Source organism: Cupriavidus sp. SZY C1 (assembly GCF_032190535.1).
Lineage (GTDB): Bacteria > Pseudomonadota > Gammaproteobacteria > Burkholderiales > Burkholderiaceae > Cupriavidus > Cupriavidus pauculus_C.
Genome location: NZ_JAUANU010000010.1, coordinates 1 through 56,107 on the forward strand (window position 1 = coordinate 1; position 56,107 = coordinate 56,107).

The following is a 56,107-nucleotide window of genomic DNA, read 5'->3' on the forward strand; positions in this document are numbered from 1 at the left end:
ACCCACACTTCCTGAAGTGCCGAATGAAAGCAAGTGGGTGGAAGAACCAAAATTTCTTTCCGCCACCGAGCGATGGCCCTCTCCCGCCAGCGGGAGAGGGGAGCAAAAACCCACGCTCACCCCCTCCCCCGCCGCCCCTCCCGCTGCCCGGCCGCATGTTCCTGGATCACCGCGATCAACGCGCGCAGCGCCGCCGGTGCATGGCGGCGGCTCGGGTAGTACAGGCATAGCCCGTCCAGCGGGGGCGTCCAGTCTTCCAGCACGCGCACGAGCGTGCCGGCTGCCAGGTCGGCGGCCACGTTCCATTCGGTCAGGTAGGCCAGCCCCACGCCCGCACGCGCCGCGGCCAGCATCAGGCCGGCGTCGTCGAGCGTCAGCGCGCCGGGGCCGTCGAGGCGCACCGTTTCGCCGTGGCGCTCGAATTCCCACTGGTAGATCGTGCCGCTCGGCATCCGGCTGCGGATGCACTGGTGGCCCTTCAGGTCGGCCGGTGTGCGCGGCTTGCGATGGCTGGCGAAGTAGGCCGGGCTGCCGACCACGGCAAAGCGCTGGCGGTCGCCGAACGGCACGGCCACCATGTCCTGCGGCACCGTGCCGGCCAGCCGGATGCCCGCGTCGAAGCCCTCCACGACGATATCGATCAGCTTGCCCTCGGTGACGATGTCGAGCCTCACGTCCGGATAGCGCGCCAGGAACGCGACGAAGACCGGCATCACCTGGTGCGCCGCGCCAGCCGACGTGTTGATCCGCAGCGTGCCGGACGGCTGGCTGCCCAGGCTGCCGGCCTGGTCGATGGCGTCGCGGATTGTCGACAAGGCCGGCGCCACACTGGCCACGAACTGCGCGCCGGCTTCGGACAGCGACACGCTGCGCGTGGTCCGGTTGAACAGCCGCACGCCGATGCGCGACTCCAGCGCGGCCACCGCATGGCTCAGCGCCGACGTCGACACGCCCATCTCGGCCGCCGCCGCGCGGAAGCTGCGATGGCGCGCCACGGCCAGCACGGCTTCCAGCTCTCCCAGACCCGAAGTACGCATTGTCCTAAATCGTTTAACGAGACATATACGATTGTATGTCTAGTCAACACAATGCCCACGGCCTATCTTGGTCACAACGCAACCACGTCTCAGGCATACACCATGCATCGCATCGACAGGATCTACATTGACGGAGCCTTTGTCACACCGCACGGTGACGAGCGCTTCGACCTCTTCAATCCGGCCACCGAGGCCGTGATCGGCCATGTCCGGCTGGCCGATGCCGTGGACGCCGACCTGGCCGTGGCCGCCGCCCGGCGCGCGTTCCCGGCGTTCTCGCGCACGTCGCCGCAGATGCGGGTCGACATGCTGCGCCGCATGCACGAGGCCGTGCGTGCCCGCGAGGACGACCTGCTGGAGGCCATCGTCGAGGAATACGGCGCCCCGGCGTCGCGCGCGCGGTGGATGGCGCGCCATGCCAGCGAGGTGCTGCGCGACGCCGCCGCCGTGCTGGAAAACTACCCGTTCACGCGCCGCGTGGGCACGTCGGAAGTGGTAATGCAGCCGATTGGCGTGGCCGGGCTGATTACGCCGTGGAACAACGACGCCGGCTTCATCACCGGCAAGCTGGCGGCGGCGCTGGCGGCCGGCTGCACCGCCGTGGTGAAACCGAGCGAAATGAGCGGCCTGCAGACGCAGGTGGTGACCGAGGCGCTGCACGCGGCCGACGTGCCGCGCGGCGTGTTCAACATCGTCACCGGCCGGGGCGATACGGTCGGCGCGGCGCTGGTGGCGCACCCGGACGTGGCCAAGCTGTCGTTCACGGGGTCCACGGCCGTTGGCAAGGGCATCCTGCGCACGGCGGCCGAATCGCTGAAGCGGACCACGCTGGAACTGGGCGGCAAGTCGCCAGTGATCGTGCTGGACGATGCCGACCTGACGCAGGCCGCGACGCTGGCGCTGCAGGCCGGCTTCATGAACAGCGGGCAGGCGTGCATCGCCGGCACGCGCATCCTGGTGCCGCAGGCGCGGCTCAAAGCGTTCGAGGCCAGCCTGGTGTCGGCCATGGCCGATGTCCGCGCGGGCGACCCGCGCGACGCTGCCACGACGATCGGGCCGATGGTCAGCGAGAAGCAGTGGCAGCGCGTGCAGCGCTACATCCGCGTCGGCATTGCCGAGGGTGCGCGGCTGATTGCCGGCGGCGAGGGGCGGCCGGCCGGCATCGGCGCCGGGTGGTTCGTGCGTCCCACGGTGTTCAGCGACGTCACCAACGACATGACGATTGCCCGCGAGGAAATCTTCGGGCCGGTGCTGTCGATCCTGACCTATCGCGACGAGGCGGACGCCATCTCGATTGCCAACGACACGCCGTACGGGCTGCAGGCGTACGTGGTGTCCGCCGACCCGGCGCGCGCCCGCGAGGTGGCCGGCCGCATCGACGCCGGACGCGTGCTGGTCAATACGGTCGCGCACGATCCGGCCGCGCCGTTCGGCGGGTTCAAGCAGTCGGGGCTCGGCCGCGAATACGGCACTTACGGGATCGAAGCGTTCCTGGAAACCAAGGCGGTGCTCGGCGTGGCGTGATGCCGGCGGCGCCCGGCGCATGACGACCGGGTGTCCGTATCGCCGGCATTCCTCACAGGCGGCGCCCCGTCAGCGCCGGAACCAGATCAGCGACAGCGCGCCGGCCAGCAGCAACAGCAGGCCGGAAGCCGCCGCGAACAGCGCGCCAACCTCGGTCTCGCGCCGTTCCAGTGCAAAGCGGGCGCTCAACTGGCGATAGACGCGGCTCAGGTCGGCCGCCGATCCGGCCTGGAAGTACTCGCCGCCGGTAATCGTCGCCACCGCGCGCAGCGCCGGTTCGTCGAGCTGCATGAAGTACGACAGCACCGGCTCGCCCGGCACCGCGCCGCCCTGCACCGAACCGAAGCCGACCGTGTAGACACGTACGCCGCGCTGCGCGGCCATGCGCGCGGCATCCAGCGGATCGGGGCCCGTGGTGCGGCGCCCGTCGCTGAGCAGGATCACCGCGCCGTGGCGATAGGTGCCTGGCTGCACCGGCTGGCGCTGCTTCTCGCGCTTGCGGGCGGCATCGGCCGCGGCGGCCTCGTCCAGCGACGTGGCCGGGCGGCCACCCAGCACCGATGCATCGTTGAACAGCACGGCCTCCAGGTCGATCCCGTCGTCGGGAAACAGCACGGCCAGCGCCTGGATCAGCCCGCTGCCGGTGGCCGTGCCGCGCTGCAACTGAAAGCGGTCCAGCGCGTCAAGCATGTCCTGCCGGTTCTCGGTCGGCGCCAGCACCTGGGCGGCCGTGGCCGCGAACGAGACGATGCCCAGCCGCACGCTCGACGGCAGCCCCACCACGAGGTCGCGCGCGGCCTGCTGCGCCGCGGCGATTCGCGTCGGGGCCACGTCGGTGGCCTCCATGCTGCGCGATACATCCATGGCCAGCACCAGCGTGATGGTGTCCGACGGCAGCGTGATCGTGGCGCTCGGCCGCGCGCACGCCAGCAGCGCCGCGCCAAGCGACAGCAGGAAAAGGACGGGGGGAATATGGCGCCGCAGGCGCTGGCCGGGGCCCAGCGCGGCGCGCGGTAATGCAAGGCTGGCATAGAGCAGGGCCGCCTTCTTGCGCCGGGCGATCAGATACAGATAGGCGGCCGCCAGCAGTGGTAGCAAAAGCAGCAGCCAGAGCATTTGCGGCCAGAGAAACTGCATGCCCTGCTCCTTGGCGCGTGGGTAAGAGGATGGTACTGTATTTTCCACGGCGCGATGGCAACCAGGGGTAGCGATGAAACGCGTGACGATCTACGGGTTGGTTTCCATGGCCGTCGCCCTGGTCTTTGCCGCCGGCGTCGGTGTCGCGTGGCTCACGCAGCCACCCCCGCGCAAGCTCACCCAGGCGGATATCGACGCCGCCGTGATGCACACCCTCCAGACCAAGCCCCTGCCCTCGCAGACCGCGCGCGCCGCCGAGGCCATCCGCGAATCGGTGGTCGAGATCCGCAGCTATGCGCCCGACAAGGCCGCGGAAAAGCCGGCCGAGAAACCGCCTGAAGCCAAGCCGGCACCCAAGCCCCGGCGCGGCCAGCCCGAGGCCAAGGGCAAGGCGGCGCCAAAGACGCCGCCGTCGCCGCGCGAGGAATCGGCCATCGTCGAAGCGCCCAAGGGCAAGGACACCCCGGCCAGCAAGTCGGAAGCGCGCCACATTGGCTCGGGCGTGGTGGTCACCGAGAGCGGCACCATCATCACCAACTACCACGTCGTGGCCGACGCCACGCGCCTGGAAGTGCGCTTCCACAATGGCCAGACGTCCGAGGCGTCAGTGCTGCAGGCCATTCCCGAGAAAGACCTCGCCATCGTCCAGCCAAAGTCGATCCCCGACGACCTGCCGGCCGCCACGCTGGGCTCCAGCCAGGCGCTGGTGCCGGGCACCGAGGTGGTGGCCGTCGGCTTTCCGTTCGGCATCGGGCCATCGGTATCGGCGGGCGTGATCTCGGGGCTGGACCGCCAGTTCGTGTCGCCCGACCGCAAGCAGAACCTGGACAAGCTGATCCAGTTCGACGCCGCGGCCAACCCCGGCAACTCGGGCGGGCCGCTGGTCAACATGAACGGCGAGGTGGTGGGCATCGTCACCGCCATCCTGAACCCGAATCCGAGCGGCACCTTCCTTGGCATCGGCTTTGCCATCACGATCGAAAGTGCCGGCATGGCCCTTGGTTCCTCACCCTTCTAGACGCGGAGGCCTATGAACGACCAATCCCGGGGCGCCCCTGACAGCGCCAGCCTGATGGAACGCCTGCTGTACGAGGTGAAGCGCGTGGTGGTTGGCCAGGACCACTTCCTGGAGCGGGTGCTGGTGGCGATGCTGGCCGGCGGCCACCTGCTCGTGGAAGGGGTGCCCGGGCTGGCCAAGACGCTGACCGTCAACACGCTCGCCCGCACCATGAGCGGCACGTTCAAGCGCATCCAGTTCACGCCCGACCTGCTGCCGGCCGACCTGATCGGCACGCGCATGTACAACCAGGGCACCGGCGAGTTCTCCACCGTGCGCGGGCCCGTGTTCGCCCACCTGCTGCTGGCCGACGAGATCAACCGGGCGCCGGCCAAGGTGCAGAGCGCGCTGCTGGAGGTGATGCAGGAAAAGCAGGTGACGATTGCCGGCGAATCGCATCCGGTGCCGTCGCCGTTCCTGGTCATGGCGACGCAGAACCCGATCGAGACCGAGGGCACCTACCCGCTGCCCGAGGCACAGGTGGACCGTTTCATGATGAAGGTGCTGGTGGGCTATCCCAGCGAGGAGGAAGAGGTCGTCATCGTCAACCGCGTCACCGGGCCGCGCATTGCCGTGAGCCCCATCGCCACGCCCGAGCACCTGGCGGCGCTGCAGGAAGAGTGCCGCAAGGTGTACGTGGACCCGGGGGTGATCCAGTACGCAGTGCGCGTGGTGGCGGCCACGCGCAAACCCGGCGGCTACGGGCTGGAAGACCTGGACCGCTACGTGTCGTTCGGCGCCAGCCCGCGCGCGACCATCGGCCTGATCGAGGGCGCCCGCGCGCTGGCGTTCCTGCGCGGGCGCGACTACGCGCTGCCCGAGGACGTGATCGACCTGGTGCCCGACGTGCTGCGCCACCGCGTGGTGCTGTCGTACGAGGCCATCTCCGATGCCGTGACGGCCGACCAGCTCGTCGCCCGCATCCTGCAAGCGCTGCCGGTGCCCGAGCGGCCGATGGAATCCCATGTTCGGGCTGCTGCGCGGTAAGCGCCGCCAGGCGCCGCCGCTGGCCGTGGTACCGGCCAGCCCGGCCGCCGCGCACCTGGGCGCCCGCCAGACCGACGCGCTGCTGCGCCGGCTGGAATGGACCGTCGTGCGCCGCCTGGACGGCCTGCTGCAGGGCGACTACCGCACGCTGTTCCGCGGCTTCGGGCTGGACCTGGCCGACCTGCGCGAATACCACCCCGGCGACGACGTGCGCCACATCGACTGGAACGTCACCGCGCGGCTGCAGGTGCCGCACGTGCGCGAGTACCAGGAGGATCGCGAGGTGGCCGTGTGGTTCCTGCTAGACCTGAGCGGGTCGATCGACTTCGGCTCCGGCACCGTGCGCAAGCGCGACCTGCTGGCCGATTTCACCACGGTCATGGCGCTGCTGCTGACGCGCTACGGCAACCGCGTGGGCACCGTGCTCTATGGCGGCGCGGCCGACACCAGCCCGGCGGTGGTGCCCGCGCGCGCCGGCCGCCGGCACCTGCTGCATCTGCTGGACCGCATGCACGCCACGTCGCCCGCCGCGCCCGGCGACACCCGGCTGGAAGACCTGCTCAATCGCGCACGCGCCGTGGCGCGGCGGCGCTCGGTCATCTTCGTCGTGTCCGATTTCATCAGCGCGCCGGGCTGGCAGGCGGCGCTGGCGCTGCTGGCACGCCGGCACGAGGTGGTGGCGGTGCGGCTGGTCGATCCGCTGGAACGGGCGCTGCCCGACCTGGGGCTGGTGGTGATGCAGGACGCCGAGACCGGCGAGCAGTTGTTCGTCGACACGCACGACCGGGGCTTTCGCAAGCGCTTTGCGGCGATGGCCGAGGCGCGCGAGGCCGAACTGCATCAGGCGCTGGTGCGCGCGGGCGTGGACTGCCTGACGCTGTCCACCGACACCCGGCTCGATCTGGCGCTGCTGCAGTTTGCCCGCCAGCGCAGCCGACGGGTTGGCGGCGCGCGCGAAGCCAACCGGGGTACAGCGTGATCGACGCCATCGGGCGCCTGCCCGTCTTCAGCTTCCTGTGGCCCATCATGCTCTGGCTGCTGCCGTGCGTGGTGCTGGTGGCCGCGGGCTACGTCTGGCTCGATGCGCGCCGGCGCCGCGCGCGCGCGCAATATCCCACGCTGCGGATGACCGGCGCGGCGGGCAAGCCCGTCACCGGCTGGCGGCGCCACGTGGCCCCGGTGCTGGCGCTGCTGGCGCTGGCCGCGTTCGTCGTCGCCATCGCGCGGCCGCAGGCCGTGATGATGCTGCCGTCGCGCATCGAGACCGTGATCCTGGTGATCGACCTGTCCGGCAGCATGCGGGCACCGGACGTCAAGCCCACGCGCCTGCGCGCCGCGCAGAACGCGGCCAAGGTGCTGCTGGACGCGCAGCCGTCGGGCGTGAGCATGGGGCTGGTGGCGATGGCCGGCACGGCAGCCGTGGCGCAGGCGCCAAGCCGGCGCAAGGACGACGTGGCCGCCGCCATCGACAAGCTGCAGCCGCAGGGCGGCACCGCGCTGGGCAACGGACTGCTGATTGCGCTGACCGCGCTGATGCCGCAACTGGCCGACGACGCCGCGCGGCTGATGAACGACGATAGCCCGAAGTCCAGGCCGTTCGCCCCGGACAGCGACGGCGTGGCGCCGGGGTCGTACGCGTCCGGCGCCATCGTGCTGTTCTCGGACGGCGAGAGCAATGCCGGCCCCGGCGCCGCGCTGGCCGCCCAGCTGGCCGCCGCCAATGGCGTGCGCATCTACACGGTGGGCGTGGGTACGCCCGAGGGCGTGGTGCTGAAGGCCGACGGCATGTCGGCCCGCGTGAAGCTCGACGAGCCCGTGCTGGAGCAGGTGGCCGATGTCACCGGCGCCGAGTACTTCCGGCTGGAGGATGCGTCGCGGCTCAAGTCGATCTATCGGGCCATCAACGCCCGGCTCAGCTACGGCAAGCGCGACCAGGTGGAGGTCACCGCGTTCTTCGCCGCGCTGGGGGCCTTGCTGGCCACCTGCGCCGCGCTGCTGTCGATGTGGTGGTTCGGCCGGGTGCTGTAGCGGCGCGCGCGCCGTGGCTCAGGCCGGCGTGATGCAGTCGGACTCGCCCGCCACCGGCAGCGCGGTGTCGGCCGTGTCGGGCTCGGGACGCATGTGCGAGGCCAGCACGAACTGGTCGCGGCCCCGCTTCTTGGCCATGTAGAGCGCGCGGTCGGCATCGGCGAACAGCCCGCGCCAGAGCGCCTCGCGGCTGGACGCACCGCCCTGCAACTGGGCGATGCCGATGCTGACGCTGGCATGGCCGCAGCCCGGGCCATCGCCGTCGGGCAGCGCGATGGCGCGCACCTTGCGCAGGATGCGGTTGGCCAGTGCCGTGGCCTGGTGTTCGTCGGTATGCGGGCAGAGGATGCAGAATTCCTCGCCGCCGTAGCGCGCGGCGATGTCGGAGGCGCGCCGCGAGTTGTCCAGCGCGGCGGCAATGTCGCGCAGGATCTGGTCGCCGGCGTGATGACCGTGGCGATCGTTGACGCGCTTGAAATGATCGACGTCGATCACCAGGCACGACAGCGGGTCGCCGTCGCGCTGCCAGCGCGCCACCAGGCCGATGGCCGTCATGTCCAGCGCGCCGCGGTTGAGCAGGCCGGTCAGCGCGTCCAGCCGGGCGCCGCTTTCGTTGCGGGCGATGATCTGCTCCATCGCCATCAGGCTGAAGCCGAACAGGCCCAGCAGCACGGCCACCAGCGGCGCCAGCGGCCAGACCGACGTACTGGTCTGGAGGAAGAACGGCGTGATCGCCAGCCCCTTGAACGCCGCGCCGTAGCTCAGCGCCGCCACCTGCGAGCCGAGCAGGACCAGGTGCGACGCCAGCACCAGCGGCCCGCCGATGCTGGTGCGGCCGCGGCGGCCCCGCAGCATCGTCACGATGGTGCTGAACGAGATCATCGCCAGCATGCCGTAGGCCACGCCGTGCAGCAGCAGCCGGGCGTCGGCCAGGCCGCTGACCAGCAGCAGCAACGCCAGCGTGGCCAGGCCAGTCACCCGCAGCGGCACCGCGTGGTCGGCCAGCCCGTAGTAGACGCGCACGCCGCGATAGATCGTCAGCCGGCCGATCAGGTAGGCGCCGGCCCCCAGCGCCGCCAGATGCAGCGAGCCCTCGGCCGCGCTGGCCGCCACCACCAGCCCGGCACCCGACGCCACCACGTGCCCCACCGCCCATAGCCGGCCGGCAGCACTCGCGCGCAGCGCAAGCACCAGCCCCGCCGCCATGACCAGCGTGCTGGAGAACACCACCATCATGACGACCAGAATCGTCTGCTGAGCCAGGTGCACGGGAATCGGTTTCCTCTTAAAGCTACCGGGGGCGGCTGCCGTTATCCACGTTAACCCGTAAAGGGCAGGCCGCGAAAACGCCGGATTGAAACGAGGCAAAACACGCATCATAGCCCGCGCCGGCGCTGCGGCGCACCCCCGGCAAGCCGGGGGTGGCGGGTGGTGTGGTGGGGGTGGCTGTAGCCTGCAACGGTTGACGAACCGCTGTCTGGCTCCCCTCTCCCGCATTGCGGGAGAGGGGCTGGGGGAGAGGGTCAGCCGTTCATTCACGACCGGTCGGATTTTGTACCGCCAAGCCCTCTCCCCCGACCCCTCTCCCGCGCGCGGGAGAGGGGAGAAAGAAAATCAATCCTCCCCCGCGCGCCCCTCCACCGCCGCCTCGCCCGCTACCACCTCCGGAAACCGGCCGCCCAGCGTGCGCGTCAGGGCGCGGGCGGCGTCCAGCACCTGCTGGCGGAAGGCGTTGCTGAAGCGGGGCGTGGGACAGGTCAGCGTCAGGGCGCCCTTCAGTTCGCCGTTGGGGCCGAAGACCGGAGCCGAGACGCCGGCGATATCAGGGCTGCGGTCGCCCACCAGCGCGATCACGCCTTCGTCGCGGATCTTCTGGTAGATCTCGCCGCGGGCGCCAGCGAACGCGCGCAGCACGCGGCCGCCCGCGCCGCGGTTGCGTGGCAGCAGGTCGCCGGCGCGGATGTGGTCGCGCACCGGCTGGGGAGAATCCACGCGGTAGAGGCACAGCCGGTGTTCGCCCTGCTCGACGTGGAACGCGGCCGATTCCCGCGTCACCCGCACCAGTTCGCGCAGCGCCGGCATGACCACCTGCTCCAGCGAGAACGACGCCGCGTAGACCGCGTTGAGCCGGGCGATCTCGGCGCCCAGCGCATACCGGCCGTCGGCCAGCCGCTGGATCAGCCGCGCATGTTCCAGCGACGCCAGCAGCCGCAGCAGCGTGCTCTTGTACAGGCCGCTGCGCTGGGCCAGTTCGGCCAGGCCAAGTGACGTATCGCCCTCGCGGAACACGGAGAGCACGAACAGCGCCCGGTCCACGGCCACGGCGCCTCCCTCGGCGGCGTGCTTGTCGGCTTCGGAGAGCTGGGCGGCTTTGCGTGGCATGGATGCAGGGATGGGCGGCAGGCCAATCGGAACGGGCGTCCACCGTATAGAACGGCCAAAGTGTTGTCAATCGGACCACCCGGCGGTATCGGGCGTACGCAAATTGCTGCATTGCCGTATCATGGCGCCTTCCGGGTTTTCCCTGAGTCGTCGTACAGGTTCGGCGATACCCCGGCCCACACAGCGCCCTCCGAATCACCCAATGTCCGCCCCCAGTTCCTTGCCGGCCACGCCGCCGCATGGCGAAGCCGAAACCGGCGACGTCACCCGCCGCATCCTTTCCGTTGTTGCCTTCAACTTCATTGCCTATCTGGCGGTGGGCCTGCCCATCGCGGTCGTGCCGGGGTTCGTCCACGGCGATCTGGGCTACAGCGCCGTGCTGGCCGGGCTGGCCGTCAGCATCCAGTACCTGGCCACGCTGTTGAGCCGGCCGTGGGCCGGCACGCTGTGCGACACGCAGGGCCCCAAGCGCTCGGTGCTGACCGGCCTGGCGCTGGTCACCGGCAGCGGCCTGCTGACGCTGGTGGCCGCGCTGTGCGCCGGCACGGACTGGATCGGGCTGGCGTGGCTGCTGGCGGCCCGGCTGATGCTCGGCGCCGGCGAGAGCCTGGTGACGACCGGCACGATTGCCTGGGGCATCGGCAGCGCCGGTGCGCGCCATACGGCCAAGGTGATTTCGTGGAACGGCATCACCACGTACGGCGCGCTGGCCGTGGGCGCGCCCGTGGGCGTGGTGCTGGCGCACTGGGGCGGGCTGGCCGCCATTGGCGTGGTGACCACACTGGTGGCCGGCGCGGCGCTGCTGCTGGCGCGCCACCGCGCGCCGGTGCCGATCCTCAAGGGCGACCGCCTGCCCTTCCGCCGCGTGTTCCGCGCGATGACGCCGTTCGGGCTGTGCCTGGCGCTGGGCTCGGTCGGCTTTGGCGTGATCACCGCGTTCATCACGCTCTACTACGCCAGCCACGGCTGGCAGAACGCGGCGCTGGCGCTGACCGCGCTGGGCGTCTGCTTTGTGCTGACCCGGCTGGTCATGGCCGATGCCATCGGCAAGTTCGGCGGCTATCCCGTGGCGCTGGTGTCGTTCGCGGTGGAAGCGGCCGGGCTGGCGATCATCTGGATGGCCCACGCGCCGTGGCAGGCGCTGGCCGGCGCGGCCGTGGTGGGCTTCGGCTTCTCGCTGGTGTTCCCGGCGCTGGGCATGGAGGCCGTCAAGCGCGTGCCGGCCACCAACCGGGGGGCGGCGCTGGGCGCCTATGCGCTGTTCCTGGACTTCGCGCTGGGGCTGATCGGCCCCGTGGCCGGCTTCATCGCCAAGCAGGGCGGCTATCCAACCGTCTACCTGTTTGCCGCGCTCAGCGCGGTGCTGGCGCTGGGGCTGAGCCAGGTGCTGGCCGCCCGCTACCGGGCCCGGCTGGCCCCGGCGGCCTGACTACTCCCGCGTGCAGCAGTACGCTTCGGTGCTGTACGGAAAGGCCACCACGTCGCGGCCCCGCAGCGCCGGGTCGGTGTCGATGACTGCCTGCAGGCGGGCGCGGACGGCGTCCTGCTCCACGGCCGGCAGCGACGCGATAAAGCTGACCGACATCACGCGGTCGACAATGACCTGCGCCGGGGCGCCGGTGTGGGTGTACGGAAAGCGCGCCAGCGCCAGCGGACCGAAGCCCGGCGCCGGAAACACCCGCTTCCAGTCACCCTTGTAGAAGCGCGGCGCGTCGCTCTCGTAGGGCGTCATGATGGCCGTCAGCGCCGCCACCCATGGCGTGGCTTCGTCACGCACGTTCCAGATCAGGCCCAGCCGGCCGCCCGGCTTGAGCACGCGATGGATTTCCCGCATCGCGGCGGCGTTGGCGAACCAGTGGAACGCCTGCGCGCAGACCACGGCGTCGACGCTGGCGTCGGCCAGCGGCATCGATTCGGCGCTGCCGGCCAGGGCGCGGACGTCGGGCAGGCGGGCGGAAAGCTGGGCGCGCATGGCGTCCACCGGTTCCACCGCCACGACGCTGGCGCCCGATGGCACCAGCAGCCGCGTGAACTTGCCGGTGCCGGCGCCCAGGTCCACCACGGTGGCGCCGGGCGCCACGCCCAGCGTGTCGCGCAGCCAGTGGCCCAGCGCTTCGGGATAGTCGGGACGCCCGCGGGCGTAGGTGTCGGCCTGGGTCGAGAAACCCTGGGCCGCGGCAGGATGGATTGTCGTCATGGCCCGTCACGATACGCCGGGCGCATGGCATCGACAAGGCGCGCCGCAGCAACCTGGGGCTTCCGCGTCAGTGCTGCTGGCCCCAGCGGCGCACGGTCACGCGCTCCAGCGTGGCGAACACCAGCCCTTCCACGGCCAGCCCGATCAGGATCACGGTCGCCAGCCCCGCGAACACGCGATCCGTGTAGAGCTCGTTGCGGTTCTGGAAGATGTACCAGCCCAGCCCGCCCTTGCCGGACGACGCGCCGAACACCAGTTCCGCCGCGATCAGCGTGCGCCACGCGAACGCCCAGCCGATCTTGAGCCCGGACAGGATGGCCGGCAGCGCGGCCGGCACCAGAATCAGCACCACATAGCGCAGCCCGCGCAGGCCATAGTTGCGCCCGGCCATGCGCAGCGTCTCGGGCACGCCCCGAAACCCGGCGTACGTGTTCAGCGCCAGCGGCCAGAGCACCGAATGAATCAGCACGAAGACCAGGCTCCTGGTGCCCAGCCCGAACCACAGCAGCGCCAGCGGCAGCAGCGCGATGGCCGGCAGCGGGTTGAACATCGCGGTCAGCGTGTCCAGCAGGTCGCGGCCGGCGCGCGTGGACACGGCCAGCGTGGTCAGCACGAACGCCAGCGCCACGCCGGCCGCGTAGCCTTGCAGCAGGATCGACAGCGACACCAGCGCCTTGCCGGGCAGCTCACCACTGACGATGGCGTCGGCAAACGCGCGCGCGGTCGACAGGAAGGTCGGCAGCAGCAGGTCGTTGTCCTGGATGCGGGCGATGATTTCCCACGCCAGCGCCAGCAGCGCCAGGATCACGGCCTTGCGCAGCCACCCCTGCTGCCACAGCCGGCGCGGCCAGGGCAGCGCGCGCGACACCGGCACGGCGGTAAACGGTTCGAGCGCCCGTTCGTACTCCGGACGCAGTGCGGGATGAGCGGTGGTCATGATCCATGCCTCGCATTGGGGATGGCAACGGCCGGCGCGGCATCGACCGGCGTCTCGAACAGCATCGCGTGGATGCGCTGCGCCGCCAGCTGGAATTCCGCGCTGCCCTGGCTGGCCAGCGTGAACTGGTGGCTGTTCAGCTCGGCGCGCACGCGGCCCGGATGCGGCGACAGCAGCAGGATGCGGCTGCCAACCACCAGCGCTTCCTCGATCGAATGGGTCACGAACAGCAGCGTGAACGCGGCATCGTCCCACAGCGCCAGCAGTTCTTCCTGCATGCGCCGCCGCGTCAGCGCGTCCAGCGCCGCGAACGGCTCGTCCATCAGCAGCACCTTGGGCCGCATGGCCAGCGCCCGGGCAATGGCCACACGCTGCTTCATGCCGCCCGACAGCGTGTGCGGAAAGGCATCGGCAAACGCGGCCAGCCCAACCTTGTCGAGGTAGTGCATGGCCACGTCCGCCGCCTCCGCCTTCGACAAGCCACGCGCCTGCCGCAGCGGGAACATCACGTTCTGCCGCACCGTCTTCCACGGCGGCAACTGGTCGAACTCCTGGAACACGACGATGCGGTCCGGCCCGGGCGCCTGCACGCGGCGGCCGTCGAGCCGGATCTCGCCCTCGGCGGCGGGCACGAACCCGGCCACGGCCTTCAGCAGCGTCGACTTGCCGCAGCCGGACGGCCCCAGCAGCACGAAGCGGTCGGCCGCATGGACGTCGAAGCTGACCTGGTGCGTGGCCCGTACCACGCGCTGCGGCGTGCGGTATTCCAGCGATACGTGGTCGACTTCCAGCAGCGGCTGCGGCTGGGGCACGACGCGCAGGCGCGTGCCGGCGGGATGGGCCTCGGCCATGTCAGCTCCCCTGCGCGGTGGCGGCATCCTGGAAGAAGTAGTCTTGCCAGGACTTCGGCTGGTTCTTGATGGCGCCCACGCGGTGCATGAACGCGGCCAGCGGGAACGTGTTCTGCGGCGTGATCTTGAACTGCACCTGCGGGTTCCTGAGCACCTTGACCAGCAGCGCACGGTCGATCCTGGCATTGTTCACGCGGATGTACAGGTCGGCGGCGGCCTCGGGGTTTTTGGTCGCAAACGCGGCCGCCTCGGCCAGCGCGTCAACGAAGGCGCGGTAGGTCTTGGGATTGTCGTTGCGGAATTTCTCGGTGGCGTAGAGCACGGTGGCCGAGCTGGGCCCGCCAAGCACGTCGTACGAATTCAGCACGATGTGCGCGTTCGGGTTGCCGGCCAGCTCTTGCTCCTGGAACGGTGGATTGCCGAAATGGCCCGTGATTTCCGTGCCGCCGGCGATGATCGCCGCCGCGGCATCGGGGTGCGGCACGGCCACGGTCCACTTGTCGAGCCGGTTGAATTCCTTGTCGCCCCACTGCTTGGCCGCCGCCAGTTGCAGCACGCGCGACTGCACCGACACGGTCACGGCCGGTAGCGCGATGCGGTCCTTGTCGGTGAAGTCGGCAATCGACTTCACCTTGGGATTGTTCGAGACCAGGTAGTACGGGAAGTTGCCCAGCGACGCCACCCCCTTGACGTTCTGGCGGCCGTGCGTGCGGTCCCACAGCGTCAGCAGCGGGCCCACGCCGGCGCCGGCGATGTCGATGGCGCCCGACAGCAGCGCGTCGTTGACGGCCGCGCCGCCCGACAGCTGCGTCCATTCCACCTGGATATCGACGCCCTGCTGCTTGCCGTGCTTCTCGATCAGTTGCTGGTCGCGCGCCACGTTGAGCAGCAGGTACACCACGCCGAACTGCTCGGCGATGCGGATGCGCCCCTCCGCGTGCGCGGTGCCGGACAGCGCCAGGCCGGCGGTCAGCACGGCCAGCGTGGCGCGGCGCGAAAAGGTGGTGGCAAGGGCAATCAGGGACATGCGAAAGGCTCCGGGGACGCGGGATGGAAGAGTGGAAGACGGGCGGGCGAAGATCAGAACGGCGTGTCGCCCTCGATCGTCGTGCGGTACATCACGCGGCGCAGGTGGTCCGGCGTGCCGCCGGCCAGGTGCAGCAGCGAGCGGTTATCCCAGAAGACCAGGTCGTGCGCGCGCCAGTAGTGGCGGTAGACGTACCGGGGCTGCACGCTGTGCGCAAACAGTTCGTCCAGCAGCGCGCGGCTTTCCGCTTCGGGCAGGCCGACGATCCGCGTCGTGAAATGCTCGCTCACGAACAGCGCCTTGCGGCCCGTTTCGGGATGCGTCCGCACCACGGGATGCACCACGGGCCGGACCTGCGCGATCTGCTCGGGCGTCAGGTTGGGCCGCCACGGGCTGCGCTGCTGCAGTTCGGCGTAGCGCGCCAGATACGTGTGCTCGGCGGTCAGCCCTTCGACCCGGCGCTTCAGCGCGTCGGACAAGCCGTCGTACGCGGCGTGCATGTTGGCGAACAGCGTGTCGCCGCCCTCGGCCGGCAGTTCGATGGCGTGGAGCAGCGAGCCGAGGCTCGGCTTTTCCTTGTACGACAGGTCCGAGTGCCAGAAATGGCCCGCATCGCCCAGCCCGATTGGCTTGCCGTCGCGCAGCACGTTCGACACGATCAGGATCTCGGGATGGTTGGCAAGCTGGAACTGGTGCAGCACGTGGATCTGCAGCGGCCCGAAGCGGCGGCTGAACGCAATCTGCTGGTCTGGCGTGATGCGCTGGTCGCGGAACACCACCACGTGGTGATCCAGGTGCGCGCGATGGATGCGGCGGAAGTCATCGTCGGACAACGGCTGGCTCAGGTCCAGCCCGACGACTTCGGCACCCAGCGCGGCACCCAGCGGGCGAATCTCGAAATCCTGGCGGGTGGCTACGGCAACGGTCATGGCGGAATCGGCTCCTGGGGGCAAGCACAAGCCTTGCACTGTAGGGACGCGCGGCACCGCAGACAACGAACAAAAAAGCGGGGCGATATGCGGGGAGCGCATATGGGCGCCCTGCTGCTGAGCCTCGGCCGTCCTCAGCCCGTGCGCCACCGCACACCCCCTTCCCGGATTCCTGCCCTATAGTCGAAGGCAGCAGCGTCCACAAGATGCTGCGCCGCACAGGACACAGCGAACCACAAGGGGACCACCACATGGGCACTGTTGCGCGCTTTGACATTGGATTTACCCGCTACCTCTCCCCCGAGGGCAGCCCTGCCCCCGACCTTCCCGACTTTGCCCGCGACCCGGCCGCGCTGCTGCCGCTCTATCGCGCCATGGTGCTCACCCGGCAGTTCGACCTGAAGGCCATCGCGATGCAGCGCACGGGCCAGATCGGCACGTTTGCGTCGGCGCTGGGGCAGGAGGCGATTGGCGTGGGCGTGGCGATGGCGATGCGGCCGGACGACGTGCTGATCCCGTCGTACCGCGACCACGCCGGGCAGTTCGTGCGTGGCGTCACGATGACCGAGAGCCTGCTGTACTGGGGCGGCGACGAGCGCGGCAGCGGCTTTGCGGCGGTGCCGCACGACTTTGGCAACTGCGTGCCGATTGGCACCCAGGTGGGCCATGCGGCCGGCGTGGCCTATGCGTTCAAGCTGCGCCAGCAGCCACGCGTGGCCGTCTGCATCATCGGCGACGGCGGCACGTCGAACGGCGCGTTCTACGAAGGCATGAACATGGCCGGCGCGTGGCAGGTGCCGCTGGTCATCGTCATCAACAACAACCAGTGGGCCATCTCGATGCCGCGCGCGCGGCAGACGGCGGCGGCCACGCTGGCGCAGAAGGCCATCGCGGCCGGCATTCCCGGCGAACAGGTGGACGGCAACGACGTGATCGCCGTGCGCGAGCGCGCGGGCGCGGCCATCGAACGGGCGCGCGACGGCGCGGGGCCGGCGCTGATCGAGGCCGTCACCTACCGGCTGGGCGACCACACCACGGCCGACGACGCGTCGCGCTACCGCGACGAGGCCACCGTCAAGGAAGCGTGGCGGCAGGAGCCGATCAAGCGGCTGCGCGACTACCTGGCCAGCGTGGGCGCGTGGGATGCCACGCGCGAGGAGGCACTGGTGCGCGAGACCCAGGCGGCCGTCGGCGCGGCGGTGCAGGCGTACCTGGACCTGCCCCACCCCGACGTCACCGCGATGTTCGATTGCCTGTACGAGACGCTGCCGGCCGCGCTGGCCGACCAGCTCGATACCGCCCGACGCTACGCCGACCCCGCCACGGAGACCGATCATGGCTGAACTCCATCTCGTGGAAGCGGTGAACCTGGCGCTGGCCCACGCGCTGGCGCACGACCCCGACGTGGTGCTGCTGGGCGAGGATATCGGCGTCAACGGCGGCGTGTTCCGCTCGACGGTCGGCCTGCAGGCGCGCTTTGGCGAGGCGCGCGTCATCGACACGCCGCTGGCCGAAGGCGGCATCGTCGGCGCGGCCATCGGCATGGCGGCGATGGGTCTCAAGCCCGTGGCCGAGATCCAGTTCGCGGGCTTCATCTACCCGGCCATCGACAACATCCTGAACCACGCCGGCCACCTGCGGCACCGCACGCGCGGGCGGCTGACCTGTCCGCTGGTGGTGCGCGCGCCCAGCGGCGCCGGCATCCACGCGCCCGAGCATCACTCCGAAAGCCCCGAGGCGCTGTTCGCGCATATCCCCGGCCTGCGCGTGGTCATGCCATCGTCGCCGGCGCGGGCCTACGGGCTGCTGCTGGCCGCGATCCGCGACCCCGACCCGGTGATCTTCTTCGAGCCGACGCGGCTCTACCGGCTGTTCCGGCAGGAGGTGGCCGACGACGGCGAGGCACTGCCGCTGGACGCATGCTTCACGCTGCGCGAAGGCAGCGACATCACGCTGGTCAGCTGGGGCGCCATGGTGCAGGAGACGCTGGCCGCCGCGGACCAGCTGGCCGACGACGGCATCTCGGCCGCCGTCATCGACGTGGCGACGCTGAAGCCGCTGGACATGGAGACCATCCTCGAATCGGTGGCGCAAAGCGGCCGCTGCGTGATCGTGCACGAGGCGCCGCGCACGGCCGGCGTGGGCGCCGAGATTGCCGCGAACCTGGCCGATGCCGGGCTCTACTCGCTCAGCGCGCCGGTGCAGCGCGTGACCGGCTACGACACCGTGGTGCCGCTGGCGCGGCTGGAGCACAGCTACCTGCCGTCCGTGGCGCAGATTGTGGACGCGGCGCGGCGCGCGCTGGACGCGGCGTAGGCCCGCTCGGGAACCAGCCAAGAATACCGGAGACGACAGGAGACGACCATGCGGATCTTCAAGCTGCCCGACCTGGGCGAAGGGTTGCAGGAGGCCGAGATCGTGACGTGGCACGTGAAGCCCGGCGACGCCATCGACGCCGACCAGCCGCTGCTGTCGGTGGAGACCGCCAAGGCCATCGTCGAGATTCCGTCGCCGTTCGGCGGGCGCGTGGAAAAGCTGTTCGCCCGGCCCGGCGACATCGTCCACCTGGGCGCGCCGCTGGTGGGCTTCGAGGGCGCGGGCGCGTCGGAGGATGCGGGCACGGTCGTGGGCGCCGTCAAGGTGGGCACGCACGTGGTGCGCGAGGACACGGCCCGCGTGGGCGCCGCCGGCATCCACGGCGGCCACGGCCTGCGCGCCACGCCGGCGGTGCGGGCGCTGGCGCGCAAGCTGTCGGTCGATCTGGCGATGGTCACGCCGTCGGGCCGCGACGGCGTGATCACGGCCACCGATGTGCAGCGCGTGGCCACCACGCTGTCCGAACTGGGTCCGGCCGAGGTGGTCCGCGGCGTGCGGCGCGCGATGGCGCAGAACATGGCGCGCGCGCAGAGCGAGGTGGCGGCGGCCACGGTCATGGACGATGCCGACCTGCACGCATGGCAGACCGTGGGAACCACCGCCGCCGGCCACGACGTGACGATCCGGCTGGTGCGCGCGCTGGTGGCCGGCGTGCGCGCCGAGCCGGCGCTGAACGCGTGGTACGAGGGGCGCACCGGCCATCGGCACCTGCTGGAACGGATCGACGTCGGCATCGCGGCGGACCTGCCCGAGGGGCTGTTCGTGCCGGTGCTGCGCAACGTCGGCAAGCGGGACGCGGCCGACCTGCGCGCCGGGCTGGAACGGATGCGCGCCGACATCAAGGCGCGCACCATCGCGCCCGAGGAGATGCGTGGCAACACCATCACGCTGTCGAACTTCGGCATGATCGCCGGCCGCTATGCCGCGCCCATCGTGGTGCCGCCCACCGTGGCGATCCTGGGCGCCGGCCGCATCCGCGACGAGGTGGTGGCCGCCGGCGGCGTGCCGGCCGTGCACCGCGTGATGCCGCTGTCGCTGACGTTCGACCACCGCGTGGTCACGGGCGGCGAGGCCGCGCGCTTTCTGCGTGCCGTGATCGCCGACCTGGAGCGGCCCGACTGAGGGAGTGACGAACGCGCTACCGGCGCCGCCCTCGGCCATCGGGCGGACGTGCAATGTCCGCCGCAGTTCCTATACTGGATGGCCGGACCGATCGACAACCGCAACCCATCCAAGGAGCCTGACCATGGCCATCCGCATTGGCGAGACCGCCCCGGACTTCACCGCCGAAACCACCGAGGGCCCGATCCACTTCCACGAATGGATCGGCGACAGCTGGGCGATCCTGTTCTCGCACCCCAAGGACTTCACGCCGGTCTGCACCACCGAACTGGGCTACATGGCGCGGCTCAAGCCCGAGTTCGACAAGCGCAACACCAAGGTCATCGGGCTGTCCATCGACCCCGTGGGCGACCACTCGCGCTGGGCCAAGGACATCGAGGAGACCCAGGGCACCGCCGTGAACTTCCCGATGATCGGCGACCACGACCTGACCGTGGCCAAGCTCTACGACATGATTCACCCCGAGGCCAGCGGCAGCGGCCCGCGCACGGCCGTGGACAACGCCACGATCCGCTCGGTGTTCTGGATCGGCCCGGACAAGAAGATCAAGGCGATGCTGGTCTACCCGATGAGCGCCGGCCGCAATTTCGACGAGGTGCTGCGGCTGCTGGACTCCCTGCAGCTCAATGCCAAGCACACGGTGGCCACGCCGGTCAACTGGAAGCCGGGCGACGACGTGATCATCCCGACCTCGGTCTCCGACGAAGACGCAAAGAAGAAGTATCCAGAAGGATTCAAGACGCTCAAGCCGTACCTGCGCACGGTGGCCCAGCCGAAGTAGCCGCGCGGCTAACTGGTTTGAGTTAAGCCTTCTGGCGCGTGGAACTATCCACAGGTTGCGTGGATAATCGCCCTCTTGACAGCCCGCAAACCCGCGCCAGCCCTCACAGGAGCTGGCGTGCCTTTTTTTTGGGCAAAGCCGGTTCAGGGGGTTTTGTTGCGTGCGGCGGGGTTTTGTGCGGGGGTGGGGGTGGCGTTGCCTGTGGCAGGACGCAGGGTTTTGCTCCCCTCTGCCGCCGGCGGGAGAGGAGTTGGGGATGAGGGCCAACGGTCCAGTTCTCGACCGGTCGGCAAGCAGAGCCTCCACGCCCTCTCCCCCGGCCCCTCTCCCGCGTCGCGGGAGAGGGGAGACAACCATTGGCGGATGAGGCGACAGCAGCCGGCGACGACAGCTCTACCGTGCCATCGTCGCCAAGCCTCGCTGCCCCATCCCGATCACGGGTGCCGCGCCAGCACGCCGCGGATCGTGTCGGCCAGGTCCTTGGCCAGGAACTTCGACACGTAGGCGTCGGCGCCGACCTTGCGCACGTGTTCCTCGCTGGCCTCGCCCGACAGCGACGAGTGGATGACCACGGGCAGCGACTTGAGCCGCGCGTCGGCCTTGATCTTGCGCGTCAGCGTGAAGCCGTCCATCTCGGGCATTTCCAGGTCGGTCAGCACCAGCGACACCTCGTCGCGGATCGACCTGCCCTGGCTTGCGGCCAGGTCGGCGATCTCGCCCAGCATGTCCCACGCTTCCTGGCCGGTCTTGGTCATCACCACGGGCACGCCCATGGCCTTGAGGCCGTTCTCGATCAGGCCGCGCGCCAGGGCGGAGTCGTCGGCGCACAGGATCTTGGTGCCGGGGCGCAGGCTGAGCTGCGGGCCCACGGTGGCCGGGTCCACGTCGGGCTGGCGCGTGGGCAGCACGTCGCGCAGGATCTGCTCCACGTCCAGCACCTGCACCAGGCGCGGGTTGTCGCCGCCGGCGTCGAGCTTGGCAATGCTGGTCACCAGCCCGCCCTTGACGCTGTTCTCGGCCGAGATCACCTGGCTCCAGTCCAGCCGGACGATTTCCTCCACGGCCTCGACGGCAAAGCCTTGCGTCGAGCGCGCGTATTCGGTCACGAGCATGATGTTCAGGCCCGACTTCGGCTTGCATTCCAGCAGGCGCGGCAGGTCGATGACCGGAATCACCTGCCCGCGGATGTCCGCCATGCCCAGGATCGCCGGCTCGGCGCCCACCACCGACGTCACCGACGGCATGACCAGGATTTCCCGGACCTTGAAAACGTTGATGCCGAACAGTTCGGACTGTCCGCTGTGCGTCGCGTCGCCAAGTCGGAACAACAGCAACTCGAACTGGTTGTTGTTGGTCAGGTTGGTGCGCTCGTCGATGTCTCTCATCGCGCTGGTCATGCTGGGGCTCCGCTGGCTCGCTGTGTGGATATGAGGGTTGCCAAAGGGCTATCGGCCGCCCGGCCGTGACCTTTAGCGCGGCGTGGCCCGTGTGACCGATGCATGGCCCCGGCGGCCCACCGAGGGAAATCCCTGAGGCGCCGCAGGCACCGCATTACCGTGGATATTCGGCGCCGGGCATGTTCCGCATCCGGGCCCGATGATGACCCGGCAGGACGCCTCGCCTACCTTTGAGCCCGCTGGAACCGGCCCGCCAGAGGCCCGGACCGGCGCCCCGGCCTCACTGGCCGGACACCGAGGAAAGAGACACCCGCACCCCTTGCCCGATGCCGACGGGAACTCCGCCCTCACACCCCGGAACCACGTGAGACGAGGCTGACGCCCGATCCGTACGCGGACGCGCGCAGCGCCCCAGCAAGGAGACAGACCATGATCGAACAGCCCTATCCGTCCGTCACGGACGTGGACGCCGCGCCCCCGGCCAGCGGCCGGATCGACCAGTATTTCGGCATTACCGCGCGCGGCAGCACGCAGCGCCGCGAGGTGGTGGCCGGCGTCACCACGTTCATGGCGATGGTCTACGCCGTCTTCGTGGTGCCCGGCATGCTCGGCAAGGCCGGCTTCGACACCAGCGCCGTGTTCGTGGCCGTGTGCCTGACCACCGCGTTCGGGTCGCTGCTGATGGGCCTGTGGGCGCGCCTGCCCATCGCCATCGGCTGCGCCATCTCGCTGACCGCGTTCATGGCGTTCGGGCTCGTGCTGGGCCAGAAGCTGTCGCCGGCGGTGGCGCTGGGCGCCGTGTTCCTGATGGGCGTGGTCTTCACGGCCATCTCGGTCACGGGCGTGCGCTCGTGGATCCTGCGCAACCTGCCCGCCGGCGTGGCGCACGGTGCCGGCATCGGCATCGGGCTGTTCCTGCTGCTGATTGCCTCGAACGAGGTGGGGCTGGTGGTCAAGAACCCCGCGCCGGGCCTGCCGGTGGCGCTGGGCCATATCACGTCGTTCCCGGTCATGATGTCGGTGCTGGGCCTGGCCGCGATCTTCGGCCTGGAGCGCCGCCGCGTACCGGGCGGCATCCTGCTCGTGATCGTCGGCATCTCCGCGCTGGGGCTGGTGTTCGATCCGGCCGTCAAGTTCACGGGCGTGTTCGCGCTGCCGTCGCTGTCCGCGCCGGGCCAGACGTCGCTGATCGGCGCGATGGACGTGCGCGGCGCGCTGTCGGCCGCCGTGCTGCCCAGCGTGCTGGCACTGGTCATGACCGCCGTGTTCGACGCCACGGGCACCATCCGCGCCGTAGCCGGACAGGCCAACCAGCTCGACGCCACGGGCCGCATCCACAACGGCGGCCGCGCGCTGACCGCCGATTCGGTCAGCTCGATCTTCTCCGCGTTCTTCGGCGGCGCCCCGGCGGCGGCCTATATCGAATCCACTGTCGGCGTCGCGGCCGGCGCCCGCACGGGCCTGGCCGCCGTGACCGTCGGCGTGCTGTTCCTGGCCGTGATGTTCTTCTCGCCGCTGGCCGGGCTGGTGCCGTCGTACGCCACGGCGCCGGCGCTGATGTACGTGGGCCTGCTGATGCTGTCGAGCGTGTCGCGCCTGCACATGGACGACCTTGTCGATTCCTTGGCCGGCCTGGTCTGCGCGGTATTCATCGTGCTGACCTGCAATATCGTCACCGGCATCATGCTCGGCTTCTGCACGCTGGTGATCGGCCGCATCGTCGCCGGCGAATGGCGCAAGCTCAATGTCGGCACGGTAGCCATTGCGGTGGCGCTGGCCGCGTTCTATGCCGGCGGCTGGGCCATCTGACGGCATCGTATTTTCCGTAAAACACGGTCCGCCAATATCGACCGGCACACCGAAATTCCGCCCCTGCCACGGGCGGCACCGATGTCTCCTCCACCTGGGATGACCGGTGGATTTGCCAGCCCTCGGGTACTTTCCCCCGGGGGCTTTTTTTATTGGCGCGGGCTACCGTGGCCCGGCCGAATATATCCGCGCCCGGGTGCCAAAACCTGTCAAAAATACCAGCGTCGCCAATCGTGCAAAGCGCGGCGGCGTCCCGGCAAATTTCGGAATCCGCTGAATGGCGAGTCGGACGACCACCGATTTGTTTATCGCGATTGCGGCGGCAGATTCTCGATTATCCGGCGATTCGAGGTTGCCTCGCCTTGCCGATTGTGGTTAGGATGCGAGCCAGCGCGACAAATGCCGGATAGCGCCAGATTCCGCCGGACAATCCCATAACTGGTCATTGCGATACCGTTTTTCCGCAAATCGGTTAGCGGGCCTTTTGCGAATTGGCGTTTGAATGCGTGCTTTTCGCGATAATTCTTGTAATATTTTTGTTATGCGGACCCGTTTGCAGCGTCACGCAACGGCCGCCAATCTGAACGGGGATCCAAAAATGCCGACATACAAGCAACTGCTGGCCGAAAAAGAAGCGCTGGAAGCCAAGCTCAGCGAAGTGCGTGCCAATGAAGTGGCCGGCGTGATCGAACAGATTCGCAAGCTGATGGCCGATTATGATCTCAGCGTCGAGGACATCGCGCCCAAGCGCCGCCGTGGCCGTCCGGCCGGCACCGGTGCCGCGCGCAAGACCGCGTCGGCGCTGCCGCCGAAGTATCGCGATCCCAAGACCGGCAAGACGTGGTCGGGCCGTGGCCGCGCGCCGGCCTGGCTGGGCAAGCGCCCCGAGCGCTTCCTGATCGAACAGGCCTGACCCACCCCTCCCCTGGCCCGGCCGCCCGGCCGGCCGCCATCGCCCGCGCGCCCTAGCGCGCCTCGCACAGGTACTCGGGCCGCAGGGCCCGGAAACCCTGCTGCGAAGGTTCCGGTACCACCGTCGCACCACCATCGGTCGTCGGCCTCAACTGCAACACGCGCGCCGCGCATTGCGTGGCGGCATCGTCGCGGGTGTAACGGATTTCATATTGCTGGTTCACTTGCGGGATGAACGACACCCCGGCCGCGCAGCGGGCGTCGTCGGCCGGCGGCGCGGCGTACGACGTCACCGCGATAAAGATCCGCTTGCCCGGCACCACCTTGCGCTCGCGCGTGCGCGACGGCGGCTCCGGCGCGATGCCCGCCATGTCCAGCGTCGAGTCGCGCCCCATCGCCGCCAGTTGCTTGCCGGTGCCGGCCAGTACCAGCGGGCGCGGCGACGGACACCGGGCCGGGTCCAGCACGCTGAACGTGGTCCGGTCGTCGGTACTGGTCATAAGTCTTACGCTGGCGTACGGCGCATCGGACGGCACGCGGTAGTACGACACGCAGCCACCCAGCGCGACGGCCATGGCCAGGGCGGACGGCACGGCAGCAAACGGAATCCTGCGCATAGCGGGCACGAAGCGGACAGTTGGACGAGGTTGGTGCCACAGCATGGCGACATCGGGCCAGGCCGGACGTGCGCCGGGCCACGTTGAGGATATCCACAGCTTCTGTGGATATCCTGCCGGCCCGATCCGCCGGGGGCCTGTCGGTGCGGTATCGCACCGGACTGCCCAAGAATTAGGCAGCCGGCCCTGCCCCATTTGCTCCCGATCCCCGGCAGATCCCCCGCCCGCCGCGCGGCCGTAACTAGGCAATGTAGGTCAGGATCGCGGCGAACCCAAGGCCGGCGTACCGGGCGGCGCATCGCGCCAGCGCTCGGCCAGGAAGTCGACGAACGCCCGCACCCGGGCCGGCACCAGCCGGCGCTGCGGCATGACGGCGTAGATGCCGTTGGCGGCGATGGTATAGTCCGGCATCACCCGCACGAGCCGGCCCGCCCGCAGATCGTCGCAGACATGCCATGTGGAATGCATGGCAATCCCGAAACCGGCCAGCGCCGCGTCCGACAGCAGTTCCCCCGTATTGGCCTCCACGCGCCCCCGCACGCGCACCGCGATTTCCCCGCCCTTGCCGTCCTCGAACCGCCAGACATCGGCCCGGCCCTGCGCGCCCACCAGCACCAGGCACTGATGCCGCGCCAGATCGGCCGGCGTCTGCGGCATGCCGTGCGCGCGCAGGTAGTCGGGCGATGCGCACAGCAGCCGCTGGTTGTCGGCCAGCTTGCGCGCCACCAGCGTGGAGTCGTCCAGCGAGCCGATGCGGATGGCCAGGTCGAAGCCGCTGCTGACCACGTCCAGCACGCGGTCGTCCAGGTTGACGCTGACATGGACGTCCGGATACCGGCGCAGAAATTCGGTCAGCAGCGGTGACACGTACTGCCGGCCGAATGACGCCGAGGTCGTCAGCCGCAGCGTGCCCGAGATGCCGCTGCCCGCCTGCCGCAGCGACCCGGCCAGCGCCTCCAGGTCTTCCACCAGCGGCCGCCCCTGCTCGGCCAACACCGCGCCCTCGGGCGTGGCATGCAGCCGGCGCGTGGTGCGATGCAGTAGCCGGACGCCCAGTTCGCGTTCCAGCCGTTGCAGCCGCTGGCTGGCCACCGCCACCGAAATGTCCAGGCTGCGCGCCGCCGCGCTGATCGATCCCAGGTCCAGCACCCGCAGGAACAGCCCGATGTCGCCGATGCGATCCATGATTCTCAACGATTGATTGAAACTGATTCTCGATATTGCCCGTTTTTAGAAGAATCAGAAAGGCCGAGACTGGCGGCCTGCTCCGCTCCCCCGGCCGGCGCCGTGCTCGCCGGTCCACCTTTTTTGCGAGAACCGACCATGACCGCCCCCGTTCCACCCATTTCCACCCCCGCCACCGGCGCCCCGCCCGCGCGGATGCCGGCCGCCCTGTACGCGCTGACTGCCGGCTCGTTCGGCATCGGCTGCGCCGAATTCGTGATCATGGGCCTGCTGCTGCAGGTGGCGTCAGACCTGGGCGTGACCATCGCGTCCGCCGGCATGCTGGTATCGGGCTACGCGCTCGGCGTGTTCGCCGGCGCGCCGGTCCTGACACTGCTGACGCGCCGCATGCCGCGCAAGGCCGTGCTGATGGGACTGATGATGGTCTACACGGTCGGCAACGCCGCATGCGCGCTGGCGCCCGACTACACCACGCTGATGGTGGCGCGCGTGGTCACGTCGCTCACGCACGGCACGTTCTTTGGCGTGGGCGCCGTGGTGGCCACCGGCCTCGTGCCGGCCAACCGCCGCGCGTCGGCCATCTCGGTCATGTTCTCGGGCCTGACGCTGGCCACGCTGCTCGGCATGCCGGCCGGGGCCTGGCTGGGACTGCATTTTGGCTGGCGCGCCACGTTCTGGGCCATGACCGCCATCGGGCTCGTGTCGCTGACGGTGATCGCGCTGCTGGTGCACGGCAGCCGCGACGACAGCGCGCCGGTGCGGCTGGTCGACGAACTGAAGACCATCGGCCGCCCGCAGGTGCTGCTGGGCCTGCTGATGACCGTGCTGCAGGCGCTGGGCACGTTCGCCGTCATCACCTATATCCAGCCGATGCTCACGCGCGTGACCGGCTTCAGCGAGGCCGCCGTGTCGCCCATCCTGCTGCTGTTCGGCGGCGGCATGATCATCGGCAACATCCTCGGCGGCCGCATGGCGGACCGCCACCCCACCGGCGCGCTGCTGGGCGCGGTGGCCGCGCTGACCGTGGTGCTGGCCGCGATGACGCTGTCGCTGCACAGCCACGTGGGCGTGGTGATCTTTGTGGGCGTGCTGGGCATCGCCGCGTTCTCGACCGTCTCGCCGCTGCAGCTGCGCGTGCTGCGCCATGCGCAGGGCGCCGGCCAGAACCTGGCGTCGAGCTTCAACATCGCCGCGTTCAATCTGGGCAACGGGCTGGGCGCGTGGCTGGGCGGCGTGGTCGTCGACCACGGCCCGGGCCTGCCGGCGCTGCCGTGGGTGGCCGCGCTGGCGCCGCTGGCGGCGCTGGGCATCGCGCTGCTGGCCGTGCGGCTGGAACGCCGGGCGGCCGGCGCGGGCGGCGCCTACCATCTCGACCCGGCTTGATGGCGGTCAACGAGGCCGCTGCCGATCTTGACGATGATGATGCCCGCATATTGCGGGCGTGCTCCGGTCCGTCGCAACACATGGCGCCTGCGCATCGACCCTGTGCCCAACCCACGCACTCCGATTGCCCCACACGCTCGCCATGCCCGTTGCCGACCTCGACGAATTCGCCCTCTACAACCGCATCCAGGACCATTTCCCGCTCGACGCGCGCCCGTACCAGAGCGCCGGCGAGCCCTTCAACCTGTCCGAACACACGCTGCTGAGCCTGCTTGCCCGCGACCTGGGCAACGGCCGCATCAGCCGCATCGGCGCCGTCTTCGCGCCGAACACCATTGGCGCCACCACGGTGGCCGCCCTGTCGATCCCGCAGGCCCGGATGGAGCACGCGGTCGACCGCATCAACCTCGATCCCGACATCAGCCAGAGCCATGCGCGCGAAGGCCACCGCTACAACCTCTGGTTCGTGGCCGGCGCGCGCGACCGCGGCACGCTGGACGGCGTGCTGGCGCGGATTGCCGCCGACCTTGGGCAGCGCCCCGTGGACCTGCCGCTCGAACGCGAATACCGGGCCGACCTGGGCCTGCCGCTCGGCGCCGGTCGGGGCGGCCGCCGCGTGCCCGCGCAGCCGCCGCTGATCCTGAGCCCGCCCGAGCCGCCCATCCTCGACGAGGCCGACTGGCGGCTGGCGGCGGCGCTCGAAGCCGGCCTGGCGCTGACGCCCCACCCCTACCACGCCCTCACGCGCCGCGCCGGGCTGCCGCTGTCCGATACGCTCGCGCGGCTGGCGCGCTGGCGCAGCGCGGGCGTGATCCGCCGCTTCGGCGCGATCCTGCGGCACCGTCCGTTCGGCTATACCCATAACGTGATGTGTGTCTGGAATGTGCCCGACGCCCGCGTGGATGCGGTCGGCATGCGGCTGGCCCATGTGCCGCACGTCAGCATGTGTTTCCGGCGCGCGCGGCGGCTGCCGCTGTGGCAGTACAACCTGTTCGCGATGATCCACGCGCGCAGCGCCAGCGAGCTGAATGCCACGCTGGCGCGCTTTGACGCCGTCGGCGGCCTGGCCGACGCGCCGCGCGCCGTGCTGCGGGCCAGCCACTGCTTCAAGCAGCGCGGCACGCGCTACGGCGGGGCGCTGCCCGAGTTCTGAATCAGGCGCCGCGCGGCTCGGGGAACAGCAGCGCCAGCCGCTGCGCCATCGCCCCCAGCCATTCGGGCCGTGGCGCGGCATCGAGCCAGTACTTGACTTCGAGCCCCAGCGCCGTGTCGCCCCGTATCGATAGCCGACGCTGGAAGAACAGCGTGTCGGTGTCGGCATCGCCGCTGATCAGCCGCAGGTAGCTCAGCGCCCCCGCGTGCAGCGTCAGGTCGGTCTCCCGATCGTCGAACGGCCCCGGCAGGAACCGGCCGTTGGCGCAGTGAAAGCGCACCGCCAGGCCGATGTCGTCCACGGTCAGCGAGAACGACCGGCCATCGAGTGCGGCTGGCGGCGCCAGCCAGCCGGCCCGGCGCATCGCTTCGAGCGCCACCACCAGCGGCGCGGCGCGCAGCGGGGCGGGCAGGTGTCGATGTACGCGCGTCGCCACCGATTGCAGGATCGTCATGCCAGCGCTCCTTGTCCGGCTTCTTGTTCCGTGTGCGACAGCCACCGGATGCCCGGCGCGCCGCTCCAGTAGCCATTGCTCGGCAACGCCCCCGCCGGGGTCACGCTGGCCGGCGCCGCCTCGCGCGCACCGCGGCGGATGGCGTCGAGATGGGCGATGACATCGAACGTGCCCGAGGCGTGCGGGCTGATCCGCAGGTAGCCGATGCCCGCCGCAGCCATCCGCGACGCCTGCGCGCACAGGTCCAGGCACGTGGCCGACTGCGTCTGGATGCCGTTGAGCGTGAAGAACGCCTGGCCCTCGCCCGTGTCGGCCACCAGGCCATCGGGATAGTCCATGCAGCGGAACTCGCACGCGTCCTTGCGCAGCCGATGGTGCCGCGCCGTGAAGCAGCGCGCCGAGAACGCCAGCGGCATGCGGCCCCAGACCATCGCCTCCAGGTCCATCCCGCCCGGCCGGGCCGCCGCCAGCGCCGCCATCGTGTCGCCATCCATCTCCACCGGTACTGTGCAGCCCGTGGCGCCCAGTTGCGCCAGCCAGGCCAGCGTGCCGGCGTGGTAGACGTTCAGGTGCGGCCCGCCGATGAACGGCCGGCCCGCCATGTTCTGCACGGCGCCCAGGTCGTTGGCCTCGACCAGATAGTCGTCCTGCGCGCAAACCCGGCGCATCACGGCGATGTCGCTGTCAGATTCCACGAGCACCGGCGTGGACAGCACCACCTGCTTGCCGGCGTCGCGCAGCATGCCGGCCACGTCGAGCCAGTCGGCCAGCCGCATCTCGTGGCGGCGCGTGCACACGGCCTCGCCCAGGTAGACGCGGTCCACGGCGGTGTCGGCGACCGACGCATAGAACTGCAGCACGGTAGCGCGCGGCCAGTAGTAGAGCAGCGGGCCGAGCGCAAGCCGGCACGCCGGGGCCGTCGGGGCCGGATTCGTGGAAAGGGGGGTAGCCATGGTGGATGTGGGCGGAAGGTGCAGCGTGGGGGGGATTCGGGAAGGGGGATCGGGCTATCGCCACGGACGGTCGTAGGCGCCCTGCGTGACCTGGTCGCCCTCGGCATGGCGGCCCAGCGTGGCCTGCCAGTCCTGGCGCGGCACAAAGCGCCGGGGGTCGCGGCAGGCATCGTCGATGGCGGCGCGCAGCACGCCCACCACGTCGGCCACATAGCGCGGGCTGCGCTGGCGGCCTTCGATTTTGATCGCCGCGATGCCGATGTCGATCAGCGACGGCAGCAGCGACACCGCGTTCAGGCTGGTGGGCTCCTCCAGCACGTAGCCGCGCTCGCCTTCCACCGTGAAACGGCCCTTGCACAGCGTGGGATAGCCGGCCGGTTCGCCGGGCGCGTAGCTGTCGATCAGGATGCCGGACAGCCGCGCCTGCATGGTGCCGTCGCGCTCGTCCCAGCGCACCGCGTGGGCCGGCGAGCAGACGCCCTTGTTGTTGGGCGAGTCGCCCGTGGCGTAGGACGACAGCAGGCAGCGCCCCTCGGCCATCACGCACAGGCTGCCGAAGCCGAATACCTCCAGCTCCACGTCGGTCTGGCGCGCCAGCCGGGCGATCTGCGGCACCGACAGCACGCGCGGCAGCACCACGCGCCGGATGCCGAACTGCTGGCGCATCAGCTCGATGGCATCGGCATGGGTGGCGGAGCCCTGCACCGACAGGTGGATGCGCAGCGACGGGTGCCGCTGCGCGGCGTAGGCGATGAGCCCGGCGTCGGCCATGATCACGGCATCCGCGCCCAGCGCGGCGGCGGCGTCCACGGCATGGTGCCAGCGCTCCACGTGGCCCATCTGGGCGAAGGTGTTGATGGCGAACAGCACCTCGGCGCCGCGCGCGTGCGCTTCGGCCACGCCGGTGCGGATATCGTCCTCGCTGAAGTTCAGGCCGCCGAAATTGCGCGCGTTGGTGGCATCGCGCAGGCCCAGGTAGACGGCGTCGGCGCCATGCTGCAGCGCCATGCGCAGCGCCGCCAGCGACCCGGCCGGCGCTACCAGTTGAGGGCGGCGGATCGCGCCCGGGGATTGTGTCATCGCGTGATGCATCGGGAAGGGGAACCCCCGGATGCTAGCGATTTGACGAGATCGCGCCTTTGACCGTGCGCAAATCCGACAGCGGGCAGACGGCCGGCCGCCGGGCCGGCTCAGCGCGGCGCCGCGCCCAGCCGGGCCGAAAGCTGGTCGGCCAGCGCGCGCACCTGCCGGCCGATACGTTCGCCGGTGGCGGCGTCGATCTCGCTGCTCAGGTAGCTGACCGCGATGGCGCCGGCGGCCCGCGTCTGCTGCGCGTCGAACACGGGCGCACCGAAGCAGGTCATGCCTTCGCGCACCTGGCCGTTGTCGATCGAATAGCCGGCCGCACGCACCTGCTCCAGCTCGGTGACCAGGGCCGCCGCGCTGCCCACGCTGGCTCGCGTCAGCGGCGCCGGCAGGCCATCGGCGAACAGGCGCCGCACGTCGCCGGACGGCAGCGTGCTCAGCATCGCCTTGCCGGTGGCCGTGTACGGCGCGGGCAGCCGCATGCCGATGCGGAACGTCACGCCCAGCGGCCGGTCGCCGTTCTGGCAGGCCAGGTAGACCACTTCGGCCCCTTCCAGCGTGGACAGCGTGACCGTGGCGTCGTGGAAGGCGTCGGTCTGGGACCAGAGCGCGCGGAATTCCTCGGTGATCTGGGTCTGCGCCAGGAAAGCGTTGGCCCAGCCCATCACATGGGGGCCCAGCGCCATCGCGCCGCTCGGCAGGCGCTTGAGCAGTTGAAGCTGCGCCAGCGTGTCGCACATGCCGTGCAGCGAACTCTTGGGTGCGCCGGTCAGGCGCGTCAGGTCCGCCAGCGTGAGCGGGGTGGCCGACGCGGCGATGGCATCGAGCACCTGCACGGCCCGGACCACGGCCGGCGAGGTCGGCCGGCTGTCGGGCGCCAGGTCGGCAGGCGGGGTATAGGCGGATTTGGGCATGGGCGACGGCAGGACTGGAACGGATGGCGACGCTGGCGGTCTGCCCGGCATGGGCGTATGATCAAGCATCGTTCGACATACGGAATATAGTTCACTCTATTGAACGCCGGCAAGTCTGACGTGAGGCCGCGCCGGCGCCGTGACTCTCTCGGGGAAATTCGCCATGCAACTGAAGGATCCTTCGCTCTTCCGCCAGCTCGCTTATGTGGACGGCCAGTGGCAAGGCGCCGATTCCGGCGCGACGTTCGACGTGACCGACCCGGCCACCGGCGAGGTCATCGCCAGGGTGGCGGACCTGGGCGCCGCCGAAACCGAGCGCGCCGTGGCCGCCGCCGAGGTGGCGCAGAAGGGCTGGGCCGCGCTGACCGGCAAGGCCCGCGCCGCCATCCTGCGCCGCTGGTTCGACCTGATGGTTGCCAATACCGACGACCTGGCCTACGTGATGACCCGCGAACAGGGCAAGCCGCTGGCCGAGTCCAAGGGCGAGATTGCCTACGCCGCAAGCTTTATCGAATGGTTCGCCGAGGAAGCCAAGCGCGTGGACGGCGAGGTGCTGGCGTCCCCCGCCGCCGACAAGCGCCTGGTCACGCTGCGCCAGCCGGTGGGCGTCTGCGCGGCCATCACGCCGTGGAATTTCCCGGCGGCGATGATCACGCGCAAGGCGGCCCCTGCACTGGCCGCCGGTTGCGCCATCGTCATCAAGCCCGCCGAACTGACGCCGCTGTCGGCCTTTGCGCTGGCCGAGCTGGCCCATCGGGCGGGCGTGCCGGCCGGCGTGCTGCAGGTGGTGACCGGCGATTCCAGGACGATTGGCGCCGTGCTGACGGGCAGCCCGATCGTGCGCAAGCTGTCGTTCACGGGATCGACCGAGGTGGGCCGCATCCTGATGGCCCAGTCGGCGCCCACGGTCAAGCGGCTGTCGCTGGAACTGGGCGGCAATGCGCCGTTCATCGTGTTCGACGATGCCGACGTGGACGCCGCAGTGGAAGGCGCCATCGCCGCCAAGTACCGCAACGGCGGCCAGACCTGCGTCTGCGCCAACCGCTTCTATATCCAGGACGGCATCTACGACGCCTTCGCGGCCAAGTTTGCCGAGCGCACCAGCCAGTTGCGCGTGGGCAATGGGCTGGAGGACGGCGTCGTGATCGGCCCGCTGATCGAGGACAAGGCCATCGACAAGGTCACGTCGCTGATGGATGACGCCACGTCGAAGGGCGCCCGGGTGCTGACCGGCGGCGGCAAGCACAAGCTCGGCGGCACGTTCTACACGCCGACCGTGCTGGCCGGCGCCACGGCCGAGATGCGCGTGGCACGCGAGGAAATCTTCGGCCCGGTGGCGCCGCTGTTCCGCTTCACCCGCGACGAGGACGCCGTGGCCGCCGCCAACGCCACCGAATTCGGGCTGGCCGCCTACCTGTACACGCGCGACATCGCCCGCGCCTGGCGCACGGCCGAGGCGCTGGAATACGGCATGGTGGGCCTGAACACGGGCCTGATCTCCAACGAGGTGGCGCCGTTCGGCGGCATCAAGCAGTCCGGCATCGGCCGCGAGGGCTCCCGCCACGGCATCGAGGAGTACCTGGAGATCAAGTATCTTTGCCTGCAGGTTTGATGACGATTACGGTTGCGCTGCCGACGGTTTAATCAAGATCCAGGAGACCCCATGAACCCCTTCCGCTTCCAGACCGTGCCGACGGTCATCGTCGAAGCTGGCGCGGCGCGCCGGCTGGGCGCGCTGCTGCGCGAGTCGTACCCGCAGGCGCGGCGCCTGTGCGTCGTGACCGACGGGTTCCTGGCCCGCAGCGGCCTGCTGGCGCCGGCGCTGGACGATCTGCGCCAGCATGACTGGCAGGTGACCGTGATCGACGACGTGGTGGCCGACCCGCCCGAGCACGTCGTGCTGGAAGCCACCGAGCGCGCGCGCCAGGCCGATGCCGAGGTGGTGCTGGGCCTGGGCGGCGGCTCGTCGATGGACGTCGCCAAGCTGATTGCCGTGCTGCTGCCGGCCTCGCAGTCCATCAAGGACATGTACGGCGTGAAGAAGGTCACCGGCACGCGGCTGCCGCTGGTGCAGATGCCGACCACGGCCGGCACCGGCTCCGAGGTCACCGCGGTGTCCATCGTCACGACCGGCGAGACCACCAAGATGGGCGTGGTGGCGCCGCAGCTCTTCGCGGACCTGGCCATCCTGGACGCCGAGCTGACGCTGGGCCTGCCCCGCGCCGCCACGGCGGCCACCGGCATCGACGCGATGGTCCATGCGATCGAGGCTTACACCAGCGCCCACCTGAAGAATCCCGTCTCCGACATGCTGGCCGTGCGCGCGCTGGAACTGCTGTCGCAGAACCTGATGCGCGCCTGCGACAACGGCCAGGACCGCGCCGCGCGCGAGGCGATGCTGCTGGGCGCGATGTTCGCCGGGCAGTCGTTCGCCAACGCGCCGGTGGCGGCCGTCCATGCGCTGGCTTACCCCATCGGCGGCATCTTCCACGTCGCGCACGGGCTGTCCAACGCGCTGGTGCTGCCGCACGTGATGAAGTTCAACGCGCCGGCTGCCTGCAAGCGCTACGGGGAGCTCTGCGACGTAGTGCTGCCAGGCACCACGGGCAGCGACGAAACCAAGGCCGCCGCGCTGATCGCCCATATCGAGGGGCTGGTGGAAGCCACCGGCATCCCGCGCACGCTGCGCGAGGTGGGCGTGCAGGAGACCGACCTGGACCGCCTGGCCGCCGACGCGATGCTCCAGACCCGCCTGCTGGTGAACAACCCGCGCGAAGTGACCCAGGCCGACGCGCACGCCATCTACCGCGCCGCGCTGTGACGCCGGCGGGCGCCGCCGCCATGGTTCCGGCCGGCGGCGGCGTCCTAATCCAGCAGAAGTCGTCCGATTCCTACACTGATTTCAGCCCCAGCCCGCCTCAGCGCGGAGTGGTGCTGTCCTAACCTGAAGGCACAGGGACAGCCAGCGCGACAGTACCCGTCTGCCGCGCTGCAGCACCACAACAAAGGAGCGCACCATGGGTATCGGTACTATTCTTCTGATCATTCTCGTCCTGCTGCTGATTGGCGCACTGCCGACGTGGCCGTACAGCTCCGGCTGGGGCTACGGACCGTCCGGCGGCCTGGGCCTGATCGTCATCATCGTCGTGCTCCTGGTTGTGTTGGGCCGCATATAAGGCCCGGGTTTCACGAACCGAAGGAGATCGACCATGCCAGCCAAATCGAAGGCACAGCAGATGGCGGCCGGCGCCGCCTTGTCGGCCAAGCGCGGCGAGCGCAAGGCCAGTTCGCTCAAGGGCGCATCGAAGTCGATGGCCAAGTCGATGAGTGAAGGCGAGCTCAAGAAAATGGCCAGCACCAGCCAGAAGGGCAAGCCCACGCACAAGTCCAAGCGCTGACGCGCGCGGCCTGCCGCGCGGGCGGCAAATGGCGGAGGGGCGGTGAAAACCGCCCCTCCGCTGCTTTCTGCCGGGCTAGCCCTTGGACGACTTCGGCGCTTTCCCTGCGGACGCCTTCTTCGTCGGCTTCTTCCCACCCGCTTTCTTCCCGGCGGCCTTCTTGCCCGCCCCCTTGTTCCCGGCGTCCGCTTCGAACCGCACCGGCCCCACATAGCCCGGCAGCCGGCGCGCCTTGCCGCTGCGCGCCAGCGGAATCGCCACGGTCATCGCGCGCGCAAAGCCGGCGATGCTGTGCACGTCTTCCTCGACGTAGCGTCGGAAGAAATCGGCCCAGCGGAAGTCGCCATAGGCGTTGCCAGGCTTCTGGTAGGCCCCGGCATTGCGCGTGAACGCGGCGAGGCTGCGGTACGGGTCGTCGCGCATGCTCATCACCGTGGCCGGCAGGTCCTTCTCGGTCAGGTGCTGGCCGTGTTCGTCATATGGATTCACGTGCCCAAGCGCGCGCATCTGCTTCCAGAACTTGCCCGGCGACAGGTGGCTCAGGTCCGCGATGATGCGCACCGGCGCCTCTTCCCAGCCCAGTTCCAGCCAGGCGCGCGCCCAGTGGTGGTGATCGGCGATATAGAGCGCGCCGCCCGGCCCCACCACCGTCTCGATGCGATGCTCGGCCAGAAAGCGCTTCTGCGCGGCCGGGCTGCGCGGCCGGGCCGAGACGTCCATTTTCTCGTGCACCTGGTACATGCCGAGCGTGATCTGCGTGGGGCGCAGCGTATCCAGTTCCGCGGTCGTTTCCGTGGCCATCGGCAATGTCCTTAGCTGTTGCTGGCCACCTGGCGGTCCACGTAGTGCTCAAGCTCGCTGCCAGGGTCCTCGTTGCCGGTGCTGTCCTCGGCCACGGCCTCGTGCGCCACCGGCGCGGCGTGGGCCGGGCGCGTGGTGTCCGGCGATGCCTCGCCGGACGGCTTGCCCTTGCCACCCGGCATCGGCCAGTACTCGCCTTCCGGCGCGCCGATCAGCGACGGCGCCCGCTTCGGGTCGAAATCGGTCCACTGGCCGCCTTCCCAGGTGCCCTTGGCCTGCTCGCAGTCGCTGGCGCCGCCTTCGCGCAGCACCCCCAGCACTTCGTCGCGGCGGTCGCCCTTGGCACGCGCGGCCAGCAGCACGCCGGGCGGCCGGGCGCCGCCCGGGTCCACCGACATGATCGAGACGTCCCAGACCGAGAAGCCACGCGCGTAGAGCTTCTGGGCGGCCTGCTCGGCCTCGGGGATGGATGCAAAGCGTCCGGCGACTATCGAAGACATGATCGTTTCTCCCTGTTTATCCTGCGGTCAGAGACATCAGGCGTTCACCACCTCGCCACCATTGATGTGGAGGATCTGCCCGGTGATATAGCTCGCGGCGTCCGACGCCAGGAACACGTAGCCGGCCGCCACCTCGAACGGCTGGCCGGGGCGCTCCATCGGCGTCTTCTTGCCGAATTCCGCCACTTCCTCGGGGCTGAACGTCGACGGAATCAGCGGCGTCCAGATCGGGCCCGGCGCCACCCCGTTCACGCGGATGCCGCGCTTGACCACCTGCAGCGCCAGCGAGCGCGTGAACGCGACGATGGCGCCCTTGGTGGCCGAATAGTCCAGCAGGTGGGCGCTGCCCCGGTAGGCGGTCACCGACGTCGTGTTCAGGATCGTCGACCCCTTGCCCAGGTGCGGCAGCGCCGCGCGCGTGACGTGGAACATCGCAAAGACGTTGGTGCGGAACGTCCGCTCGACCTGGTCGGGCGTCACCTCTTCCAGCGATTCCTGCGGATGCTGCTCCGCCGCATTGTTCACGAGGATGTCCAGCCGGCCGAACCTGGCGAGCGTGTCCGCCACGACCTTGTCGGCGTGCTGGACATCGGCGATATCGCCGGCAATGGCCAGCGCCCGCTGGCCGGCGTCCTCGACCAGCCGCTGGGTTTCGCTTGCATCCTCGTGCTCGTCGAGATACGCAAACGCAACGTCCGCCCCCTCGCGCGCAAAGGCCACGGCGATGGCCCGGCCGATGCCACTGTCGCCGCCGGTCACCAGCGCCACCCTGCCTTGCAGGCGGCCGCTGCCGACGTAGTCGTCGGCGCCGCTGTCGGGCTTCGGCGTCATTTCGCTTTCCAGGCCCGGCTGGCGGTCCTGGTGCTGGGGCGGGAGCTTCTCGGGTGTGGACATGGCGTGCGTTCCGTAGGATCTGGCGATGAATGGATCAATACGGCAAGGCGCGCAAATTCCGTGCCGCGGCGCGCGCAGGCAACCATCGGCAGCCGCTGCCACGGCGATGCGTAACGGTTACAAGCGCTGGCAAGGATTGCACCGGCCACACGGCGCCGCATCGGAAAGCGCGGCGGCACAAACCTTGCTCCACCGTCGCCGGTACTGGCTTTTGCGAGAAAAGATCCATGGGTAAGCGAAAAAGACGGCTTGGCGAAGGCGCGGCGCTGATGGTGCCGATCGACCATCTGCGCCCCACGCAGATGACCGTGGGCGCGTACCACGTCGCGCAGAAGATGCACGTCACGCGGCGGCTGTCGCACGCCGACCTGCCTGCCTTTCTGGACCAGCATCGCGTGCACGTGGTGCAGGGCCCCGACCAGACGCTGTTCGTGGTCGACCATCACCACTGGGTACGCGCGTGGCAGGAGATGGGCATCGACATGGTGCCGGCGCTGGTGCGGGACGACCTGAGCCACCTGTCGTGGCGCGAGTTCTGGAAGCAGATGGACGCCGAGAACATGGTCCACCCGTACGACGAGCACGGCCGGCGCCGGCCGATCCGCGAGCTGCCAGAAGACGTGCACAGCATGCGCGACGACCCCTACCGCAGCCTGGAAGCGTTCGTGCAGCTTGCCGGCGGCTACCGCAAGGTGTCGACGGCCTATTCGGACTTCCGCTGGGCCGATTTCTTCCGCAAGCACATCAAGGGGCCGCTCGATACGCACCACACGTTCGCCGGGGCGCTGGCGCGCGCCGTGAAGCTCGCGCTGAGCCCGAAGGCCCGTGGCATGCCCGGCTACATCGGGCCGGCCGACTGACCGGCCTGCGCCTTGCGCCGGGCGATGTCCCGCGCGTGCGTCAGCGCGCAGCACAGCAGCAGGTAGGCCCGCTTAAACTCGCCGGCGGCCTCGCGCGGGCTGCCGTTGCGCGCGTGGCGGAAGCCGGCTTCGAGCCGGGCCTCGATGCCGCGCTCCACGTCGGGCTGCGTGAACAGCGCGCGCTCGCGGCTGTTCCACAGTGCCATCGTCGTTGCCTGGCGCGTTTCCAGCGCCGCGGCCGACAGGTCCTCGTCCGGCTTGCAGAATTCCAGCCGCATCTCGCACAACGCCTGCATCAGCACGCGCGTCTGCCGCAGGTCCTTGCCGCGCGCGGCGCGCGGGGTGCCACCCTTGCCGCGCTGGATAGCCGTGGCCAGGCGCGCCGGCGACACGTGCAGGCCGTGCCGCGCCGGCCCGCCATCGCTGGCGGTCACGATGCAGGCATTGCCGGATGTCTCGGACGATTGGAAAGATTCAGCAGCAGGCAGCGACGGGCGCGCCTCGGTATGGAAGTTTGCCTCGCTGCTGCTGTCAGCGTGAAGGCAACCAATGACTGCATGTTCCACCTTGAGCCTCGATTGCGATGCGTGTTGTGCTTGTTATGGGTATCTGCATCGATGCAATTGCCGTGCCGGTCGATGCCGTGCCGGGGCTCACCCGAACGGGTGCCGCTTCAAGCGGCTTCAAGCGCTTCAGGCGGCCTTGCGCGGCGAGGACGATACCGTGGCGGTGTTTTCCAGCAGCGCCAGCAGCCGGGCCTCGTCGGACCGCAGGCGCGCCGCTGCACGCGGTGCCGGTAAGGCGTGCAATGTGTCGTCCATGAACGCGGCCAGCACGTCGGGATGCACGTAGCACTTGCGGCAGACGGCCATCGTATTGCGCAGCCGCTGCGCCACGGTGCGGATGACTTCGACCACCGCGCGCTTGCGCGCCGTCTCGCTGTCGGCGGGCGTCTTGCGCAGCAGCGCCAGCGCATGCACGCTGCCCGCCCACGTGCGGAAATCCTTGGCGGTGAACTCGCCGCCGGTCACCTCCTGCAGGTAGGCGTTGACGTCGGTCGAGCCGATCTCGCGGATCTGGCCCTCGGCGTCCTGGTACTTGAACAGCCGTTGCCCGGGCAGCTCGGCGCAGTTGCGCACCACGCGCGCCAGCCGGGCGTCGTTGACCGAGACGTCGTGCGTCACGCCGCTCTTGCCCGTGAACTGGAAGCGCAGCCGGCTGCCGCGCACGGCCACGTGCTTGCGCTTGAGCGTGGTCAGGCCGTAGGTGCGGTTCTGCTCGGCGTAGCGCGGCGTGCCAACGCGTACCAGCGTCGCGTCGAGCAGCGCCACCACGGCCGCCAGCACCTTCTCGCGCGGCATGCCGTTGCGCGCCAGGTCGCGCGTCACGCGCCCGCGCAGGTGCGGCAGCGCGTGGCCGAATGCCATCAGCCGCGCGTACTTGTCGGCGTCGCGCAGCGCGGCCCATTCGGGGTGGTAGAGGTACTGCTTGCGGCCCCGGGCGTCGCGGCCGGTGGCCTGCAGGTGGCCGTTCGGGTCCAGGCAGATCCAGACCGATTCGTAGGCCGGCGGAATCGCCAGCGCGTTGATGCGGGCCAGCGTGGCTTCGTCCACGCGCTTGCCGTCGGGTCGGACGTAGGTGAAGCCCTTGCCGGCCCGCCGCCGGGCAATGCCGGGCTCGCTGTCCTCGACGTAGTGCAGCCCCGCCTTGCGCAGCGCTGCGTCCAGGCTTGGGGTTTCCACATCGGCAACAGGGGTCGGTTTCATGTGCATGCGGGTACGCATGAGTCGTGCCATCCCGGGCGGGCGCGCGGCCGCGCCCTTTTGCAATGCTTACCGATCCAAACGGGCGATCCGGGCAACTTTGCAAGTCCTGCAAACCGCCCCGCCCGCCTGCCCCGTCAGCGGCTCTTGTGCATCGGCGGGGCCGACGCGGCGATCACCTGCGGGTCGTTGTCGTCATCATCCCCGGCCATTACCGCCTCGCGCGTCTCTTCCCTAGCCAGGCTGTCGGGCTCCAGCCCGTCGTCGTGGTGCGGCGTCTTCGCCACCGACGACGGCTTGGACGGCCGCGCCGGCACGGCGGGCCCGGTACGCGCCTCGGTCACCATTTCGCGCAGCCAGCCCAGCAGCAGCCGGGTGTAGGCCCGCTGGCTGTACTCGGACGTCAGGCCGTGATCGGCGCCCTTGAGCACGCGATAGGTGATGGAGCTGGCCTGGATGCAGGCATCGACGTAGCTGAGCACGGCCGTGTGCGGCACGATGTTGTCGTGCTGGGATTCCACCACCAGCACGTCGCCCTTGAAGTTGGTACATGCGCGCAGGGCGCGGTTGGTGTCGGCCGCCACCACCTTGCGGCGGTACGCCACCAGGTCCTGGTCGCGGTGAAGCTGGCGCTTGGGCACTTCCCATCCTTCGTCCATGTACAGCGCCGGGGCGCGGAAGGCGAGCCAGCGGATGGGCCGCAGCTCGCACAGCACGGCGGCCAGGTAGCCGCCGTAGCTGCTGCCGACCACGGCAATCGCGTTGCGGTCCACCTCGGGGTGCCGCACGAGCATGTCGTAGGCGGCCAGCACGTCGGCCAGGTTGCGCATGCGGCTGACGGTCTCGTACTGGGCGGACGTGCCGGCGTGGCCGGTCAGGTCGAAGGTCATGCAGACCGCGCCCAGCCCGGCCACCTCGCGGGCACGCGCCAGGTACTGCTGCTGGCTGCCGCCCCAGCCGTGCACGAACAGCACGCCGGGCAGCTTGGTGGCGGGCGAGACCACCGTGCCGGCGATCATGCCCCCTTCGGTATGGATCTGTATCGATTCTTCATGTGTGGCCATCGGATGTCGACTCCAGTCTCGCGTATTTGGTCAGTGCGCCAACACTGCGGTCTTCTCCCTGAAAATAGACGTCCGCGTCTTGGGGCACGGTCGCGTCCTTGCCATAGATTTCGCGCGTGCTCGCCGTGGCGCGCACGCATTGCGGGTCGTCGCGGAACGCCGCCAGCGCCGCCAGTTCGGCGCCGGTGGCCCCGCCCACGCGCCAGGACTGCTCCAGCACGCCCAGCAGCGGCCGGCCCTGGTGCGTGCCGAACGCCACGTCGTAGTTGCAGCGCGACACCAGCACGCCCGGAAAGCAGTCGACGGCCGCCGCATGGTAGGCCACGGCCGCCCGCACCGCATCGCGCAGGTGGGCTTCCACCGGGTGCGCCAGCAGGTCTTCCAGCGTACCGCGCACGACGCGCAGCGTCGACCCGCCGTACACGAGCTGGCCACGGTTGTCCCGCGTCAGGTCCTGGGTGCCGCAGTAGCTGGCGCGCAGGTCGCCGATCTCCACCTGGCCGACGCTGAACGTCTGCACGTTGTCGAGATTGCGCTCCAGCACCAGCCCTTCCCGGTCCACGCTGTCCGCGTCCAGGCCCTGCAGCACGCTGTCCAGCTCGGCCTCGGTCGACACCACGTGCTGGCCCAGGCCGCCAATGCCGCACGGCTCCTTCACGCGGACCTTGCCGTCGCGCAGCATCGCCACGCCGGCCTGGCGCGCATCGGCCAGCGAGAACGCGGTGTAGCCGGGCAGCACGTGGTCGCGCACGCGGTCCGTGAAATCGGCGCTCCATCCCTCGGGGGCGCGCGCGTCGGGCGCCACCAGCCCGTGGGAAATCACCTTCGTGCCGATGAACGCGTGCGGCACCACGCCGCCCAGCAGGTCCTGGAGGCTGCCGATGCCAAGCTGGCGTGCGGTGTCGATGCCGACCAGCGTATGGGCCGGCACGAAGTAGAACCGCCCGCCGGCGCCGTCGAACGGCTGCTGCATGGCGGCGTCGTAGGTGCCGGCGAACGTGAAGCCGGCCAGGCGGGCTACGCGCTCGGCAATGCCGCGCAGCGTGGCGCCCTGGTGGCTGTCCGGGTCATCGCAGTCGGCCCGGCCGTACGCCACCACGCGCACGGTGCGGGTCTCCGGCTCGGGGGCCGCGGCGGTTTCCACCGGGGCGATCGCTGCTGCATCGGGAGTCACTGGGGTTGCCAAGTCGGGCTCCTTCGCGGCCGGGCCGCATCTCCTGCATTGACGGACGGGGTGCCGCGACTCAGGCCACGGCCGAAGTCTCGCTGTGCGCGTCGCGCTTGTCCTGCGCCGGGGGCTTGCTGCCGCGGGCGTGGCGGGCCCGGGCCTTCTGCGCGTGGTTCTCGTTGGCCTCGTCGATCGAGTGGCTGCACTTGACGTCGCCCTCCTCGTCGGCCAGTTCGGCAAGATGGCGATAGAACTTCACGAGCTGCCGCAATTCCTCCTCGTCGAGGTCCTCGATGGCCACCAGGTGGTTGCTGGCCTCGCGGTGCGACGCCAGCAGTTCGTTCAGCTTCAAATGCACCGCGATCGAATCCTTGTTCTGGCTCTGCTGGATCAGGAACACCATCAGGAACGTGACGATCGTGGTGCCGGTGTTGATCACGAGCTGCCAGGTTTCCGAATAGCCGAACATCGGCCCGGTGATGGCCCACGCGGCCACCACGAACACCGCCAGCGCGAACGCGACCGGCGACCCGGCCTGCTGCGTGGCGGCGCCGGCAAAGCGGTCGAACAGATGAAAAAGGCTGCGCGTCTTCTGCTGGCTCATGTCTGACTCCCTGGGACAAGCGGGACTGTCTACATTGTAGGGAGCGCCCTCATGCAGTTTCAGTCGGTGGCGTCCTACAAGGATGTCATCCGGCACCGTGACACGTCGTATTTACAAGCCACGACCCGGCGCCGCGGGCGCGCGGTGGGCATGACGATTGCTGCTCTCCGCACGGGCGCGGCATCGTGCCGCGCGTATCCCATGACCGACGAGGACTGCCATGACCGAAAGCGAAGCCCCGGGCCGCACCAGCCCCGACGACGAAGACGAACTGCTGCGCGAGCGCGTGGGCACCTGCATCGCCGAATTCTGCGGCGGCGACATGCCCGACGGCGTGGCCGTGCACGTGGTGGACCGGCGCGTGACGATCACGGGCCAGGTGGAGGACATCGATATCGCGCAACGGATCGAAAAGGCCGCGTCGACGCCGCCAGGCATCCTGGGCGTGTCGAATCAGCTCACCACGCGCGTGCCGCCGCCCGCCGAGCCGATGGGCCAGCCGCCCCAGGCCACGGGCATGCGCGCCGACCCGGCGGAAAAGCCGGCCGGGCAGGTGAATCACAAGGTTTGAGGCAGCAGCCTGCTGGGAGCTGGCTCCCAGCAGGCAATATCACCTGCCTCACCCCCACGGGTCGTACCGGTCCTTCTCCCAGTACGGCGAAATGCCGTAGTACTCGTGGATGCTGGTGGCCCATTGCGAATTGGCCATGGTCGGCCAGTGCTCCTTGTCGAAGCCCGGCGCGGCCTTGATGCGGTCCTTCTCCACGCCCAGCACGAAGCATTTGCGGCGCGTGTCCAGCGTCAGCGCGGACCACGGCAGCGCGTGAAGCTTTTCGCCGATGCCAAGGAAGCCGCCCATGGCCAGCACGGCATAGGCAATCCGGCCGCCCAGCACGTCGAGCATGATGTGGTCGATGGTGCCGATTTCCTCGCCGGACGGGTCTACCACCTTGTTGCCTTCCAGCGTGTCGGACGCCATCACGAACGGGCCGCAGCCCGCGCCGGTCTGGTCGACGTCACCGATGATCGCGGCACCGCGCGGCGGCGTGTCGGCCGGCGGTACCTGGGGGTCCAAGGGCTTCATGTGCAAATTCCTCCTGGTGGATGAAAAACTCAGCGGCCAGCCGGAACGGGCGGCCGCAGGGGGTCGAAGTCTTCCCAGCGGCCGTCGCGCCACTGGCCTTCCGCGCGCTCCACGTCCTGCGCCCCGTTGCGGCGCAGTTCGTTGGCCACCAGCGACGTGTTGTCCGCGCTCACGTGCGCCGCCAGCAGCACGCCCGCATGCCGCACCGGGCCGCTGCGTGCATCGGTCTTGGCCAGCGCACCCATCAGGGACCCGGCGTAGGCGCCCAGCCCCGTGGCAAACGCCATCACCAGCACCAGCACCCATGGCTGCGGGGCGGCCGTGGCAAACCACGCGCGCGCCGCCGCCACCAGGCAGATGCCGATGGCAAAACCGATGGCCGCGCCGATCACGATGCCGCGCCCGGCGCCCGGCCCGGCCTTGCGCGCGGCCGGGTCCACGGCTTCGTCGCCGCCAATCGGATAGGTGCCGTGCTGTCCCGGCGGGTTCACGTAGAACATGGTCAGATCGTCCTGCCTGACACCCTGGGCCATCAATCGCGATGCGGTGGTCTCGGCCCGGTCGAACGTTTCGAATCGTCCTGCGATGATCGTAGACATCCTGAGGCTCCGTTCAAGGCATGTTGCAGTGCAATGGTCTCGGGGCGCACACTTCGCGACCCGTCGCGCGGAAAAGTCGCCGCCGGCTGCGGCGGGATCAGCGCTTTTCGAATCAGCGCTTTTTCTTGTCGCCGCCCTTGTCGGTGGCGCCGGGCCGATGTGCCGCGGCCTTCTCGCCGGCCGGCTGGTGCTCGCTGCCCTTCTTCAGGGTCCAGTCCACGTCGTCGCGCTTGGTGGCGGTCTGGCGCTCGGCATGGGCTGCCGCGCTGGGCGAGATCGGGTCGCTGGCCGGGAAGGTCATGTCCAGTGACTCGTCAACGGCTTCCTGGTAGGTTTTCTTGGCCTTGTCGGCCTTGCCCTTGCTAGCCTGGTCGGCCGACGCGGTGGACGGCTTGGCGGAAGGCTTCTGGGATTCCTTCGAGGCTTTGGCTTGTGCCATGGCATCTCTCCTGTTCGAATGACGTCCGCGCCCTGTCTGCGGGGCTGCGTCGAACAACGATGCAAACGGCGGGCCAGCGCCAACGTGCGCGCCACGGCGCGCCAGCACAGGGATCAGGGGGGAAGATGCCCGGCCTGGCGCTGCAGATTGTGCGCCAAGCGGTAAAAAGTGCTCAGGTTGGGCGGGCGCTGATGGCGCGCGGAAAGCGCACCGCAATGCAGACCGTGACGTTGTCGCTGTCGCAATCCTGGTTCTCGGCGGTCAGCACCGCGCCCTGCAGCTCGACCATGCGGCGGGTCAGCAGCAGCGCCGTGCTCTGGCGCGGCGAATGGCCGCCGTTGTCGGGCGGCCGGCGGTCGAAGAACTCGCTCAGCGCCGACAGCCGGCTGGCGCCGCGCGAGCGGTCCACGGGCGGGCTTTCGGTCACGCGGAACTTGACGAAGTCCGGCTCCGCGCTCAGGTGCACGCGCACGGAACCGCCCGCCGGCGCGCGCCACAGGCAGTGCACCAGCAGATGCCGCAGCAGCGGCCCGGCCCGCAGGGAATCGCCGGGCACGGCAAACCCGAGCCCGTGGTCGTCGTGGCATTCCAGCGGCGACAGGATGACGCCACGCGCCTCAGCCGCGGGCCGCTTGTCCTCGATGGCCAGCGCGGCCAGCATGCGCAGGTCGGTGTCTTCCCAGGTCGGCGCGCGCTCGTCGGCCAGCAGCCGCACGCCTTCTTCCATTTCCTCGATCAGCGCCAGCTGCTGCTGCATGCCGGACCGCATGCCGTCCAGCGCGCGCTGCGCCGGGGCGGCCAGCGTGTCGATGGAACGGTCCAGCACATAGCTCCAGCTCTGGATGGCATTCAGGGACGACCGCAGGTCATGCGATGCCTGCTCGATCAGCGCGGATACCTCGCCAATGCTGCGCACCGCGGCGGGCGCCTGCCCGGTTGCGCCGCCACTGTCGGCGGGCACGGCGGAAGGGGGGATACGCGGAGCGTCAGTCATGGTCAACCGTCGGTAAGGCTATCGAATCAGGAACCTCCACGGGCTCCGGCACGCAAGAACCGTGCGCTGGCACGGTCAGCCCGTGTCCGGCGCACCGCCGCATGCCCCCGCCGCCGCTTTTTGCCGCCGCCATCATGCGGCGGGCGGCGCGGCATCGCTGCTGCGAGAAGCCCTCAGCCACTCCGGCAGTTCGCCTTTCGCGGCGTAGTCCTCCAGACGGTTGTACAAAGTCTTCAAACTGATGCCCAGAATTTCAGCCGCGTGCTTCTTCACGCCGGCGCACTGCTCCAGCGTGGCGAAGATCAGCTGGCGGTCGGCCTCGGCCAGCGACATGCCCACCGGCACGGACACCACCGCGGTGCCGGCGCTGGGCGCCGCGGCCACCTGCAGCGGGATCTGGACCTCGGTGATCACGTCCTGGTCGGCCATGATGTAGGCGCGCTGCACGAAGTTGCGCAGCTCGCGGACGTTGCCCGGCCACGAATGCATGCGCAGGCTTTCCAGCACCGCCGACGAGAACCGGCGCTGCGTGCCCTGCTCCGCGTTGAGCTGCTCCAGCATCGTGTTGGCGATCTGCACCACGTCGTCGCCGCGCGCGCGCAGCGGCGGCAGCTCGATCGGGAACACGTTGAGCCGGTGGTACAGGTCGGCGCGCAGCTTGCCGTCGGCCACCGCTTCTTCCGGATTCCGGTTCGTGGCGGCCAGCACGCGCACATCGGCGTGGGTCTCGCGGTTGGTCCCCACGCGCATGAACGAGCCGGTTTCCAGCACCCGCAGCAGCTTGACCTGCAGCTCCAGCGGCATCTCGGTGATTTCGTCCAGGAACAGCGTGCCGCCGTCGGCGCGTTCGAAGTAACCCTTGTGCTGGCGGTCGGCGCCCGTGAAGCTGCCGCGCTCGTGGCCGAACATCTCGGTCTCGATCAGCGTCGGCGAAATGGCGCCGCAGTTCACGGCCAGGAACGGCTGGCGGCGCCGCTGCGACAACTCGTGCACGGTCTGCGCAGCCAGTTCCTTGCCGGTGCCGCTCTCGCCGATCAGCAGCACGGTGGCCTCGGTCGGGCCTACCTTGCTCAACTGGTCGTAGACCGACTGCATGGCCTCGGAGCTGCCCAGCAGGCGGCCAAAGCGGCCGTAGCGGCGCAGCTCGCCGCGCAGCGAATGCACCTCGGCGCGCAGCTCGCTGGTCGTGGCAATCCGCTTGAGCACGGTCTGCAGCCGCGTCACGTTGATCGGCTTGACCAGGTAGTCGGTGGCGCCCAGGCGCAGCGCCTCGACGGCCGATTCCACGCTGGCGTAGCCGGTGGTCAGGATGACTTCGACACCGGCGGAGCCCACCTCGTCGAACAGCTCCATGCCGTTGCCGTCGGGCAGGCGCAGGTCGGCCAGGATGGCGTCCGGCATGCGCCAGCCGATCTGCAGCCGCGCCTCGCGCAGGGTGCCGGCGGTGGCGGAGGAAAAGCCTTCGATCGCGACGATTTCCGCCAGCGCCGCGCAGGCGTTCTCGTCGTCGTCAACGATCAGGATATGTGGCATAGGAGAACGTGGAAGCGTCGTATGACCGGCGTCTGTTTGTCATGGCCCGCGGGGCGTGGCTAATGGGATCACGGCGCGTACGGGACGGCACGCGCCTGAGGATAGCCTGAAGTGTAGCGACAGTGGCTGCGCCGTTATGCCAGTGTCCGTCTGACACGCCTGTGGGACCTTGCCGCGACAGCGTTTCAGGCGGTAGCCACCCGCCGCCTGAACAGATAGCATGATAGGCATCTTCCACCATTGCGACGTGCCTGCGCCCCCGAACCCGTCCGCCACCGCGCGGGCCGGCCGGGCAGAAGGCCCCCTTCACGCCCGTGTCGACCACTGCCACGCTACCTTCCGGCCGCCCCGCCGCCCCGCCTCGCGCATCGGGACGCCGCGCCGCACCCGCGCAGGTCTCGCTGCTCTGGGAAAGCACCTCCCCCGCCATGCAACGGCTGATCGGTCAGCTGAATCGCGTGGCCGCCACCGACGTCACCATGCTCGCCGTGGGCGAAAGCGGCAGCGGCAAGGAAGTGGTGGCGCGCGCCGTGCACGAGCGCAGCACGCGCCGGAGCGGCCCGTTCGTGGCCGTGAACTGCGGCGCCATCGCGCCCACGCTGATCGAATCCGAACTGTTCGGCCACGAGAAAGGCGGCTTCACGGGCGCGCTGGAGCAGAAGGCCGGCTACTTCGAGCAGGCCCAGGGCGGCACGCTGTTCCTGGACGAAGTCACCGAAATGCCGGTGGAGATGCAGATCAAGCTGCTGCGCGTGCTGGAAAGCCGCTCGTTCCACCGCGTGGGCGGCGACGCCCCGCTGGTCAGCGACGTGCGCATCCTGGCCGCCACCAACCGCGACCCGATGGATGCCGTGCGCGACGGCCAGTTGCGCGAGGACCTGCTGTACCGCTTGGCCGTCTTTCCGCTGCATATCCCGCCGCTGCGCGAGCGGACCGAGGACATCATCCCGCTGGCCCGGCACTTCCTGGACGAATTCAACACGATGGAGCAGACCGAGAAGACGTTCTCGCCCGGCTCCCTCGAACGGCTGGTGCGCTACGACTGGCCCGGCAACGTCCGCGAGCTGAAGAACACGATCTACCGCGCCTACATCCTGGCCGACCGCCAGGTCGAGATCGGCAACCCCGGCCTCGCCAGCCAGCCGCCGCGCCCCACCACCGTGGATGGCGTGGTCAGCGTGCGCGTGGGCACCACGCTGGCCGACACCCAGCGCGAGATCATCCTGGCCACGCTGGCCAAGTTCGACGGCGACAAGCGCCAGGCCGCCAAGGCGCTGGGCATCAGCCTGAAGACGCTCTACAACCGCCTGGACGTCTACCGTTCCAGCTGACCGCCGCGCCATCCGCGTATCCGCTGGATCACACCGCCGGTGGCTGTCCGCGTGCACCAGTGCGGCCCAACGCCAGCGGGCATTCCTACTCCATCGCCACCCCGGGCGTGCACTTTTTACATCCGGCGGCCCAGCGCCGCCCGCCGCCCCAACCGCCCGTCCGGCGCGATTCCTTGCTGCACCGCACTCTGCCGGAAATGGCCGCCAAAGCGGCGAATCTGGCACGGCCTCTGCATGTCCGGACGGAATTGACATGACGCGCGCCCAACCTGCCCACGGGCGCCCCACGGCCAGAGGACGTGTGACGTGCGCATTTGCCAACTCAACCTGAAGAACGCGAAAGCGCTGGACCCCGAGCAACTGGGCCGCGCCGCGAAACTTGGCTTCGACCATATCCTGCTGGCCGGATGGTCGGCACCCCACACCCGCCCGGACGTGCTTCAGGCGGCATTCGCAGCCTGCCGGCAGCATGGACTGGCGCCGCTCGTCGACCTGTCGCTGGACCGCTTTCCGCATGACGCGGCGGGCATGCACGACGGCTGGGTCGACCACGCCCGCCCGGCCGGCAGCCCCGACGCCAGCGACAGCCACCTGCCCGGCGTGCGCGTGCGCTGGTTCGACGACGCCACGGCCAGCCAGTTGCTGGCGTGGTGGACGGCGCAGTTGCGGGACGTGGTGGATGCCGGCGTGGCCGGCTTCTGCTGCCGTGCCCCGTCGCGCGTGGCCGGGCGCCACTGGGCCGAACTGATCGAGACGCTGCGCCGCCAGTCCGGCGCCGCCAGCCCGGTATTCCTGGCCTGGACGCCCGGCACCACCCCGCAGCAGATCGACGACCTGTCCGCCGCGCCGTTCGACGGGGCGTTCTCGTCGCTGCCATGGTGGGACTACCGCAGCGCGTGGCTGACCGAGGAAATCGCCCGCCTGCGCCGCTTTGGCCGCGTGCTGGCCACCCCGGCGCTGGCGCCCAATGGCGTGGACGTGCTGGCCGCGCGCCGTGCGCTGTGGACGGCCGCCGCCATCGGCGATGGCTGGCTGGTACCGGCCGGCTACGAGACCGGCGCCCATGCCGACGGCGCAGCGATCGACACGGCGCCCGCGTCGCAGGCCGATGGCCATCCCGACGACATCATCGACGCCCCGTACGACCTGACCCACGAACTGATGCAGGCCAACGCGTGGCTGGCCGCGCGCGACGACGCCCCGGCCGTAGCCGTGCGGCAGGTCAGCGGCCCCGATGCGCCGCTGACGGTGCTGGCGCGCGTGCCCCGCCACCTGGCCAACGGCGCGGCCGGCGAGCCAGCGCTGACCGTGGTGCTGAATCCTTGCCCGATGGAGCCGGCCTCGTTCGGCGTGGACCGCGTGTTGAGCGCGCTGCCGCAACCGGCCGCCACGCTGGCGCCCGTCGACGGCGGCCCGGGCGGCACGCTCGAAAACGGCCAGAAGCTGGACCCATGCAGCACCATCACGCTGCCGCCGGCCGATATCCGGCTGTTCGAGGCGATCCCGAGCCCGGCCGTCCCGGTGGCCAAGCCCAGGCGGGGCGACAGCGCCGCCAAGGCCGCCGACCGCGCGCTGGCCGTGGCCATGGAGGCGCCGCGCGTGGCCATCGAGAACCTGTCGCCCACCACCGACCACGGCCGCTTTGCCGTGCGGCGCACCGTGGGCGAGCGCGTGGAGGTCTGCGCCGACATCTGGATGGACGGGCACGACAAGCTGGCCGCCGCGGTGCTGTGGCGCGGCCCGGGCGAGCAGGAATGGCATGCGTCGCCGATGGTCCACACCGTCAACGACCGCTGGCGCGGCAGCTTTCCCATCGCCACGCTGGGCCGCCATGAATTCACGGTAGAGGCGTGGCGCGACACGTTCGCAAGCTGGCTCGACGAGGTCGGCAAGAAACGCAAGGCCGGCGTGAACATCGCGCTGGAGATCGAGGAAGGCGCCCGGCTGGTGGCCGATACGCTCGGCACGCCCGACGGCCAGTCGATTGAAGATGCAAGCGCCATCCTGGCCGACCTGGCGGCCGCCGCCGGCGACGACGCGCTGCGGCTGGAAATCCTGCTGTCGCCGCGCACCGAGGCCGCCATGCGCGCGGCGATGGCCAGGCCGTCGGGCCGCCCGTTCGCCAGCCGCTACCCCACGCCGATGCCGGTCGAGGCCGACCGGCTGGCTGGCCGCTTTGCCAGTTGGTATGAACTGTTCCCGCGCTCGGAAAGCGGCGACGTGAACCGCCACGGCACGTTCGACGACGTGATCCGGCGCCTGCCGGCCATCCGCGCGATGGGCTTCGACGTGCTCTACTTTCCGCCGATCCACCCGATCGGGCAGGCGCACCGCAAGGGCAAGAACAACAGCCTGAAGGCCGAGCCGGGCGACGTGGGCAGCCCCTACGCCATCGGCAGCGCCGAGGGCGGGCACGACGCCATCCACCCGCAGCTGGGCACGATGGAGGACTTCCAGCGCCTGCGCAAGGCCGCCGCCGACATGGGCATCGAACTGGCGCTCGACTTCGCCATCCAGTGCTCGCCCGACCATCCGTGGCTGCGCGAGCATCCCGAATGGTTCTCGCACCGGCCCGACGGCTCGCTGCGCTACGCCGAGAATCCGCCCAAGAAGTACGAGGACATCGTCAACGTCGATTTCTACGCCCAGCCGCCGGCCGGGCAGCAGCTCTGGCAGGCGCTGCGCGACGTGGTGATGTTCTGGGCCGACCAGGGCGTGCGCATCTTCCGCGTGGACAACCCGCACACCAAGCCGCTGCCGTTCTGGGAATGGATGATCGCGGACGTGCGCGCCAAGCACCCGGACACGCTGTTCCTGGCCGAGGCGTTCACGCGGCCCAAGATGATGGCGCGGCTGGCCAAGCTGGGCTTCTCGCAGTCGTACACGTACTTCACGTGGCGCAACACCAAGGCCGAGCTGATCGAGTACATGACCGAGCTGACGCAGAGCCCGCTGCGCGAGTTCTACCGCCCGCACTTCTTCGTCAACACGCCCGACATCAACCCGTTCTTCCTGCACGACGGCGGGCGCCCGGCGTTCCTGATCCGCGCCGCGCTGGCAACGCTGCTCTCGGGGCTCTGGGGCATGTACAACGGCTTCGAGGTCTGCGAAAGCGCGCCGCTGATCCTGAACGGCGTGGAGCGCGAGGAATACCTGGATTCCGAGAAGTACGAACTGCGCGTGCGCGACTGGAACCAGCCCGGCAACATCGTGGCCGAGATCTCGCGCCTGAACCAGATCCGCGCCAACCACCCGGCGCTGCAGAACCACCTGGGGCTGCGCTTCTACCACGCCAGCGACGACGCGGTGCTCTACTTCGCGCGCTTCGTGCCCACCGGGGCCGAACACGCGGGCGCGTTCGGCGACGACGTGCTGCTGGCGGCCATCAGCCTGGACCCGCGCAACGCGCGCGAGTCCGAGATCGAGCTGCCGCTCTGGGAGTGGGGCCTGCCGGACCACGCGGCGCTGGAGGCCGAGGACCAGATGTTCGGCCGGCGCTTCACCTGGCATGGCAAACGCCAGCGCATCCGCCTGAACCCCCATGAGTTGCCGTTCTCGCTCTGGCACGTCAGGCCACAACAACAACCTGGAGACCCGGCATGAAGCGACTCTCGGAGCGCGCCAACGCCGCCCTGTTGACTGCGGACCCCCTCTGGTACAAGGACGCGGTCATCTACCAGCTGCACATCAAGTCCTTCTACGACGCCAATGGCGATGGCGTCGGCGACTTTGCCGGCCTGCTGGCCAAGCTCGACTACCTGGTGAACCTGGGCGTCGACACGATCTGGCTGCTGCCGTTCTACCCGTCGCCGCGCCGCGACGACGGCTACGACATCGCCGACTACCGCAACGTGCACCCCGACTACGGCACGCTGGCCGAGGCCAAGCGCTTCGTGGCCGCCGCGCACGCGCGCGGGCTGCGCGTGATCACCGAGCTGGTCATCAACCACACGTCGGACCAGCATCCGTGGTTCCAGCGCGCCCGGCGCGCCAAGCCCGGCTCGGCCGCGCGCAACTACTACGTCTGGTCCGACAACGACCAGAAGTACGCCGGCACGCGGATCATCTTCTGCGACACCGAGAAGTCGAACTGGAGCTGGGACGCCGAGGCCGGCGCCTACTTCTGGCACCGCTTCTACTCGCACCAGCCGGACCTGAACTTCGACAACCCGCAGGTGCTCAACGAGGTGCTGTCCGTCATGCGGTTCTGGCTGGACATCGGCATCGACGGCCTGCGGCTGGACGCCGTGCCGTACCTGGTGGAGCGCGAGGGCACCAGCAACGAGAACCTGCCCGAGACCCACGAGGTGATCCGCAAGATCCGCCGCCACCTGGACGAGCGCTACCCGGGCCGGATGCTGCTGGCCGAGGCCAACATGTGGCCCGAGGACGCCCAGCAGTACTTTGGCGGCGCCAGCGGCGGCGGCACGGCCGACACCACGGGCGCGGCCAGCCCGGACGGCGGCATCGCGGGCGACGAATGCCACATGGCGTTCCACTTCCCGCTGATGCCGCGCATGTACATGGCCATCGCGCGCGAGGACCGTTTTCCGATCACCGACATCATGCGGCAGACGCCGGAGGTGCCGCCGAACTGCCAGTGGGCCATCTTCCTGCGCAACCATGACGAACTGACGCTGGAAATGGTCACCAGCAGCGAGCGCGACTACCTGTGGGAGGTCTACGCCTCTGACCGCCGAGCACGCATCAACCTTGGCATCCGCCGCCGGCTGGCCACGCTGATGGAGCGCGACCGCCGCCGCATCGAGCTGATGAACAGCCTGCTGTTCTCGATGCCGGGCACGCCCGTGATCTACTACGGCGACGAGATCGGCATGGGCGACAACATCCACCTGGGCGACCGCGACGGCGTGCGTACGCCGATGCAGTGGTCGCCCGACCGCAACGGCGGCTTCTCGTCGGCCGACCCCGAGCGGCTGGTGCTGCCGCCGCTGCAGGGCCCGCTGTACGGCTACGAGGCCGTCAACGTCGAAGCGCAGACGCGCGACCCCCACTCGCAACTGAACTGGATGCGCCGCATGCTGGCGCTGCGCCGCCAGCACCGCGCGTTCGGGCGCGGCACGCTGCGGTTCCTGTTCCCGGGCAACCGCAAGATCCTGGCGTACCTGCGCGAGTACGAGAACGAGCACATCCTGTGCGTGGCCAACCTGTCGCGCGCGCCGCAGGCCGTGGAGCTGGACCTGTCCCAGTTCAACGGCCGCGTGCCCGTGGAAATGCTGGGCGCCACGCCCTTCCCCGCCATCGGCCAGCTCACCTATCTGCTGACGCTGCCGCCGTATGGCTTCTACTGGTTTGTGCTCAGCGAGGACGCGCAGCCGCCGTCGTGGCACGTCAACGCCCCGGAACAGATGGTGGATCAAGTCACGCTGGTACTGCAGAACGTCGGGGGCCGCTCCGAACTCACCGAGTCGGCCCGGCGCGCGCTGACCACCGAGGTACTGCCCAACTACCTGGCGCGCCGCCGCTGGTTCGCCTCGAAGGGCGAGCGCATCGAGCGCGTGAACGTGGCCTACGCCTGGCCGCTGGCCAAGATCGGCAACACCGAGGAAGTCTGGCACTGCGAGGTGGAGGTCCAGCTGCCGGGCCGCACCGAGTGCTACCAGCTCCCGGTGGCGCTGCTGTGGGACCGCGAGAACACCGAGGGCATGCCGCAACTCGTGCACGGCCTGTCGATGGCGCGCGTGCGGCGCGGCCCGCGCGTGGGCGTGGCGACCGATGGCTTCGTGGTCGAAGCCTATGCCCGCGCCGTGGTGCAGGCCATGCGCGACCGCACGTCGGCCGACGTGTCGCACGGCACCATCCACTTCCTGCCCGAACCGGGGCTGGCCGACGCGCCGCTGGAATCCGAACCGGTGCAGTGGATGTCGGCCGAGCAGTCGAACAGCTCGCTGGCCTACGGCAACACGGGCGTGCTGAAGCTGGTGCGCAAGGTGGCCGGCGGCATTCACCCCGAGGCCGAGATGACGCGCTACCTGACCAGCAACGGCTACCGGCATTCCGCCGCGCTGCTGGGCGAGGTGGTGCGCACCGGCGCCGACGGCACGCCACACACGCTGATGCTGCTGCAGGGCTACATCCTGAACCAGGGCGACGGCTGGGACTGGACGCTGGACTACCTGAGCCGCTCCATCGACGACGCACTGCCGCTGACCGACGGCGACGACGAGTTCGGCGAGGCGCTGACCGGCTACGCGACGATGGTCGGCACGCTGGGCCGGCGCCTGGCCGAGTTGCACGCCGTGCTGGCGCGCGAGACCGACGAGGAAGCCTTCACGCCGGTGGCCGCCACCGACGCGCAGGCCAGCGACTGGGCCGAGGAAGCGATGAAGTCGCTGGACGAGGCCGTGGGCCTGCTCGAAGCGCGCCGCGAGACCGCATCGGGCGACTTCGCGCGCGACATCGAGACGCTGCTGGCCGCCCGCGACAAGCTGCCGAAGCTGGTGGCGCGTCTGGCCGCCGCGGCGCCGGGCAGCCTGCAGACGCGCATCCACGGCGACTTCCACCTGGGCCAGGTGCTGATTGCGCAGAACGACACCTATCTGGTCGACTTCGAGGGCGAGCCGCGCCAGCCGCTGGCGTTCCGGCGCCGCAAGACGTCGCCGCTGCGCGACGTGGCCGGGCTGCTGCGCTCGATCGACTACGCCGCCGCCACCGTCGGCACCGACCGCCAGGAGCGGACCCACGCGCAACTGCCGCCCGCGCAGGCCGACCGCCGCGCCGCGCTGCTCGACCGCTTCCGCACCACGGCGGGCGAGGCATTCCTGAACTGCTACCAGCAGTCGATGGCGTCCGCGGCCCAGCCGTGGGCCACGCCCGAAC

The 56,107-nt window shown here is 69.8% G+C and carries 52 protein-coding genes (1 of these 52 cut by a window edge); 23 read left to right on the plus strand and 29 right to left on the minus strand.

What is annotated here, in order from left to right; translation table 11 throughout:
* Positions 1-116: 116 nt before the first annotated feature.
* A complete protein-coding gene (locus tag QTN24_RS16180; RefSeq protein WP_313838235.1) occupies positions 117-1,037 on the minus strand; it encodes a LysR family transcriptional regulator in 921 nt (306 codons plus the stop codon).
* 102 nt (positions 1,038-1,139) lie between these two features.
* Here QTN24_RS16180 and QTN24_RS16185 point away from each other — a divergent pair, with 102 nt between their 5' ends.
* On the plus strand, positions 1,140-2,561 hold the full coding sequence (locus QTN24_RS16185) for an aldehyde dehydrogenase family protein (RefSeq protein ID WP_124686285.1): 1,422 nt from the start codon (positions 1,140-1,142) through the stop codon (positions 2,559-2,561).
* A gap of 69 nt (positions 2,562-2,630) precedes the next feature.
* On the opposite strand, the gene QTN24_RS16190 is transcribed toward QTN24_RS16185, so the two are convergent.
* Positions 2,631-3,698, minus strand: coding sequence for a VWA domain-containing protein (locus tag QTN24_RS16190; RefSeq protein WP_124686284.1), 1,068 nt, complete (start codon positions 3,696-3,698; stop codon positions 2,631-2,633).
* 73 nt (positions 3,699-3,771) lie between these two features.
* Here QTN24_RS16190 and QTN24_RS16195 point away from each other — a divergent pair, with 73 nt between their 5' ends.
* Genes QTN24_RS16195 through QTN24_RS16210 form a run of 4 tightly spaced genes read left to right on the plus strand, consistent with a single transcriptional unit; the run spans position 3,772 to position 7,770 of the window.
* Positions 3,772-4,716: a S1C family serine protease gene (locus QTN24_RS16195; RefSeq protein WP_313838239.1), complete on the plus strand. Its 945-nt coding sequence runs from the start codon at positions 3,772-3,774 to the stop codon at positions 4,714-4,716.
* 12 nt (positions 4,717-4,728) lie between these two features.
* Positions 4,729-5,742, plus strand: a complete 1,014-nt coding sequence (locus QTN24_RS16200) for a MoxR family ATPase (protein ID WP_313838241.1) — start codon at positions 4,729-4,731, stop codon at positions 5,740-5,742.
* Positions 5,720-6,721, plus strand: coding sequence for a DUF58 domain-containing protein (locus QTN24_RS16205; RefSeq protein WP_313838243.1), 1,002 nt, complete (start codon positions 5,720-5,722; stop codon positions 6,719-6,721). Before QTN24_RS16200 ends, QTN24_RS16205 begins: the two co-directional genes overlap by 23 nt.
* Positions 6,718-7,770: a VWA domain-containing protein gene (locus QTN24_RS16210; protein WP_313838245.1), complete on the plus strand. Its 1,053-nt coding sequence runs from the start codon at positions 6,718-6,720 to the stop codon at positions 7,768-7,770. Before QTN24_RS16205 ends, QTN24_RS16210 begins: the two co-directional genes overlap by 4 nt.
* 18 nt (positions 7,771-7,788) lie before the next feature.
* On the opposite strand, the gene QTN24_RS16215 is transcribed toward QTN24_RS16210, so the two are convergent.
* Together QTN24_RS16215 and QTN24_RS16220 are read right to left on the minus strand one after the other, a co-directional pair.
* The gene (locus QTN24_RS16215; RefSeq protein WP_124686279.1) at positions 7,789-9,039 is read right to left on the minus strand and encodes a sensor domain-containing diguanylate cyclase; all 1,251 of its coding nucleotides are present in this window, start codon (positions 9,037-9,039) and stop codon (positions 7,789-7,791) included.
* Between the two features lie 345 nt (positions 9,040-9,384).
* Positions 9,385-10,152 (minus strand): IclR family transcriptional regulator, encoded by a 768-nt coding sequence (locus QTN24_RS16220; RefSeq protein ID WP_313838248.1) that lies wholly within the window; start codon positions 10,150-10,152, stop codon positions 9,385-9,387.
* Positions 10,153-10,354: 202 nt separating this feature from the next.
* Here QTN24_RS16220 and QTN24_RS16225 point away from each other — a divergent pair, with 202 nt between their 5' ends.
* Positions 10,355-11,581 carry an MFS transporter gene (locus tag QTN24_RS16225; protein ID WP_313838250.1) on the plus strand — a complete coding sequence of 409 codons (1,227 nt, stop codon included), beginning with the start codon at positions 10,355-10,357 and terminating at the stop codon, positions 11,579-11,581.
* Here QTN24_RS16225 and QTN24_RS16230 read toward each other — a convergent pair whose 3' ends face one another.
* The 5 genes from QTN24_RS16230 to QTN24_RS16250 form a co-directional block, all read right to left on the minus strand.
* The gene (locus tag QTN24_RS16230; RefSeq protein ID WP_313838252.1) at positions 11,582-12,349 is read right to left on the minus strand and encodes a class I SAM-dependent methyltransferase; all 768 of its coding nucleotides are present in this window, start codon (positions 12,347-12,349) and stop codon (positions 11,582-11,584) included.
* A gap of 67 nt (positions 12,350-12,416) precedes the next feature.
* Positions 12,417-13,286 carry an ABC transporter permease gene (locus tag QTN24_RS16235; protein ID WP_313838254.1) on the minus strand — a complete coding sequence of 290 codons (870 nt, stop codon included), beginning with the start codon at positions 13,284-13,286 and terminating at the stop codon, positions 12,417-12,419.
* On the minus strand, positions 13,283-14,137 hold the full coding sequence (locus QTN24_RS16240; protein ID WP_313838256.1) for an ABC transporter ATP-binding protein: 855 nt from the start codon (positions 14,135-14,137) through the stop codon (positions 13,283-13,285). The genes QTN24_RS16235 and QTN24_RS16240 overlap by 4 nt, the downstream gene beginning before the upstream one ends.
* Before the next feature lies 1 nt (position 14,138).
* Positions 14,139-15,164: an ABC transporter substrate-binding protein gene (locus QTN24_RS16245; protein ID WP_313838258.1), complete on the minus strand. Its 1,026-nt coding sequence runs from the start codon at positions 15,162-15,164 to the stop codon at positions 14,139-14,141.
* A gap of 53 nt (positions 15,165-15,217) precedes the next feature.
* A complete protein-coding gene (locus QTN24_RS16250; RefSeq protein WP_313838260.1) occupies positions 15,218-16,093 on the minus strand; it encodes a TauD/TfdA family dioxygenase in 876 nt (291 codons plus the stop codon).
* Between the two features lie 251 nt (positions 16,094-16,344).
* On the opposite strand from QTN24_RS16250, the gene pdhA reads away from it, so the two are divergent.
* The 4 genes from pdhA (at position 16,345) to QTN24_RS16270 (ending at position 20,372) form a co-directional block, all read left to right on the plus strand.
* Positions 16,345-17,436 (plus strand): pyruvate dehydrogenase (acetyl-transferring) E1 component subunit alpha, encoded by a 1,092-nt coding sequence (gene pdhA / locus QTN24_RS16255; RefSeq protein ID WP_313838262.1) that lies wholly within the window; start codon positions 16,345-16,347, stop codon positions 17,434-17,436.
* Positions 17,429-18,409: an alpha-ketoacid dehydrogenase subunit beta gene (locus QTN24_RS16260; RefSeq protein WP_313838264.1), complete on the plus strand. Its 981-nt coding sequence runs from the start codon at positions 17,429-17,431 to the stop codon at positions 18,407-18,409. Before pdhA ends, QTN24_RS16260 begins: the two co-directional genes overlap by 8 nt.
* 48 nt (positions 18,410-18,457) lie before the next feature.
* Positions 18,458-19,591, plus strand: coding sequence for a dihydrolipoamide acetyltransferase family protein (locus QTN24_RS16265; RefSeq protein ID WP_124686269.1), 1,134 nt, complete (start codon positions 18,458-18,460; stop codon positions 19,589-19,591).
* A 124-nt stretch (positions 19,592-19,715) separates the two neighbouring features.
* Complete coding sequence (locus QTN24_RS16270) at positions 19,716-20,372, plus strand: peroxiredoxin (protein ID WP_124686268.1); 657 nt, start codon at positions 19,716-19,718, stop codon at positions 20,370-20,372.
* Between the two features lie 434 nt (positions 20,373-20,806).
* On the opposite strand, the gene QTN24_RS16275 is transcribed toward QTN24_RS16270, so the two are convergent.
* Positions 20,807-21,769 carry a chemotaxis protein gene (locus tag QTN24_RS16275; RefSeq protein ID WP_124686267.1) on the minus strand — a complete coding sequence of 321 codons (963 nt, stop codon included), beginning with the start codon at positions 21,767-21,769 and terminating at the stop codon, positions 20,807-20,809.
* Between the two features lie 429 nt (positions 21,770-22,198).
* Between QTN24_RS16275 and QTN24_RS16280 the strand changes: the two genes are divergently transcribed.
* On the plus strand, positions 22,199-23,578 hold the full coding sequence (locus QTN24_RS16280; RefSeq protein WP_124686266.1) for an NCS2 family permease: 1,380 nt from the start codon (positions 22,199-22,201) through the stop codon (positions 23,576-23,578).
* 598 nt (positions 23,579-24,176) lie between these two features.
* The gene (locus tag QTN24_RS16285; RefSeq protein WP_124686265.1) at positions 24,177-24,491 is read left to right on the plus strand and encodes an H-NS histone family protein; all 315 of its coding nucleotides are present in this window, start codon (positions 24,177-24,179) and stop codon (positions 24,489-24,491) included.
* 52 nt (positions 24,492-24,543) lie between these two features.
* Here the strand turns inward: QTN24_RS16285 and QTN24_RS16290 are convergent, their stop codons facing one another.
* Both QTN24_RS16290 and QTN24_RS16295 read right to left on the minus strand, forming a co-directional pair.
* Positions 24,544-25,083 carry a hypothetical protein gene (locus tag QTN24_RS16290; protein ID WP_313838267.1) on the minus strand — a complete coding sequence of 180 codons (540 nt, stop codon included), beginning with the start codon at positions 25,081-25,083 and terminating at the stop codon, positions 24,544-24,546.
* A 279-nt stretch (positions 25,084-25,362) separates the two neighbouring features.
* The gene (locus tag QTN24_RS16295; protein ID WP_313838269.1) at positions 25,363-26,292 is read right to left on the minus strand and encodes a LysR family transcriptional regulator; all 930 of its coding nucleotides are present in this window, start codon (positions 26,290-26,292) and stop codon (positions 25,363-25,365) included.
* 138 nt (positions 26,293-26,430) lie between these two features.
* Between QTN24_RS16295 and QTN24_RS16300 the strand changes: the two genes are divergently transcribed.
* Positions 26,431-27,675, plus strand: a complete 1,245-nt coding sequence (locus QTN24_RS16300) for an MFS transporter (protein ID WP_313838271.1) — start codon at positions 26,431-26,433, stop codon at positions 27,673-27,675.
* 142 nt (positions 27,676-27,817) lie between these two features.
* Positions 27,818-28,828 (plus strand): Lrp/AsnC family transcriptional regulator, encoded by a 1,011-nt coding sequence (locus QTN24_RS16305; RefSeq protein WP_124686262.1) that lies wholly within the window; start codon positions 27,818-27,820, stop codon positions 28,826-28,828.
* 1 nt (position 28,829) lies between these two features.
* Here QTN24_RS16305 and QTN24_RS16310 read toward each other — a convergent pair whose 3' ends face one another.
* From QTN24_RS16310 to QTN24_RS16325, 4 genes are all read right to left on the minus strand, one after another.
* Positions 28,830-29,282, minus strand: coding sequence for an SCP2 sterol-binding domain-containing protein (locus tag QTN24_RS16310; protein WP_313838273.1), 453 nt, complete (start codon positions 29,280-29,282; stop codon positions 28,830-28,832).
* The gene (locus tag QTN24_RS16315) at positions 29,279-30,235 is read right to left on the minus strand and encodes a U32 family peptidase (protein WP_124686260.1); all 957 of its coding nucleotides are present in this window, start codon (positions 30,233-30,235) and stop codon (positions 29,279-29,281) included. The genes QTN24_RS16310 and QTN24_RS16315 overlap by 4 nt, the downstream gene beginning before the upstream one ends.
* A 54-nt stretch (positions 30,236-30,289) precedes the next feature.
* Positions 30,290-31,315 carry a peptidase U32 family protein gene (locus QTN24_RS16320; protein WP_124686259.1) on the minus strand — a complete coding sequence of 342 codons (1,026 nt, stop codon included), beginning with the start codon at positions 31,313-31,315 and terminating at the stop codon, positions 30,290-30,292.
* A gap of 110 nt (positions 31,316-31,425) precedes the next feature.
* Positions 31,426-32,235 (minus strand): IclR family transcriptional regulator, encoded by an 810-nt coding sequence (locus tag QTN24_RS16325; protein WP_313838275.1) that lies wholly within the window; start codon positions 32,233-32,235, stop codon positions 31,426-31,428.
* Positions 32,236-32,398: 163 nt separating this feature from the next.
* On the opposite strand from QTN24_RS16325, the gene QTN24_RS16330 reads away from it, so the two are divergent.
* The 4 genes from QTN24_RS16330 (at position 32,399) to QTN24_RS16345 (ending at position 35,633) form a co-directional block, all read left to right on the plus strand.
* Complete coding sequence (locus QTN24_RS16330) at positions 32,399-33,847, plus strand: NAD-dependent succinate-semialdehyde dehydrogenase (protein WP_313838277.1); 1,449 nt, start codon at positions 32,399-32,401, stop codon at positions 33,845-33,847.
* 51 nt (positions 33,848-33,898) lie between these two features.
* Positions 33,899-35,056: an iron-containing alcohol dehydrogenase gene (locus tag QTN24_RS16335; RefSeq protein WP_313838279.1), complete on the plus strand. Its 1,158-nt coding sequence runs from the start codon at positions 33,899-33,901 to the stop codon at positions 35,054-35,056.
* Positions 35,057-35,252: 196 nt separating this feature from the next.
* Entirely contained in the window at positions 35,253-35,411 is a 159-nt protein-coding gene (locus QTN24_RS16340) for a DUF3309 family protein (protein ID WP_124686255.1), read from the plus strand.
* A gap of 33 nt (positions 35,412-35,444) precedes the next feature.
* Positions 35,445-35,633, plus strand: a complete 189-nt coding sequence (locus tag QTN24_RS16345) for a DUF3008 family protein (protein ID WP_124686254.1) — start codon at positions 35,445-35,447, stop codon at positions 35,631-35,633.
* Between the two features lie 75 nt (positions 35,634-35,708).
* On the opposite strand, the gene QTN24_RS16350 is transcribed toward QTN24_RS16345, so the two are convergent.
* Genes QTN24_RS16350 through QTN24_RS16360 form a run of 3 tightly spaced genes read right to left on the minus strand, consistent with a single transcriptional unit; the run spans position 35,709 to position 37,828 of the window.
* Complete coding sequence (locus QTN24_RS16350; protein ID WP_313838283.1) at positions 35,709-36,434, minus strand: ParB-like protein; 726 nt, start codon at positions 36,432-36,434, stop codon at positions 35,709-35,711.
* 11 nt (positions 36,435-36,445) lie between these two features.
* Positions 36,446-36,934, minus strand: a complete 489-nt coding sequence (locus tag QTN24_RS16355) for a hypothetical protein (RefSeq protein ID WP_313838285.1) — start codon at positions 36,932-36,934, stop codon at positions 36,446-36,448.
* A 36-nt stretch (positions 36,935-36,970) separates the two neighbouring features.
* Positions 36,971-37,828: an SDR family oxidoreductase gene (locus tag QTN24_RS16360; RefSeq protein ID WP_313838287.1), complete on the minus strand. Its 858-nt coding sequence runs from the start codon at positions 37,826-37,828 to the stop codon at positions 36,971-36,973.
* 227 nt (positions 37,829-38,055) lie between these two features.
* Here QTN24_RS16360 and QTN24_RS16365 point away from each other — a divergent pair, with 227 nt between their 5' ends.
* Positions 38,056-38,688: a ParB-like protein gene (locus QTN24_RS16365; RefSeq protein WP_124686250.1), complete on the plus strand. Its 633-nt coding sequence runs from the start codon at positions 38,056-38,058 to the stop codon at positions 38,686-38,688.
* Here the strand turns inward: QTN24_RS16365 and QTN24_RS16370 are convergent.
* The 5 genes from QTN24_RS16370 to QTN24_RS16390 all read right to left on the minus strand — a co-directional run bounded on the left by QTN24_RS16370 (position 38,667) and on the right by QTN24_RS16390 (position 43,287).
* The gene (locus QTN24_RS16370) at positions 38,667-39,122 is read right to left on the minus strand and encodes a hypothetical protein (RefSeq protein ID WP_313838290.1); all 456 of its coding nucleotides are present in this window, start codon (positions 39,120-39,122) and stop codon (positions 38,667-38,669) included. The two genes, QTN24_RS16365 and QTN24_RS16370, sit on opposite strands and share 22 nt — an antisense overlap.
* Before the next feature lie 258 nt (positions 39,123-39,380).
* Positions 39,381-40,454, minus strand: coding sequence for a DNA topoisomerase IB (locus tag QTN24_RS16375; protein ID WP_124686248.1), 1,074 nt, complete (start codon positions 40,452-40,454; stop codon positions 39,381-39,383).
* A gap of 134 nt (positions 40,455-40,588) precedes the next feature.
* Entirely contained in the window at positions 40,589-41,515 is a 927-nt protein-coding gene (locus QTN24_RS16380) for an alpha/beta fold hydrolase (RefSeq protein WP_313838293.1), read from the minus strand.
* Positions 41,502-42,701, minus strand: coding sequence for a DUF3182 family protein (locus QTN24_RS16385; protein ID WP_313838295.1), 1,200 nt, complete (start codon positions 42,699-42,701; stop codon positions 41,502-41,504). The genes QTN24_RS16380 and QTN24_RS16385 overlap by 14 nt, the downstream gene beginning before the upstream one ends.
* A 58-nt stretch (positions 42,702-42,759) precedes the next feature.
* Positions 42,760-43,287: a low affinity iron permease family protein gene (locus QTN24_RS16390; RefSeq protein ID WP_313838297.1), complete on the minus strand. Its 528-nt coding sequence runs from the start codon at positions 43,285-43,287 to the stop codon at positions 42,760-42,762.
* Between the two features lie 220 nt (positions 43,288-43,507).
* On the opposite strand from QTN24_RS16390, the gene QTN24_RS16395 reads away from it, so the two are divergent.
* Positions 43,508-43,858 (plus strand): BON domain-containing protein, encoded by a 351-nt coding sequence (locus QTN24_RS16395; RefSeq protein ID WP_124686245.1) that lies wholly within the window; start codon positions 43,508-43,510, stop codon positions 43,856-43,858.
* Between the two features lie 48 nt (positions 43,859-43,906).
* On the opposite strand, the gene QTN24_RS16400 is transcribed toward QTN24_RS16395, so the two are convergent.
* The 5 genes from QTN24_RS16400 to QTN24_RS16420 form a co-directional block, all read right to left on the minus strand.
* Positions 43,907-44,371: a PRC-barrel domain-containing protein gene (locus QTN24_RS16400; RefSeq protein ID WP_124686244.1), complete on the minus strand. Its 465-nt coding sequence runs from the start codon at positions 44,369-44,371 to the stop codon at positions 43,907-43,909.
* Positions 44,372-44,400: 29 nt separating this feature from the next.
* Positions 44,401-44,970 carry a hypothetical protein gene (locus tag QTN24_RS16405; RefSeq protein ID WP_313838299.1) on the minus strand — a complete coding sequence of 190 codons (570 nt, stop codon included), beginning with the start codon at positions 44,968-44,970 and terminating at the stop codon, positions 44,401-44,403.
* A 112-nt stretch (positions 44,971-45,082) separates the two neighbouring features.
* A complete protein-coding gene (locus tag QTN24_RS16410) occupies positions 45,083-45,409 on the minus strand; it encodes a hypothetical protein (protein WP_124686242.1) in 327 nt (108 codons plus the stop codon).
* 172 nt (positions 45,410-45,581) lie between these two features.
* Positions 45,582-46,403 (minus strand): sensor histidine kinase, encoded by an 822-nt coding sequence (locus QTN24_RS16415; protein WP_313838302.1) that lies wholly within the window; start codon positions 46,401-46,403, stop codon positions 45,582-45,584.
* A gap of 132 nt (positions 46,404-46,535) precedes the next feature.
* Complete coding sequence (locus QTN24_RS16420; RefSeq protein ID WP_124686240.1) at positions 46,536-47,936, minus strand: sigma-54-dependent transcriptional regulator; 1,401 nt, start codon at positions 47,934-47,936, stop codon at positions 46,536-46,538.
* A gap of 314 nt (positions 47,937-48,250) precedes the next feature.
* Here QTN24_RS16420 and QTN24_RS16425 point away from each other — a divergent pair, with 314 nt between their 5' ends.
* The 3 genes from QTN24_RS16425 to treS form a co-directional block, all read left to right on the plus strand.
* Positions 48,251-49,267 carry a sigma-54 interaction domain-containing protein gene (locus tag QTN24_RS16425; protein ID WP_253700205.1) on the plus strand — a complete coding sequence of 339 codons (1,017 nt, stop codon included), beginning with the start codon at positions 48,251-48,253 and terminating at the stop codon, positions 49,265-49,267.
* Between the two features lie 306 nt (positions 49,268-49,573).
* On the plus strand, positions 49,574-52,870 hold the full coding sequence (locus QTN24_RS16430) for an alpha-1,4-glucan--maltose-1-phosphate maltosyltransferase (RefSeq protein ID WP_313838306.1): 3,297 nt from the start codon (positions 49,574-49,576) through the stop codon (positions 52,868-52,870).
* Positions 52,867-56,107, plus strand: the 5' portion of a protein-coding gene (gene treS / locus QTN24_RS16435; RefSeq protein WP_124686237.1) for a maltose alpha-D-glucosyltransferase. It continues 140 nt past the right edge of the window; 3,241 of the gene's 3,381 nt are visible here — the first part of the coding sequence; its start codon is at positions 52,867-52,869; its stop codon lies off the right edge, out of view. Before QTN24_RS16430 ends, treS begins: the two co-directional genes overlap by 4 nt.

Bases quoted from the DNA above. Each gene is read 5' to 3' on its own strand.
- QTN24_RS16180 (WP_313838235.1), bottom strand. From the start codon at position 1,037: ATGCGTACTTCGGGTCTGGGAGAGCTGGAAGCCGTGCTGGCCGTGGCG.
- QTN24_RS16185 (WP_124686285.1), top strand. From the start codon at position 1,140: ATGCATCGCATCGACAGGATCTACATTGACGGAGCCTTTGTCACACCG.
- QTN24_RS16190 (WP_124686284.1), bottom strand. From the start codon at position 3,698: ATGCAGTTTCTCTGGCCGCAAATGCTCTGGCTGCTGCTTTTGCTACCA.
- QTN24_RS16195 (WP_313838239.1), top strand. From the start codon at position 3,772: ATGAAACGCGTGACGATCTACGGGTTGGTTTCCATGGCCGTCGCCCTG.
- QTN24_RS16200 (WP_313838241.1), top strand. From the start codon at position 4,729: ATGAACGACCAATCCCGGGGCGCCCCTGACAGCGCCAGCCTGATGGAA.
- QTN24_RS16205 (WP_313838243.1), top strand. From the start codon at position 5,720: ATGTTCGGGCTGCTGCGCGGTAAGCGCCGCCAGGCGCCGCCGCTGGCC.
- QTN24_RS16220 (WP_313838248.1), bottom strand. From the start codon at position 10,152: ATGCCACGCAAAGCCGCCCAGCTCTCCGAAGCCGACAAGCACGCCGCC.
- QTN24_RS16225 (WP_313838250.1), top strand. From the start codon at position 10,355: ATGTCCGCCCCCAGTTCCTTGCCGGCCACGCCGCCGCATGGCGAAGCC.
- QTN24_RS16230 (WP_313838252.1), bottom strand. From the start codon at position 12,349: ATGACGACAATCCATCCTGCCGCGGCCCAGGGTTTCTCGACCCAGGCC.
- QTN24_RS16235 (WP_313838254.1), bottom strand. From the start codon at position 13,286: ATGACCACCGCTCATCCCGCACTGCGTCCGGAGTACGAACGGGCGCTC.
- QTN24_RS16240 (WP_313838256.1), bottom strand. From the start codon at position 14,137: ATGGCCGAGGCCCATCCCGCCGGCACGCGCCTGCGCGTCGTGCCCCAG.
- QTN24_RS16245 (WP_313838258.1), bottom strand. From the start codon at position 15,164: ATGTCCCTGATTGCCCTTGCCACCACCTTTTCGCGCCGCGCCACGCTG.
- QTN24_RS16250 (WP_313838260.1), bottom strand. From the start codon at position 16,093: ATGACCGTTGCCGTAGCCACCCGCCAGGATTTCGAGATTCGCCCGCTG.
- pdhA (WP_313838262.1), top strand. From the start codon at position 16,345: ATGGGCACTGTTGCGCGCTTTGACATTGGATTTACCCGCTACCTCTCC.
- QTN24_RS16260 (WP_313838264.1), top strand. From the start codon at position 17,429: ATGGCTGAACTCCATCTCGTGGAAGCGGTGAACCTGGCGCTGGCCCAC.
- QTN24_RS16265 (WP_124686269.1), top strand. From the start codon at position 18,458: ATGCGGATCTTCAAGCTGCCCGACCTGGGCGAAGGGTTGCAGGAGGCC.
- QTN24_RS16270 (WP_124686268.1), top strand. From the start codon at position 19,716: ATGGCCATCCGCATTGGCGAGACCGCCCCGGACTTCACCGCCGAAACC.
- QTN24_RS16275 (WP_124686267.1), bottom strand. From the start codon at position 21,769: ATGACCAGCGCGATGAGAGACATCGACGAGCGCACCAACCTGACCAAC.
- QTN24_RS16280 (WP_124686266.1), top strand. From the start codon at position 22,199: ATGATCGAACAGCCCTATCCGTCCGTCACGGACGTGGACGCCGCGCCC.
- QTN24_RS16285 (WP_124686265.1), top strand. From the start codon at position 24,177: ATGCCGACATACAAGCAACTGCTGGCCGAAAAAGAAGCGCTGGAAGCC.
- QTN24_RS16295 (WP_313838269.1), bottom strand. From the start codon at position 26,292: ATGGATCGCATCGGCGACATCGGGCTGTTCCTGCGGGTGCTGGACCTG.
- QTN24_RS16300 (WP_313838271.1), top strand. From the start codon at position 26,431: ATGACCGCCCCCGTTCCACCCATTTCCACCCCCGCCACCGGCGCCCCG.
- QTN24_RS16305 (WP_124686262.1), top strand. From the start codon at position 27,818: ATGCCCGTTGCCGACCTCGACGAATTCGCCCTCTACAACCGCATCCAG.
- QTN24_RS16310 (WP_313838273.1), bottom strand. From the start codon at position 29,282: ATGACGATCCTGCAATCGGTGGCGACGCGCGTACATCGACACCTGCCC.
- QTN24_RS16315 (WP_124686260.1), bottom strand. From the start codon at position 30,235: ATGGCTACCCCCCTTTCCACGAATCCGGCCCCGACGGCCCCGGCGTGC.
- QTN24_RS16320 (WP_124686259.1), bottom strand. From the start codon at position 31,315: ATGACACAATCCCCGGGCGCGATCCGCCGCCCTCAACTGGTAGCGCCG.
- QTN24_RS16325 (WP_313838275.1), bottom strand. From the start codon at position 32,235: ATGCCCAAATCCGCCTATACCCCGCCTGCCGACCTGGCGCCCGACAGC.
- QTN24_RS16330 (WP_313838277.1), top strand. From the start codon at position 32,399: ATGCAACTGAAGGATCCTTCGCTCTTCCGCCAGCTCGCTTATGTGGAC.
- QTN24_RS16335 (WP_313838279.1), top strand. From the start codon at position 33,899: ATGAACCCCTTCCGCTTCCAGACCGTGCCGACGGTCATCGTCGAAGCT.
- QTN24_RS16340 (WP_124686255.1), top strand. From the start codon at position 35,253: ATGGGTATCGGTACTATTCTTCTGATCATTCTCGTCCTGCTGCTGATT.
- QTN24_RS16345 (WP_124686254.1), top strand. From the start codon at position 35,445: ATGCCAGCCAAATCGAAGGCACAGCAGATGGCGGCCGGCGCCGCCTTG.
- QTN24_RS16350 (WP_313838283.1), bottom strand. From the start codon at position 36,434: ATGGCCACGGAAACGACCGCGGAACTGGATACGCTGCGCCCCACGCAG.
- QTN24_RS16355 (WP_313838285.1), bottom strand. From the start codon at position 36,934: ATGTCTTCGATAGTCGCCGGACGCTTTGCATCCATCCCCGAGGCCGAG.
- QTN24_RS16360 (WP_313838287.1), bottom strand. From the start codon at position 37,828: ATGTCCACACCCGAGAAGCTCCCGCCCCAGCACCAGGACCGCCAGCCG.
- QTN24_RS16365 (WP_124686250.1), top strand. From the start codon at position 38,056: ATGGGTAAGCGAAAAAGACGGCTTGGCGAAGGCGCGGCGCTGATGGTG.
- QTN24_RS16375 (WP_124686248.1), bottom strand. From the start codon at position 40,454: ATGAAACCGACCCCTGTTGCCGATGTGGAAACCCCAAGCCTGGACGCA.
- QTN24_RS16380 (WP_313838293.1), bottom strand. From the start codon at position 41,515: ATGGCCACACATGAAGAATCGATACAGATCCATACCGAAGGGGGCATG.
- QTN24_RS16390 (WP_313838297.1), bottom strand. From the start codon at position 43,287: ATGAGCCAGCAGAAGACGCGCAGCCTTTTTCATCTGTTCGACCGCTTT.
- QTN24_RS16395 (WP_124686245.1), top strand. From the start codon at position 43,508: ATGACCGAAAGCGAAGCCCCGGGCCGCACCAGCCCCGACGACGAAGAC.
- QTN24_RS16400 (WP_124686244.1), bottom strand. From the start codon at position 44,371: ATGAAGCCCTTGGACCCCCAGGTACCGCCGGCCGACACGCCGCCGCGC.
- QTN24_RS16405 (WP_313838299.1), bottom strand. From the start codon at position 44,970: ATGTCTACGATCATCGCAGGACGATTCGAAACGTTCGACCGGGCCGAG.
- QTN24_RS16410 (WP_124686242.1), bottom strand. From the start codon at position 45,409: ATGGCACAAGCCAAAGCCTCGAAGGAATCCCAGAAGCCTTCCGCCAAG.
- QTN24_RS16415 (WP_313838302.1), bottom strand. From the start codon at position 46,403: ATGACTGACGCTCCGCGTATCCCCCCTTCCGCCGTGCCCGCCGACAGT.
- QTN24_RS16420 (WP_124686240.1), bottom strand. From the start codon at position 47,936: ATGCCACATATCCTGATCGTTGACGACGACGAGAACGCCTGCGCGGCG.